This window comes from Viscerimonas tarda (genome assembly GCF_054601255.1).
On sequence record NZ_BAAHWV010000021.1, the window covers coordinates 1 to 56,876 of the forward strand.

Here is a 56,876-nt window from a genome sequence, read left to right on the forward strand (position 1 = left end):
AATCCGACAGAATGGTTGACCGATGTCCTGAATCGTATCAATGAACACAAAGTAAACGAACTAGCCGATTTGCTCCCTATGAACTGGGCGGAAAAAAATCCGCAAGGGTAGATTGCCGAATGCTTACCTTTTACCGGTAGCCCTTCCGGACTTGGTATCCCAAAGGGATACCGGAACACTTACTTTGGCACTGAATTGTACCATTGATTTACCGATGCGGATACGCCCCAGAACGGGAACTGTTCCGTCTTGTTTCTCCTCATTTCGTTTGAGGTAGAAACTTACTTTTACTTCTGTCATAATTAACTCTTTTACAGATTACAAAATTAACTGTTATAGAGCTAATCAACGTTACGCAAGAAATTGTGATTCAGTGAATAATAAACCGGTTTCAGGCAAAAAGCCTACATAACACCGGCACTATCCGCAATGTATGTCGAAACCTTTCTTCTTTCATGGGAAATCCGCTTTTTGAATACATCTACTGATAAAGAAACTGGTAACGCATTCGTAACGGAAAGTCTTCCGAAATACACAATATTTTGCTTTTTTACTACTTGCAGCGGAGAGAAGATTACTGAAGTTAGCACCAATGGATCAGCCATTTACGCCATTTTATCCGTTTTTGCTTTTTCGGTGCATAGTTTGGTAACGGAACGCTGTCCGTTTTTGGCTTTTTGATGACTTCGGGATGGAACAGGATAAAAAGCAAAAAGCCCGTAAAATGCTAATTTTACAGGCTTTTTGTATTGTTTGTCGCTTGATTGGCAGCGACTTGGCGGTATGGACGGAATATGAACTATCCTCTCAACCGTCAATAAGCCAATATCTTAACAAAGTCCGAAAATCCAGTCCCACAATTTATCCCAAAATCAGACTTCTGTGATTCTCAGCCTTTTGCATTGTTTCAATGAGCGATGGGACAAAGGTAAGGAATGTTTGGGAAATGAGCAAATTTTATCCGACATTTATCCGACATATCCAACATTTACCCGACATTATTGAGTTCATATTTAGCATCTTTATTTGTTCCTGTTTTTATAAAAACGATATTTTCAATTAATGCTTTAATATCTCGCAAAGCTGTTTGTTCTGTTACATTATTGATTTCCTGATATTCACTGTTAGTAATCTTTCCTTTTTCTTTTACATACAAAACGGCTTTTATTTGCCTGTCGTTCAGCCCTAATTTTTGCAGTTGTTCTTCCGTAAATCTGTCTTTGAAAAGCTTAACCATAAAACCGCCCATATCTTCTTCGAGGGTAGGTGTTGGCAATCCTGCCGCTTTACAGGAATTTACAATCTTCATAATTCCACTGCCCCAAGAATCAATGTAACTGCCTTTGAAACACGCCTCTGCAAGTATCGGGTTACGAGGAAATGAGGAGTGCGATTTTGAAAGTTTGTCAAGCGTTATGCCTTCGGGTAAAGTACCGTGATTCCAAAGTTGTAGTTTGTGGTCATAAACACGAAGTTGCGTTGGCGCACCCATATAATTGCGGTGTATCAGGGCGTTAAGCAGCATTTCGCGCAGTGCAGGCACAGGATATTCAAGCGTTTCAACGCGATTCATTCCTTCAAAAGAAATATTTTTGATAAGGAATTTGTAATCGAGTGTGCGTAAAACTTTTTCTAACACTTCAATAACATTGCCTTCTTCTACTTCTTGGAAACGAATTGTAAAATCGTCATCTTCAAACTTGCCGATTTTGACAAAGGTGTTTGGATAAAACTTGCCGGGATCTTTGCCAAAAAGTACGATTGCAGCGCGTTTAAGTTTGCCGTTTTCTGCCAATCGCAGTTTTTCCAAAAGTTCTTCCGTTGTAAGTCCGTCTGCATCGGGCAAACGACCACCTGTTTCGGCTTTTCGCAGATATTTTTTGATTGTATTTTCGTCAATATCTGCTATTGTGGCTCTCTCTTCCGGCATATTATCCCAAGTTTGACCTGCCTTTTTCAACAAAAACTCGCTCAACGCTACGCCTGTGAGTTCCTGTTTTACGCTGCCACTGCGGTAATAATACCTGCCGCGCAGGGAAATAGGCACGGAATAGGACTGCACAACGATTTCAATGTAGTACAGTTCGCCGTCCTGCAAAAGATTGACTTCGGCGGTAATCCCCATATTATTTTTGATTTTGTTGGGAATTTCTTCCATCAGCGTTTTTTGGTCGGGCAAGCCGACAACGGTGGCGGCATCGTTCATCCCGATATTGATTTTGCCGCCTTGCGCATTGGCAAAGCCGCATACCCATTTCAAGTAATCATCGTGCCAACTGCTTTTGTATTCTATGTTTTGTTGTTCGGGCATAAATAATATTTTGTTTTTTATTGTTTTTTTCTTCCTTACAAAATCACATTATTCTTTTTCGTTTCAGGGCAATAGTCGGATTTTTGTCGTACTCCTGTTTGAGTTTATATAAATCCGTTCCCTCTTTAACTATTGCATTACGATAATTTGTATAAAATTCAATGAGTTGGTGGCTCTGTGAATTTGTAAATTGCTCTTTAACAGTTTCCGAAAAATCGTTGTCATGTATTGCCTGTATTACTTTTGCTTTTTCGGTTTCGTCAAGTGTTTGCATACAATTGTTGTAACATTTTCGCCAATTATCTGTTGAATGTTCATACTTTTCTTTCAACGATTCAAAGAAATAACGATATAAAATAAAGGTTTCGGGCATTTCCAATAAATCAAAAAATTCTTCTTCTGTATGTCCAAAGGCTTTATAAAAGAATGATTTGCCACGCCCGATTTTACCCTTTGTACTGTTTAATATGGCTTGTACAGCTCGGATATATTTCCTGTTCCAATGCTCGCCGATATAATCGCGGTTGTGGGAATAATCTATTGCATCGCCTGCCTGTTTGATTATGGGGTGGTACTTCATCGGGAAAGAATAAATACTAATTCCTAATTCTTCGCACAAATCAACATTGATTTTTAGGCGGTTGTACAAGTCAATGGGTTTATCTCTAAAATTATACAGAAGATAGTTTGAAAAATCGCGCATACCTGCGGTAGCACTCATTCGGATTGCTTTTTCGTATTGCGGCTGCGTTTTCATATCATCGAAAGCAACGCGCAACGGTCGCACATTGATTTTTGAAAGCAACTGTACTTTTTCTTCGGTAAAAAGCCGTGCATCAACGCCTTGATTAAAATCTACATATCTTTGGCGTGGCGTGGGGTGAAAATGTTTTTGGTAAATATCTTTGATTTCTTCGTATGCGGCAAGCAAATTTTCTTTCTTGGTAGTTAAAAGTTTGTTGATATGATATTTATCGAAAATGATTTTATAAACCTGATACGATTCGTCGCCTTTCAGTTTTTCGTAAAATTCCATTATCAAACTTTGGGCTTTTCGGATATAGGCGCGGTCGTTAATTCCTTTTTGCAGGTTGTCAATAGAAAGTTCCAACAAATCGGGCTGTGTGAATTTGTCGTTTTTGCCAAAACCACAACCAACAATTTCATTGATAATCTTTTCTAAATCATCAGAAGCCAAAATGTTATTGTCCATTAGCAACAAATCTTTCTGGTCGCCGTAGGTTTCTCTAACTAATGAAACACGTTCTTGCAAAGGAATATAAGGGTTGTATATTGGCTCTAATTTAGGAACTGCACAAAAGGCGCATTTACGAATACAGCCGCGAGTAGTGTAACCATAAAAGGCGTTATTCATTGCGTAGTCATATTCGATTTCGTCTAAAATAGAATAATCAAGTGGTAGGTTATCAATTACTTTGTCATCGCCTTTGTCAAGTTGTCCGGGAATACACAAAATTCCCTTGTGAATGTTGCTTGCCTTAATGTCTGCGGCTTTTGCGATTTCTTGGGCTTGCAGGGTTGCTAACACACCGCCAACCGTCAAGTCGCTTGGCTTTTTGACAAGTTTTTTTGCAAAACGGATTGTGTCAATGGTAATGTTCCAATAAAATGTAAAAAGCGTTGTTACCATAACTCTATCAAATTCAGGCTCTTTTTCCCAAAGACCTTTCCAATAATAATTCCTGTATTCTTCCACTTTTGCGGTTAGCAAAATTTCTATTTCAGAATCGGAAAGTTTGAGTTGCTGCAAAAATTCTTTTTTTCGGTAGCGGATAAAATCAATCAAAATGTCTTTTCGTAAAGCCCAATCAATACTGTTATCTAAATTTGCAAGGGCGACAATGCACTTGTCAGCAATCCGTTCTATAACAAACAGCTTTAAGTCGCCTTTATAAAAAATAACCTCGTACCCTAATTGCTTGTGATAGGTTGAAAGTTTCATCAAGCCAATGGGAGGAAACTTGTTTGAGTAGTTAGGCTCTAATAAAAGGACTTTTTTTCTATTTGGTTTAACTTGTGCCATTATCTGCCTAAATCCTTTATTACTTTTGTTGTCAGTTCGTCAATCAGTTTTGTATGTTGAGAGGGGCAATTATCTCTCAAATACTTAAAAGCGCGTCTGACAATAGCAACTTCCTGTTCGGTATATTTTAGTTTTAAGGTGTCGAATTTATCTAATAAGGGTTTGGGTGCGGTGGAAACAGGCGGATCGGCTACGATTGTTCTGCTGTTTGTTGTGGCTGCCGGAATTGGAACAGGCGGATTTTTGATAATATCTTCCAATTTCTTTTTGTAAATCTCAACAACTTTCAGACCTGCTTCCGATTGGGCTTTTGTGCTGTTTGTTGCATTTTCCAATTTCTTTCGCGCTGTTTCCCACTTTTGTTTTACTTCGGGGACATCTTCGTGTTCGGGGACTTGTTGTATTTCTGCTTTTGCTGCGACAATATCCCTTGCGGCTGTTTTCATTTGGTTTGCCAAATGGTATAACTGATACAAGGTATAGAAATAATCTTTTAACAACCCTTGAAAACGCATTGCTTCGGGTGTTGGGGCTAGACCGTCCCGCGCACTGTTTGGTTTCAGTTTCGGGTGAACGGCGTGAACTTCGCCGTAAAAATATTTGTTGCCTCGCGGCTCTCTGTGAAATTGATTTAGATAATTTTTATCGCCAATCAAAATATTGAGTTTCCGCAAACGGAAACCTCTGTTGTTGTCGGAATCGGGTATTGCCTGCGAAAATTCTGTCAAAGCGTACCAACCCCACGCCAACAAACCGAAATCATCATCTTGGATTTTAAAATATTCCAAACCGTTGATTTTATCGCCTGTGCCTGCAATATTTAGTCCGTATTTTTTGCGTATGTCCGTTTCTTCATTTATGGTTAATTGACAATGCCCTACCTGTTTTTGAAGTTCTACATAATCAGTCGGTACGCTTGTTTGAATAAGGTTGTTTTTGAAAACAAATTGATAATCAATAGGGGCAATCTCTTTTAAATATTCTGAAATGATTTGAGAATTAAGTAATTCAGGGTATTCGGGGCGGACTTCATCAAGCGTTACAATAAAATAATGTTTGCTTTCTTCTTCATCGTGCAATTCCCTTTCAGCAATGGCATCAATAACTTCCGCAGCAGAGCGACGGTCTTTATCATCGTCTAAAATTGCTCTTGCCTTTTCCACATCAAAAGTAATTTCAGAGGCATATTTTTCGCCTTTGAACGAAGTTTTGAATGACAGCTTTTTGCAATAGCCGCCACCTACCAAACGCCCAATGCCAAACTGCCCTGCGGAAGTTTCGCCGTCTTTTGTTGAATCGGCTATATTCAACAAAACGGGTTCAACTTCTTTAACGGAAACGCCTGTGCCGTTGTCGGTTATGGTAATGCGCCGTTGGTCATTGTCGATATTGACAATAATATGCCCATCGTTAAGTTGCTGTAATGTCCCCACCTTAACAGCATCTTTGATAGCATCTCGCGAATTTTGTATGTACTCCCGATAAATAATTTTTGCATCGGGGTACATTAAGAACATAAGTATCTCAATGAGTTTTTTACCTACTACTGATTTGTATTCGTTCATATATTTTCAAGATGTTAGCCGTTAGGAAACTGTTTATAGGTGGGGCGTGGAAATTTGATATTGACAATCGAGCGTAAAGCGGGATTGGAAATGATATACTCGCCCGGCGAAAGCCGTGTCATCATATTTTGATACACTTTCGGAATGTAACGATAATCGGGTTTTGACACTTCGATTGCGTTCGTTCGTCCATAAGCCTGCGTTGCACAGTTGCCTTTCACGCGGTCATGTATGGCACTGCGGAACTGTTCCACACCAAAAAGAATGATACCCAAAGAACGCCCACGTTCTGTGATTTCGAGCAATTGGCGAAGTATGGGTGAATTTTTGGGAACATCGTTCGAGGCATATTTATTCAATTCATCTACAAATAAAATTACTTTATCGGGTATATTGTCGCGGTCGGCTCCGAGTTTCATATCATAGATAGCTCGTGCCACACTTCCGAAAACAAAACTTTGCGTGTTTTCGTCCAATCGGGCAATATCAATCACAAAAACCTGTCCGTTTGTAAGATTGTTTTGTATTTCATCGGTAATATCAACTTCACCGTTTGTAAGCACTTTTGAAAAAACATCGTTTTTGATTGCTTTAATGATACATCGCTTGAATTTTTGCCAACTAACAACCTGAATCTCGCCTTTCTTTGCTCCACCTCTTGATTCCGGCTTTGCTCGTTCGTCCAATTTCTCAATAAACGTACTCCATTTATTTACACCTGCAAAATTTCCATCTTCATTAATTACGCTGTTTACGCAACTCTCCAAAGTGCCTGTACTGTCATCTTCGTCGGCAAGCAACAAGTCCAACTTATCTTGCGATTTCTCAAAAGTAAATTTGTAAGTAAATGCTTTATTGTTTTGTTTTTGGCGTTTTACATCAGCGGGCTGTGCATAAGACTGCACATTTTCCGTTGCCGTGTCTTTGCTGTACGGATAGTAATAGCGGACATTCTTAAATGATTCTGTTGCAAGTTCCAAATCGTTGTAAATTGCTTTGTCGGCTTCGGAAAGTTCGACGTTAGGCTCGTCAATAGCCATAAGGTCGCGCCCTTTGACATTGAAAAAGACAAAGGCGGCACTGCTGCTGTCCTCCAAACGGAATTTATGCTGAATGGCGTTGAGCAAAAACATTGAATAAGAAGTTTTTGCAGCCAATCCCGAAATGCCTGAAATGTTGAGGTGCGCACCTTCTGGACCAATCAAAAAATGTGAGTTTAACTCTACTTTGATTTTCAGTGCCTCGTCGCCCTGATACATTTGCAGATAACCGCACACAAGCGGATTTTTTACTTTGTCCAAGCCGAGCGCAAATTTTATGTCTTCGGCATCGCAAAGCGAAACCTGTCTGCCGTCTAATACCGGTGTATAAACATTTTCGGTATTGCAGACAACATTTGCTTTTACATAATTCATTCCCAAACGATTCATATTACCAATGATAGCGGCGGTGTCGCCGAAATCGCTTGAAATGTAACTTGTAAAATGGCTTGGGGCATCAGTTATGTGATTGATAGTTTCAATCACGCCGTAAGTAACCGATTTTTGTTTGTCGGGGGCAATGTGTTCGACTTTCACAATGTCGAATGGGCTTAAAATACAGCCCTTATCTGTCCAAAAATAAAAGTCCTCTGTGGTTGCTGGGCATTTTTCGGTAGCAGAAACTTTCCCTATAATTTTTGTTGCCATATATCAGAACAAATTTAATATTACACTACTGTCTATATAATGAGACTTGCAAAAGGACTCTGTCAAAAAAACAGGGTACAAATGGTTTGCCCATCGGGTGTCGGCACCAAAACAAACAGGGTACGCCTCACGAATAAGGTTTGCGCTAATTACATCAATTATATCGGTGTCTATGGGTTTGTTTTCGTCTAAAAGCACCATTTCACATTTGACCACATCAGCGAACTGTGTTTCACGAAAATTACGCGATTCTTCTTTTCCGCCTCGCAATCGCAAATACCAAACGGCATAAAAAGCAGAGCCGCCTTTGTGTTGTGATTCGTAGCGGTAAACTTTGGTGCGTTCAAAGGGTTTGAGATTGGCGATTGTCTGCGAAAGTCGGTTGCCCTCGTAATCGGGCAAAAGTTCGGGATCGAACTGTTTGGAAACTCCCACCACTCGTTGATAATTGGCTCGCAGGTTGTTCCATTGTACCACATCAAAACCCAGATTTGAAAAACTCGGATTGTACTCTAACGAGCCATCTTTAATTAACCAACTTTCATCGTTGAGGCAATTATTCTTACAAAGTTGGGCGACAAGCAACTGTTCTTCATCGACCATTTCATTTTGAATGATTGCAACGGCACGGTTTTTATAATTATCCTTGTCTTTATCGCCTGTATTACCATCTGTTTTGTAGAGCAATAATTTTTCAATTTTCAATCCTCTTTCGCGTATAAAAGGAATTTTTGATATTTCGGCGTTAAGCCTTTCGCAATAGGAACGGCAAAAGTTTTCGCCGCTATCATCGTCGTCAAAATCATCAGGCATTGAAAGGACAATTTTACTGCACAGGTCGTATTTTTTGAAGGTGTCGCGGTCTTTGCGCTCACAACAGCCAACAATGATTTGCCCCGCAACAATGGGAAAAATCTTTTTGCCTATGGCAATATCATCTACTTTGTAGGTATGGCGCGAGCCGTCAAGAAAGTATCTAAAAATTGGCGATGGTGCATTGTTGCCGCTTAACATACTGCGCAAAGAAACCGTACCTTGCCGACTTCGGTCTGTTTCAGCAAATACGCTCTTTGTAGTCTGCACAACGGGATTGTCATCATAATTGTACGCGATAGTATCATTGTCGTTGGAATCTAACGACAACTTTTTTGTCTTGTAACATTGGAACTTACCATTGCTCGACTGTTGTATGTAGTCTAAAATCCTGCCCATATACGAAAATCACGCAAAGTTACAATTTTTTGGAGGAATAATTGCCATTTATTCAATCTTTTGTCAATTCTCTTTCAAATTTCTCCGTCAATTCAATAATCATCCTGTTCAAAGCAACCAGTTCTATTGTCGCCTTTTCTAACCGGTATAGCATCGCAAGTGCCATCTTTTCTGTAAAAGCAGTTTTAAGATGCTTAACTACTTGATTGTAATTCACACCGATTGCCCGAAACTGAGAATGGAAAGTTGTCAATCGCATATAGTAATCCATTGCTGCCTTGTCAAATTTTACATACTTGATTTCACGTTTGAGCAGACAGATTTTAATAAATTTTGCTATATCTGCCTTCCAATCCGTTTTATCCAGCATTGCCCGGAATTGTGCGTTTTCAGCATCGTTTAAGCTAAATGAATAGCGATGCGTACATGGGTCTGTCTTTTTCGGGCGACCGCCCAAATTTCTGCTTGTATTCATATTTTCAAATTTATTTGTTCGATTTTATTGTAAAAATGCCGACTTTGGAGGTAATTTCTGCAAGGGGTTTTGCGATGCACAGAAAGTTCTGTGCAGCACAAAACACAACTTGCCATGTGCCAATGCACATAAGCATCTCCGATGCCTAATGTTGAAAAACTGACTGTACACAGTAAATACATTGTACTGATTACATACAGTTTACAGCTTTCGCCACTGTTCCACATCATCCCGATAAGTTTCAAGAAAATTTTGGGAAAGGTTTTCTATCAATCCCGAAACGCTCATGCCATGTTCTCCAAACAGCCTGACAATCCGTTCCAAACTGTCGCGAACTGCAAGGCTGATAAAAACCGGTTTCCGATCCTCAATCTTCGGGGTTTGCATGAATTGCTGCCTGAACTCGTCCAATGCCAGTTTCCTTTGCTTGTTACCTGTTCGCTTGGAATTGTCTGCTTGTATAGTGGGTTCATCGGGAACAGTTATTGCAGTCTGTTCAACCGGTGCAGTTTGTTCCATGAAATCTATTCCAAAATTTTTCTCTGCAATTGAATTTAATAATGCCTGCTCATCAATGTCAGGAACTACTCTACTTTTTGTTGTCATAACACATTTATTTTAATGAGTGAATAAAATCTGTTTAGTAAGTATATCAATCCTGCTACATGCCGCAAAGAAAATTATAATTATTTATATACTAAATACTTGCGATTTGATTGCTGTGATATGCTGCATTTTGCTTTCTATTTATGTTTTCTCTTTTCACAGGCAAAATATTCATTTGTCCTACCTTATCCCGGACAACCCCGGCAAACCCCTGCCACTTGCCGGAACTTTGATAATTAACCGAAGATGTTACTTTATCTTTGAGCCAAAATTCAAAAAATAAGAGTTATGGAAATCATAAATATTGAAGCTCATACATTCGAGGCGATGGTTTCGCGGTTTGAACAGTTTGTAAAACGGATTGACTCACTTTGTGATCATAAAGACAGAGAATTACAGAAATGGCTGGATAATCAGGATGTTTGCCAAATATTGAATATATCGAAACGAACATTACAGACATATCGGGATAACGGCGCTTTGCCCTATTCTCAAATTAACCACAAAATGTACTATAAGCCCGGTGATGTGCAAAAAGTTATGCAATTAATTAAAAACAAGCAATATGGAAAATGAGGTTATTACAAAGGACAATGAAACGGTCAAATCCTTTTTTCTTTCATTGGAAAGAATGTTAGACGGCGTAGAACGTTTGGTATTAAACTGTAAGCCCTCACTCAACGGCGAACGCTATTTGACTGACAGGGAAGTTTCTGAAAAACTGAAAGTCAGTAGGCGAACATTACAGGATTACCGGACAGAAGGCAAGATACCGTATTATCAATTAGGCGGAAAAATCCTATATCGGGAAAGTGATATTGAAAAGATGTTGAATGACAATTATTTTTCTGCTTTTGAATAAAAATATTACCCCATGATTAGGCTAAATATCAGGTTTTTCATACCTTTGCGAAAATTTCTGAACAATAAAAAATATGGGAAAAATTAGATTTTTAATCATGTTATTTATCAGCATTTTGGTAAGCAGTTGTGCAATCCTTAAAGCACCTGTAATCACAAAAAACAGTTCATTGGCTGATTATAAATATGCTTTTATTCCTGCAACAAACAGTTTGACTTCTGGCACAGGAGCCACATATGGAGGACAATATTATTCTTCCAATAAAACTGTTAATCCAAGCGATGTGATTGCAGGAATATTGATGAAAGAAGGCTTTATTTTAGTGCCTGAAGTTAAACCTGAATTAGCAGATAAAACAGTTATTGTCAATTACGGAGAAAGTGGAAGAAGAAATGTTGCTGCTGGTCTTGGTGGTTATACAATAGAAGTGACTATAAATTTTGTTTCTGCAAAAAACTACGAACCTATCTGTTCATGCACAGCAGAAGGACAAGGTTCCACGGAAGCGGATGATATTAGACAGGCAATAACTCGTTGTTTAAAAAGATTATTGTCTGAATAATTATGTAATTCACAAAATTAAAATTCCAACAAAAAATGAATACATTTTTTAAAATAGCATTAGGTTTTGTACTCGGAGTAGTTTGTACTATTGGAGTATTGTTTTTAATTGCAAACACAAAAGAAAATCAATTAAAAGAAGAGATACGAAATCAGTTATTAGAAAATTTGAAACAATCTTTGAACGAGTCAAATGAGGATGAACCAAACAAATATGAACCACGCAACATTCAATCATTTGAACTATCTACAAAAAACGGAATTGTAAAGTTGCATACATATATGCCAAAAGATTCCGTTCAAATACTTATGGGACGTCCTCAATCAACCGATGTAAATGATATGGGTATTTTAGGTATTCGCGAAACTTGGGAATATAAAGGAAGAAATAGATACACCAGTGAATTTACGATAGAGTTCACTGATGGAGAATTGAAATCAGTTCGTCAATACAGAGAATCTTAAAAGAGATTTTTATGTATAACATAACTTTAATTAGCACAACACACAAGGCAATAGGGAATTGCAATGTAGATGAACTACATAAGATTATTGAGAAAATATTCCCCGAAGTAATCTTTTTAGAAGCGGACGAATCTTCTTATACTGATTACGAACGCTGGATATTCTCTCAATTTGGAGTATATCATAAAAGATTAGAAATAAATGCAATTCAAAAATATAGCCATAATCATACTTTTGAATATATTCCTGTACTTGACAATGGATTACATTTATCTGGTGAGTTTGACACAAAAAATAAGATAGCATCTAAATATTCCGAGTGTCAGAGATTGCTTAATAATTATATTTCGTTGGAAAAAGAAGGTGGTTTTCCTTTTCTTAACAGTGAAAAAAGCATTGAATTGCAGGAAGAAATGAGAAAGTTAGAAAAACAGATTTTAAACAATAATGAGATATGTCAAAAAACAGATGAAGGCATAGATGTATATGAGAACTCTATGATGCGTAACATTTACTCTTTTAGTAAGGAAAATTCGTTCAATACTGCGATATTTATGTGCGGAGCAGCACATCGAAAATCTATTATTAAAAAAATACAAGAATATAAAGAAAATGAATTGAATCTAAATTGGAACTTGTATGGTTGTGAAAATGTTTTGTGAAAATTTCTTCTTTTGTTCATTTCACTTCCTTTGAATAGTTCATTTCTTTGTCATCTTGTAAACACCCTCCATAATGAAAGAATAAATAAGACAAGGCTTTTGCCGAAAATACACTTTCTACGAAAGGAAGATTTTCGGCAAAATTTATTTCAGCCTTGACATTTTATTCTGCAATATACCTTTGTTTACAAGAATGATAAAGCCTAATTCAGATTTATTTTCTTTTCATATTACTGCTGACTTTGGCAACAAAGACTTCAAACAATCGGGCAATTTCATATTCGGACATCCAAACCGTTCCATTCTCAGCGGTAATATTTACTCCGTTTTCACTGATTGTTATTCCCCCTCGTTTCATACGGCTTGATTATTAGGTTGATAAACATTTGCAAAACAACTTTCCACATTCGCCATATCCCGCATAATGGAACTGTCCAACACTTTAGCATAATGCTGTGTCATCTTCGTATTGGAATGTCCCAGAATTTTGGCAACATTTTCCATCGACACATTATTGGCAAGAAAAACCACTGTTGCCGCGGTATGTCGGGCCACATGTGTGCTGAGTTTCTTCGTAATCCCACATAAATCAGCAATTTCCTTCAAGTAAGCATTCATTTTTTGATTACTCATTACAGGCAACAGAACATCGTTTTTAATACAGTAGGGATGGTCTTGATATTTTTCAATCAGCCTTTGCGCTACCGATAAAACAGGAATATTGCACATATTTCCGGTTTTCTGACGGTTTTTACGAATCCACATTGCACCGTTATTATCTTTTATCAAGTGATTAGGGGTGAGTTGTTTTACATCAATGAAAGCAAGACCTGTGAACGTACAAAATACGAAAATATCCCTCACTTGCGCCAAACGTGGAATAGAAAAATTCTTGTGTATCAGTATTTCCAATTCTTCCTGTGTCAGAAATTCGATATTTGTTTCTTCGTGCTTGAATTGGATTCCGTAAAATGGGTCTTTCCTAATCCAGTCGTTTGCCAAAGCAATGCGGATAATCTTTTTCAGGTTTTTAAGATGTTTCAAACTTGAATTGTGCTGACATTTCCGCACCGTTTTCAGGTAAAAATCAAAATCATTAATAAATTGGCTGCTTACATCACTCAACAAAATATCATCTTTCCCATAGTTATGCTTCATGTATTCCTGCAAATGGGAAAGCGAAGTGTCAAATTTTTCCACCGTTGATTCCGTAAAATCAATGCCGATTAATGCTCTGCATTTTTTGTTATGTTCCTGATAAACATAAACTAAAGTTCTGCTGTTTTCATCTTTACCGTAGTAACGGTCTTTGATTGCATTGGCGGTTACTGCTTTTCCGTCGATTTCCAATTCTCGGTGGACTTGGTAAATTCTTGCTTTAACCGTTTCAAGGTAATGATTCAATTCCCTGTCCCAATGGTTTTTGCCTGTACTACATTCTTTCGCCTGATTCCACAAACGAATTGGAATACTTCGCTTAATCATGATTTCCGCCACCTGTCCCTGCACGGTAACCCGCATACAGATAGGCGCTTCCCCGTTTTTGAGAAGCTTTGATTTCTTGATAATGTACAACACGCTGAATGTTGATTTTTTTACTCTGTTCATACGCTTGAAAGTTTAATAAATTACTGATACAAAATTACTTTTTCAAGCTCATATAAATATTACGCAAAATACTGAAAAACAGAGAAATAAAACCTAATTCGTGGGACTTTTTCGGGTTTTGGAAAGTCCCACGAATTAACCTGTGAGAATTGCCCCAAAACCCTATATTTTTCATCATTAGAGGATAAAAAGAAAGTCCTGAAAACTTTGATTTTCAGGACTTTGCTGCGATTTGCTTTAATCTATTGCGGTATGGACGGGACTCGAACCCGCGACCCCCTGCGTGACAGGCAGGTATTCTAACCAGCTGAACTACCACACCGTTTTTTTGGTCTTTGGTTGCATCTTTTTTCAAATGCGGTACAAAGATATAGCATATTTTCTATTTTGCAATGTTTTTGGGAATGTTTTTGCAACTATTTTTAATAGTTGCTGATTATAAGGGGATTGTAGAGATGATAAAATGCGCTTGTAGCCTGTTTGGTTACGAACTTGCAGTAAATGAGTGTGGTATAAACACATATTACAATAATATTTTGTAATACAAGCGTTTAATCATAGGCTAAGAATCAGCTTCTACACAAATATACCACGATTGTGGTATTTGCTAAAAGTTGAATATCTAGTACTTTTGTTCTCCAATATCTAAGTATATAGAATATGATTACGACACTTCCTGTTTTTCGAAATATTTTTAACCCTGCATTAGCTGTTAATAGCGCGGTGTCTTCTGTTGGCGGACATCTTGTTGATTCAAAGATAGCCATCAACAACCTGAATGTTAGTATAGGTAATAACCACATACTCAAGAATATCAACCTCGAAATACCCAACAACAAGATAACATGTATCATCGGCCCTTCGGGCTGTGGAAAATCGACTTTGTTGAAAACAATAAACCGCCTGATTGACGACAATGAAAAAGTGAAAGTTGACGGACATATTGTTATTGACGGGGAAGACATTTACGGAAAAAAAGTAGAAGTAACCCACATCCGCAAAAAAATGGGATTGCTATCTCAACGCCCTACCCCGCTGCCGATGTCTATTTTCGACAACATCACATTTGGCTGCAAAATACATGGCGTGAGAAACAAAAAACAACTCAGGCAAATTGTGGAAGATAATTTGCGGGCTGCCGGACTGTGGGACGAGGTGAAAGACCGTCTGCACTCGCCTGCCGCAAGTCTGTCTATCGGGCAACAGCAGCGCTTGTGCCTTGCCAGAGGACTGGCTATTGAACCTCAATTTATATTGGGAGACGAGTCCACCTCGGCTTTAGACCCCATATCGAGTCGCCACATCGAAGATTTGTTTGTGAAACTGAAGGAAAAGTACGGAATAGTTCTGGTTACTCACACCTTGAGGCAGGCATTGCGTATCGCCGACCATGTTATATTTATATATTTGGGCGAGGTGATAGAAAGCGGTTCGGCAAAAGAATTGTTTAATAATCCTAAACATGAACTCACTAAACAATATTTGTCGGGGGTTTTCAGTTAAAGAGATGGATTAGCCGTAACAAAAAATTTAATCAAAACCAGAAAAGAAATGTACAAGCTCCCTGATGCTTTAAATGAAGATATAGTAAAACTGGCCGGTTTGGCCAAGGAATATAAGGAAAAGAAAATCGAAGCCGTTCAGTTTAAGGCTTTTCGTGTGCCTATGGGTATCTACGAACAGCGTAAAAACGAGGTGTATATGTCGCGGGTGCGCACAACGGGAGGCGTTATATATCCCAAGCAACTTTTGGAGGTAATCAATATTGCCAAAAAACATAAATCCGACTTGTTGCACATTACTACCCGTCAGGAAATTCAGATACAAAATCTGGAATTGGACGAAGTTGAACCAATTCTTTACGAGCTGAAAGCGATTGGCTTAAGCACCAAGGGTGGGGGCGGAAACACCGTTCGCAACATTCTGGTATCCGGCGGTAGCGGCATATCGAACGAGGAAGTTTTTGATACTACGCCCTATGCTATGCAATTGACTACAAAATTGATAGCCGAATCCGATTCGTACTTGCTTCCGCGCAAAATGAAAATAGCCTTCTCGTCCAACGATAAACAAATAGATTATGCCGCCGTAAACGACATCGGTTTCGTCGCTCAAATAAAGGATGGGAAAAAAGGCTTTGCAGTATATGTAGGCGGAGGAGCCGGTTCGAGGCCAACGATTGGTTGGTTGCTATCCGGGTTTGTTCCGGCGGAAGAACTTTATGTGGTAGCCGAAGCGCTCAAAAAATTCTTCTCCGAACACGGAAACAGGAAGAACAAGCACAAAGCCCGTCTGCGTTACATATTCTACAAACTGGGCGAAGAGGAAACTATCCGCCTGATAAAAGAATACTACAACGAAGCAAAAAAAACAACACCGGCATTTGTCTTGGAAGATACCGAAGACGAAAGACCTCCGGTTAGCTATACTACAAAAGCGGATTTTACGCCGGATGCAGCTTATGCAAGTTGGGAAAAAAGATATGTAACCCAACAAAAGCAGGAGGGATACAGCAGTATTCTGGCGCCTTTTGTTTTGGGGAATCTCAGGCTGGATAACGAGGAGTTGGTAGCAGGCGTTCGGAAATTGCTGCAATTTATCACCCAATTCGGAGAAAATACCATCCGCTTCACCACCACACAGAACATGCAACTGCGCAATATCCCAACCGCAGCTTTGCCCGAATTGTATGCCATCCTGAAAGAATTCCTTTCGGATTTGCACGCACCTGTACTGGTCAACAACATAGTTTCGTGTACCGGAGCCGACACCTGCCGCTTGGGTATTGGCCTGTCGAAAGGCTTGGCGACAGCTATCCGGCGCAAATTGATAAACAGCGACCTGGATTTGGATAAACTGTCTCAGGCGCGCATACATATATCGGGCTGCCCCAATTCGTGTGGTCAGCAACTATGGGCCGACATCGGTTTTTCGGGGAAAATCCTCCGCAACGACCGCATTTACCCCGGCTATCAGGTGCATCTGGCTGCCAACCGGAGCAATGCGCCCCGTTTGGGTGAAGCGGTGGGCAACATAAGCGCACGCGATATTCCCGATTTTGTCTATAATTTACTGAAGGCTTATTCGGCCTCAGCATCCCAATATGACTCGCTTACAGCCTATCTCGAAACAGAAGGAAAAAATGAAGCGATAAAATTGATTGGTAAATACGAAAATATTCCGATATTTGCAGACGATAAGAATTATTATTTCGATTGGGGCGCTGAAACACTCTTTAGCATTGTGGATAGAGGAACGGCTGAATGCTCTGCCGGACTGTTCGATATGATAGAAGTCGATTTGGGCTATATCAATACGGCTAAAGAAGCCTTGGAGAAAGAAACTGATAAACAGAAGATTAACGAACACTTGTACGACATTGTTTATTCTTCGGCACGCATGTTGTTGGTAACAAGAGGAGCCGAACCAAAGACAATAGACGACACGTTCAATTTGTTTATTCAGAATTTTATCGAGTTCGGATTTGTGGAAGACAAATACCAGAGCATCGTAGAATTGGCGCGAGACGACAAAAAATATGATTTCAGCTCTCAAAAAACCGAAATTTATGCCTTATCGGATGATGTAACAGAATTGTACCGGAATATGGACGATTCGTTGCAATTCAAAAATGTGAAAGGCAAGAAGCCGGTAGTAGTAGAAGATCAAAAAAAGGAACCGAAACAAAGTAATAGTCCTGTAAGCGAAGAACGGAAATTCAAAGATTTGCGGGGTGTGGCGTGCCCGATGAATTTTGTACAGACCAAAATTCTGTTGTCGCCCATGAAGTCGGGCGAGGCGCTCGAAATATGGTTGGACGATGGACAGCCAATAGCCAATGTACCAGGCTCAGTTCGTGGGGAAGGCCACGAGATACTGGAACAGGTAGAAGTTGCCGATTACTGGAAAGTTGTTATCAAAAAGAAATAAAGACAGAAAAATAGATAAACACAGAAAAAAATAAATGAGTAAGATAAAAGTAAATGACGAAGAACAAGAGGTTACATTGCCTCTTTCGTTGACAGGATTGATAAAACTGAACAACGTATTGCAACCCGATATGGTTTCGATACAGATAAACGGCGAATTTATAGCGCGCGAAAATTTTGAAAACACAGCAATAAATGAAGGAGACGAAATAGATTTTCTTTATTTTATGGGAGGAGGCCGATGATGGATTTCACATCCGAACAAATAGAACGGTACAGCCGCCACATCCTCTTGCAGGATATTGGTGTGGAAGGGCAGGAAAAAATTAGCCAGGGCAAAGTCCTGGTTATCGGCGCCGGTGGACTGGGCGCTCCCATATTGCTTTATCTGGCTGCCGCCGGAGTGGGCACACTCGGCGTGATAGACGGAGATGTAGTAGATTTGAGCAACCTGCAACGACAGGTTATCCATTTTACACCCGATGTAGGCAAAGCCAAAGTGCAATCGGCAAAGGAAAAAATCAACCAGATTAATCCCGATGTGAAAGTGATTACCTATCACCAATTTTTTACCGCCGACAATGCGTTTGATATAATTAAAGATTACGACTTTATTGTGGACGGAACGGATAGTTTTCCGGTGAAGTTCCTGATAAACGATGCTTGCGTTTTGGCTGGGAAGCCATTTTCGCACGGAGGTATTCTCCGCTTCGATGGACAAACATTGACGCATCTGCCCGAAACGGCATGTTACCGTTGCGCCTTCCATAGCCCGCCGCCACCCAATGCAGTACCCACTTGTTCGCAAGCTGGCGTATTAGGAGCCATCGCCGGCATGTTGGGGACGATACAGGCTGCCGAAGTACTCAAATTCCTGACCGGAACAGGCGATTTGCTCACCAACCGTTTATTGGCCTTTAATGCAAAATCGATGAATTTCAGGACAGTGAACATCAAGAAGAACAAGAATTGTCCGGTATGCGGTCAACATCCCAGCATCACCGAATTGGTGGAATCGGAACAAGCAGCTTGCGAATTGAAAAAGAAATAGAGAACAAACGACAGTATGATAGAAATACCTCAACCGATAATAGATTCCATATACCAGCAGGCGTATGACGAACTGCCCAATGAGGCTTGTGGTCTGCTTACCGGCTTGAACGGGGTTGTAGAAAAGCAACATCGCTTAACCAACACCGATCACAGTCCCGAGCATTTTTCGTTCGACCCGCAGGAGCAATTTGGCGTGTTGAAGGAAGCCCGGAAAGACGGAAAGAAAATCATCGCAAACTATCACAGTCATCCTGCTACGCCGGCGCGTCCGTCAGAGGAGGATATACGCTTGGCCTACGATCCGAATATTATTTATATCATTGCGTCTTTAGCTAAAGAGACTCCCGATATAAAGGCTTTTTCCATCGTAAACGGTCAGGTGCAGCCCTGTGAAATAAAAGCAATATAAAGAAGCAGGTCTCGGCACGATCCCGCCAGGGCATATCCAGAAAAAATATGACATTATATGCATAATGGATAAATACCATGAATCTGGTATTGTTATGTCTCCTGATTACAAGTAACTTTGATTAATAATTTAGCATCAAGAAAATGAAGAAGATTTTTGTTTTGTTCGCAAGCGTTTTATTACTGGCATCGTGCTCCAATAAAACAAAGCAAGGAACCACAGATTCCGGTAATGGAGACGGTCTCACGGGAGAAATACAACTGTCGGGGGCTTTTGCGCTGTATCCAATGGCTGTGCAGTGGGCCGAAGAGTTCCGAAAACTTCATCCGGGCGTGCGGATTGATATATCCGGAGGTGGAGCCGGAAAAGGAATGACCGACGCGCTGGCTGGTGTTGTGGACATAGGCATGGTTTCGCGCGAAATATATCCCGAGGAAATAGCAAAAGGCGCTTTCCCCATAGCGGTGGTGAAAGACGCTGTTGTGCCTACCATCAACTCCAACAATCCCGAGTTGGCCAGCATAAACAAAATCGGGCTGAAAAAAGAAATCGCTCTGAAATTGTGGAACGGCGAAATCTCTACCTGGGGACAGGCGCTAGGTACATCCAGTACGCTGCCGGTACATGTATTTACCCGTTCGGACGCTTGTGGAGCCGCTGAATCCTTTGCCGCCTGGTTCAATAAAAAACAGGAAAACCTGAAAGCGACTGCCGTATTCGGAGACCCGGGCCTTGCGTCTGCCGTTCAGAAAGACAAAGTTGGCATAGGCTACAACAATATTGCGTATGCATACGACCAAAAGTCGAGGAAACCTTTCGAGGGACTGGCAATCATACCGCTGGATGTGAACGAAAACGGACAGATTGACCCCGAAGAAGATTTTTATCAAACAACCGAAACGCTTATAAAAGCCATTGATGAAGGACGTTATCCTTCGCCTCCCGCACGCGATTTATACTTGGTAACAAAAGGGAAACCAACAAAACCCGAGGTAGTGGCATTTGTAGAATATATCCTCACCGAGGGACAAAAATACACATCCGAAATAGGCTACATCAGCCTGTCGGAAGAAAAACTAACCGAAGAATTAGGAAAAATAAAGATAAACCCGTGAGTTGGATGCAAAGGATGTGTTTTACACATCTTTTGTTCTTACTTGCAATGCATATAAAAGAAAGATAGAATAACAATGTCAATGTCGTTACTGGCAAGAAGGATTTTTAAGGATAGGGCGGCCAAAAGGCTTATGCTTGTTCTGACCATCGTCCCATTACTTATTCTGGTGTTAATGGGAGCAGGGTTGTACTACAAGTCCATGCCCATTTTAGCCGAAAATTCGATAGGAAGTTTATTATCCAATTCGGAGTGGAGCCCTTTGTCTGGCAAATTTGGGTTTCTCTCTTTCATTTTAGGTTCGGTGTATGTAACCGTATTGGCAGTGATTATCGCCTTGCCAATCTCGTTGCTAACGGCATTGTTCCTGACCGAAAACGCCAGGTCCTGGGTCAAGAAGGCGGTATTTCCGGTATTGGATATTCTGGCCGGTATTCCCTCTGTTGTCTATGGGCTGTGGGGTATTCTGATAATCGTTCCGTGGATTGCCGACAGTTTAGGCCCTCGTTTTGTTGATTACACCAGCGGCTATACGCTGTTGGCCGGAGGAATTGTACTGAGTGTGATGATTATACCGCTTTTGGTAAGCTTGTTTGTTGAGATTTTTACCACCGTGCCAAAAGACTTTAAAGACGCCTCTACATCCTTGGGCGCTACCCGTTGGCAAACATCACGCTTGGTGGTGCTTCGGAAAGCTGCGCCGGGGGTTATTGCCGCCGTTGTATTGGCCATATCGAAAGCGTTTGGCGAAACGCTTGCCGTACTGATGGTTTGCGGAAATATGATTAAAATACCCGAGTCGGTTTTCGACAGCGCCTATCCTTTACCGGCGTTGATAGCAAACAACTACGGCGAAATGCTTTCGTTGCCCATGTCGGAATCGGCATTGATGTTTGCGGCTTTGGTCATGTTTGTCATTATCCTTGTTTTTAATGCGGTATCGCGTATTGTACTACAAAAAGTGGAGAAAAATTTCAAGTTATGAAGCTTAAGTTTATCGAAGAAAAAATATTCAATCTGTTGATGATTCTTGCAACATTAATCGTTTTCGGTTTTTTTGCCAGCATCATCTGGACAATTGCAAAGACAGGTTTCCCGTCTCTCAGCTGGGAGATGGTAAGCGAATTGCCCGGAGGCGGTTTCTACATGGGCAAAGAAGGTGGCATACTGAATGCCATTGTAGGCTCGCTGATGATAGTAGCAGGTTCCACCGTTCTCGGACTGATTATTAGTATTCCAGTGGTATTTTACATCAATGTCTATCTGAGTAAAACGTCCAAGCTGGCCTATTTCACACGCCTTTCGTTCGATGTTTTGTTTGGAATACCATCCATTGTATATGGCGCATTTGCGTTCACCATCATGATTTTCTTTGGCCTGAAAACCTCACTTTTAGGCGGTATTATAGTTATAACACTTTTGATTATACCTATCTTTGTACGCTCGATGGACGAAGTCGCCAAGTCAATTTCCAAGGATTTGTTACATGCCACCTATTCGCTGGGCGCAACAAAACTGGAGACCGGCAAAGTGATATTGCGGCAAATAGCGCCGGGGATAGCAACCGCCACCTTGTTATCGGTAGGACGCGCTATCGGCGATGCTGCCGGGGTATTGTTTACAGCCGGATTTACGGATAATATACCCGAATCGCTTAGTCAACCTGCGGCAACCTTGCCCTTGTCTGTCTTTTTCCAGTTAAGCAGCCCCATCCCCGAAGTGCGGGAACGGGCGTATGCAGCGGCATTGCTGCTCACAATAATAGTATTGATACTAAGTATAATAGGACGAGTTATAACCAATAAGTTTTCGAAAAACAGGATACTGTAAACGATAAGATGCAAGCCGGCGACACACTAAAAGTAATCAGCAGGAACAGTACTCTTTCCCTTCTTCAGGTTAAAGAGGCTTTTTCTTTTTTCCCTACCATCAATTACAACTTAATGGGATTGGATTCGTTTGGGGATAAGAATAAGCATATATCATTGATGGAAAGCAATATAGCTCCTGATTTTTTCACACGGGAACTGGATGCCGTTTTACTGACCAATCGGGCGGATGTGGCTGTTCACTCGGCAAAAGATCTTCCTTACCCTTTACCTGCCGGACTTGAGTTGTTTTGCTTGTTTGAAGCAGCCGATAAAACCGATTCGCTGGTGAGCAAAGATAAGCTGACTCTGGCCCAACTGCCTGCCGGAGCCAAAATAGGCACAAGCTCGGCCACACGAAAAGCCGAATTACTCAAGCTATACCCCCATCTAAGCGTTGTACCCATCAGAGGGACGATAGAAGAACGCATTGCCGGGGTGGATGCCGGTTATGTGGATGCGCTGATTGTTGCCACCTGCGCCTTGAAACGCTTGGGCTTGGAGAATCGCATAGCAGAGGTTCTTCCGTTTAAAACACATCCTTTGCAGGGCAATCTGGCCATTGTGGGTGAGAAAAGCAAGCGGGAACTAAAAGCCTTGTTTGCCTCAAAAGATATACGAAGCCGGTTTGGAAAAGTTACGCTCGTGGGCTTTGGCCCCGGCAACCCCGACTTACTGACCATCGGCGGCGATAAAGCGCTGGCTAATGCCGGCGTCATTTTTCACGACGACTTGCTGGATCAATCCTTCTTGTCGCGCTACACTGCTGAAAAAGTATATGTGGGTAAAAGACGAAATAAGCACAGTTACCATCAGGACGATATAAACGAATTGGTGTATCAGGCTGCCCTGTCGGGTAAGAACGTGGTGAGGCTGAAAGGGGGCGACCCAATGATTTTCGCTCATGGTCGCGAGGAAATAGATTTCCTCAAAAGCCGGTTTGTTGAAGTGGATGTTATCCCCGGCATATCATCGGGAATAGCGTTGGCTGCCTACACGCACATCCCACTGACGCACAGAGGCGTAGCATCGTCCGTAGCATTTGTTACCGGACATCCCGAGAAGAAAATTCAAACGCCCGGCGCCGATACATTGGTTTACTACATGGGTGGGAATTATATTTCCTCCATTGCCAAAAAATTGCTTACGGCAGGACGCAAGGCCGATACACCGGTAGCGTTGGTGTATAATGTATCGTTGCCCGACCAAAAAATATACTATTCGTCCCTGAAAGAGCTTCAGTATTCGGTGGTCAACTATCCAACACCCATACTCCTTATTGTGGGAGAGGTGGTTGCGTTCGAGAGCAGGCAGGCAGGCCAGAATGTGCTGGTAACAGGCACTACGGCGAAAGAATATGCCGGATTGGGGAAGGTGGTACACACGCCGCTGATTAAAATAGAAAGAATAGAGGCAAATAAACCTTTGCACGATTCCATAGTCAATATACAGGCATTCGATTGGATTATTTTTACCAGCCGCTACGGAGTTCAGTATTTTTTTGAAGCGCTTGGCAAACAGCAAACGGATATTAGAGCCTTGGCCGGTATCCAGATAGCATCGGTGGGTAAAACCACCACAGCCGAGCTGAACAAGTACTGTATCTGCCCCGACCTGGAATCGGACACCGAGTCGGCAGAAGGATTGATAAATTACTTTAAGGAAACGGGGCTGACCGGCAAGCGCATTTTATTGCCACGGTCGGACAAAGGCCTGAAGTACTTGTCGGAAGAACTGGAAAAAGCAGGAAATACGGTAGTGGATATTCCGGTGTATAGGAATACGGTGAATGACGGGGCGGAGAAAATCAGCCTGGAGCAATTCAATAAAATCATCTTCACTTCGCCATCGGGAGTTGAAGCTTTCACCCAGCTCTACGGAAATATACCCGAAGGGGTACAATTGGTAGCGAGGGGGAAAACAACAGAAAAGAGATTAAGGTTGGAACTGAATGAAACGATTCAGGCAATATAGAACTTCGCAGGAAGTACGCGACCGGTATGCTGATGTCAGTATTCTTCCGGCAGACTTTATATATCCCTATTTTGTGGTGGAAGGAGAAGGGGTAAAGACTGAAATACAGTCGATGAAAGGCGTCTATCGGTTTTCGATAGATACATTGCTGGAGGATGTTGAAGACCTGTTGTTCAATGGCATAGACAAAATACTCCTGTTCGGAGTAATTGACGAAAAAGAGAAAGATGAACGCGGAAGTGCAGGTTTTGCACCCGATAACATAATAAGCAGAGCGGTAAAGGCGCTGAAGAAACGCTACCCCGATGTGGTGGTAATAACCGATGTATGCCTTTGCGAATATACATCGCACGGTCATTGCGGCTTGTTGCACAACCACGATGTGGATAACGACACTACCCTGCCCCTGCTGGCCGAAATGGCTTATCAACATGCTGTGGCCGGAGCCGATTTTGTAGCTCCCTCGGCCATGATGGACGGACAGATAGAAGCCATCCGCCAGCGACTGGACAAGGAAGGGCTAAGCGCTAGAATATTGGCTTATTCGGCGAAGTATGCCTCTGCATTTTACGGCCCATTCAGGGATGCGGCACAATCGGCTCCCTCTTTTGGCGACCGGAAAACCTATCAGATGGATTTTCGCACCACCAATCAGGGCTTGGACGAAATAGCCGCCGATATTGAAGAAGGCGCCGACTGGATTATGGTAAAACCGGCCTTAGCCTATTTGGATATGATACAGAAAGCATCGGTAGCGTTCCCCGGTTATCCATTGGTGGCCTATCAGGTATCGGGCGAATATTCGATGCTGAAGAACGGAGCGGAACAAGGCTTTTTTGACGAAGGACGCATCTTTTTCGAGAGCCTTACGGCCATAAAACGCGCTGGCGCCGATTATATAATCAGCTATTATGCACGTGATTTTGTAAAACAATTTTAGAACAAATATACAATTATGAGTAATAAACTGACACATCTGAAAGAACTGGAATCGGAATCGATATATATACTCAGGGAAGTGGCGGCACAGTTTGAAAAACCTGTACTTTTATTCTCCGGCGGGAAAGATTCTATTGTTATGGCCTATTTGGCCTACAAGGCGTTTTATCCGGCAGCTATTCCTTTTCCTTTTCTGCATATCGACACAGGACATAATTTTGAGGAAACAATTACTTACCGGGATAATTTGGTGAAAAAACTGGGCGTGAAGCTGATAGTGGGTTCGGTACAGGAATCAATTGACGAAGGCCGTGTGGTTGAAGAAACCGGTTACAATGCCAGCCGCAACAAACTGCAAACGGTAACCCTGCTCGATGCATTGGCAAAATACAAGTTTGATGCAGCCATGGGAGGAGCGCGGCGCGATGAAGAAAAAGCACGCGCCAAGGAACGCTTCTTCTCTCACCGCGATGAATTTGGCCAATGGGATCCGAAGAATCAGCGTCCTGAGTTGTGGAATATTTTCAACGGGAAAAAACAACTGGGAGAACATTTCCGCATATTCCCGTTGAGTAACTGGACCGAAATGGATGTCTGGCAGTATATTCTGCAAGAAAACATCGAATTGCCGAGCCTGTATTATACACACGAACGCGAGGTGTTTGAACGCGACGGCATTTGGCTGGCCTATTATCCGTTTATGAAACTGAGGCCCGAAGAAGAAGTCGTTCGCCGCCGTATTCGCTGCCGCACAATCGGCGATATAACCTGTACGGGAGTTACCATTTCGGAAGCCAATTCGCTGGAAGACATCATCGACGAAATAGCTTCGTCGAGGGTAACAGAACGTGGCGGCAGATCGGATGACAAACGCTCGGAAGCCGCGATGGAAGACCGCAAGAAAGCGGGATATTTTTAAAGAAAACAGAAAAATAAATTAGCATTTTAACAGAATGAGTGGATATTTAGATATGGAGTTACTGCGTTTCACAACTGCCGGAAGCGTGGACGATGGAAAAAGTACATTAATCGGGCGTTTGCTCTACGATAGCAAGTCGATTTTTGAAGACCAGATGGAGGCGGTGAAAGCAGCGAGCGAACGCTTAGGGAATGAGGAAGTCAACCTGGCTTTGCTCACCGACGGGTTGCGCGCCGAGCGTGAACAAGGTATTACCATAGATGTGGCCTACCGCTATTTCGCTACACCCAAACGCAAGTTTATTATTGCCGATACTCCCGGGCACATCGAATATACCCGCAACATGGTAACCGGCGCCTCAACTGCCGATGCAGCCATTATTCTGGTCGATGCCCGCAACGGAATTATCGAACAAACCAAACGGCACTCCTACATCGCTTCGTTGCTGCAATTGCCGAATGTGATTCTGGCGGTCAATAAAATGGATTTGGTCGATTTCTCGGAAGAAGTATTCAACCGGATACAGTCGGAATACGAACTTATAGCCGCCAAGCTGAAACTGAAAAAGGTGTTTTACATCCCCATTTCGGCACGAGACGGAGACAATGTTGTCAATGAATCGCAAAACACCCCATGGTATAAAGGCGAAACGCTTTTGCACCTCTTGGAGTCGTTGCCCGTGAAGGAAGATATTGGCGACTTGCCTGCCCGTTTCCCTGTGCAGTATGTCATTCGCCCTCAGAGTGATGAGTTTCACGATTACCGCGCTTATGCCGGACGCATCGCATCGGGGAAATACAAAGTTGGCGATAAAGTAACCATCCTGCCCTCCTATACCGAATCGACTATTAAGGCAATCGACAGCGCAGATGTGCCTTTGACCGAAGTTTTTGCACCCCAATCGGTAGCCATCCGCCTCAACGACAATGTGGATGTGAGCCGTGGCGATATGATTGTGAAAAGCGACGAACTGCCCCATATAAATGCCAATATTTCGCTTTTGGTCTGCTGGCTGAACCACCGCCCCTTGAGCATCGGCGCCAAATACATTATCCGCCATACTACCGACGAGGTTTTCGGTATTATCAAAGATGTCTATTTCAAAGTCGATATTAATACACTGGGGAATGTGATTGATGATAAACGGGTGAAGATGAACGATATTGCACATATTCACATAAAAACGTCCAAACCATTGAAATACGATTTCTACTCACAAAACCGGATAACAGGCAGCCTCGTTATTATCGACGAAGCCACCTACGAAACTGTGGGAGCCGGTATGATTGTGGAATCGCTGGAAGAACAAACTTTCATCATATAAACAAGCGAACAACATGCAAGAAAATATAAGCCGGTTGAATGAACAATTTACAGGAAAATCGCCTGAAGAATTGCTGAGGTTCTTTTTAGAAAGCTACAAGGGACGCATTGCCCTGGCCTCAAGCCTGGGTTTGGAAGATCAGGCGCTGACCGACATGATTCTCAAAATAAACCCTTCGTCCAGAATATTTACAATTGACACGGGACGCTTGTTCCCCGAAACCTATTCGCTGATTGATAAAACGAATATGAAATACAATGTCAAGCTGGAGGTCTATTTTCCGAAGCACGAACCGGTGGAAGCATTTGTAAAAGAAAACGGCATCAATGGCTTTTATAAGAGCGTGGAAGACCGCAAGCAATGCTGCCATGTCCGCAAAATCGAACCCCTTTTGCGCGCACTATCCACCGTTGATGTGTGGATTTGCGGATTGCGACAGGAGCAATCGGTTACGCGCACAGGCGTGCAGGCTGTGGAGTGGGATGAAGCCAATAACAAGATAAAAATAAATCCCTTGGTGTATTGGACGGAACAGGATGTTTGGGACTACATAAAAGCCAATCAGGCGCCGTACAATGTGCTTCACGACAAAGGATTTCCGAGTATAGGCTGCCAGCCTTGCACACGCGCCGTTGCCGAAGGCGAAGACATCAGGGCAGGACGCTGGTGGTGGGAAAACCCCGAACACAAGGAATGCGGATTGCACAGGAGGTGAGCATGAACAAGGAAAACCGGAACTTTTTGCCCATATCTATCAATATTACCGGTAAGCGAATTTTGATTATCGGCGGTGGAAAGGTTGGCTACCACAAGGCATCTATCCTGAACCGTTTTACAGATAAAGCCGTCATTGTTTCGCCCGATTTTCACGAGGGATTCGGCTCCCTGCCATTTGAGCAAATCAGGAAAGAATACGATAAAAGCGACCTGAGGGGCGCTTTTTTGGTCTATATCTGCACCGAAAATGAGCAATTGAATGCCGAAATAAAAGCCGAATGCGAAAGCCTTGGCATATTGGCAAGCGTATGCGACAATCCCCAGCTGTGCGACTTTATATCGCCCGCCATTTATAAGGATGACAATTTTACGGTTGCCGTATCGTCCAATGCCCGCGATGTGCGTCAAGCCATCCATATCCGCAACCAAGTGGAAAGTTTGGCAAAAAGCGGCGACCTGAAAATCAAATAAAAAAATTGGGGAAAGAATGATAAATTGCCAATTGATAAACAACTCGAGCTATACGCTGGAAGAAAGAGAAAAGCTTTCGGCCTCGGTTTTTATGGATGATGCAATTCCTCATGTATTGTTGAAAACCTGCAACCGGATAGAATTGTATTGGGGCGAAGGCCAGGTTTCGGACACAATTATCCGCCACCTCTACCGCATAGCCTCGGGCTTGGAATCGAGTTTGATTGGCGAAAGAGCGATACAGGGACAACTAAAATCAGCCTATCAGGAGGCCTGCAACCGGTACAAATTATCGGCGGAAATGCACCGGCTGTTTCAAACGGCCATGCACACCGGCAAACGCGTGCGCTCCGAAACCAAAATATCGGAAGGAGCCGTTTCGCATAGCCAGATAACGGTGGAGATACTCAAAAAACAGCCAATCGACCTGAAAAAGAAGATTGTCAGCATAATAGGCGTAAATAAATTGACGGAAGATATTCTGAAATACCTGACAGCGAATCAGGCAGTCAATATCTTTTTGTCTAACCGGAATTTTGATAAAGCCCAGGCATTGGCCAAGCAATACAAGGGCACAGCCATCGGTCTGGAAAATAAAAAGCAGCTCTTGGAATTTACCGATGTGCTTATCTGCGCCACCTCCGCGCCACACACTATCATCAAAAAAGAGGACATGCCCGCCGATAAAGAAATGCTTGTTTTCGACCTCGCCTTTCCGCGTGATGTGGAAAAAAGTGTAGGACAAAACGAACACATCCGCTTATTCGATTTGGAAGATATAGAGCAATTTGCAAAAAACAACCTGCTTTTGCGGAAGAACGAACTGGCGAAAGCCGAACAGATAATAGAAGACGAAATGGCCAGATTCCACGCATGGCAATCGTTTGCAAAAAAACTGCAGCTATGAACCGCGAAAACTCAATAAAAGCATACAACGAAGCCCTGAAATATATACCGGGAGGCGTAAACAGTCCGGTAAGAGCATTGAGGAGCGTAGGCGAAAGCCCCCTGTTTATCCAAAAGGCGAAGGGAAGCACGCTGACAGATATAGACGGCAATCGTTTCACCGACTTCTGCTTATCCTGGGGTGTGTTCATTCTTGGGCATGGGCATCCGGCAGTGGACAAAGCCGTGCATAAAGCCATCGGCAGGGGCAGTAGCTACGGAATACCCTCGTTGCAGGAAACCGGGTTGGCCAAACTGGTCAATGCTCACTTCCCCAGTATGGACAAACTGCGCTTCGTCAATTCGGGCACGGAAGCCGTCATGAGCGCCATCAGACTAGCCCGTGGATATACGAAGCGGAATATCATCGTCAAATTCGATGGCTGTTACCACGGCCATGCCGACCACTTGCTGGTATCCGCCGGATCGGGTGTCGCCAATCTCGGAGGCTCATCCTCGGCAGGCGTACCGGATAGTTTTACGGCCTGTACTATCAGTCTGCCGTTTAACGATAAAGAGGCGGTGAACAACATTTTCGAACAAAGAGGAAGCGGGATTGCCGCTGTAATCGTAGAACCGGTTCCGGCCAACATGGGCGTTGTATTGCCGCGCGCCGATTTCCTCCGGCATTTGAGGGAAGTTACGGAGCAATACAAGTCATTGCTTATTTTTGATGAAGTAATTACGGGCTTCCGGCTGTCAATCGGCGGCGTCCAGCAACTGGCTGATATAAGACCCGACCTGACAACGCTAGGAAAAATTGTAGGAGGTGGTTTTCCGGCTGCCGCTTTTGGCGGAAGAGCAGATATTATGGCGCTTTTAGCCCCTGACGGCCCTGTTTATCAAGCAGGTACATTATCGGGCAATCCGGTGGCGATGAGCGCCGGAGCCGAAAGCATCCGCTTGCTGGAAGAAGAAGGTCTGTACCAAAAACTGAACAGCAAGGCCGATACCTTTATTGCAGAATTGAGGAACAGTACTTCGGGCAAAGGGATGACGATTAACCATACGGGCAGCATGTTTACACCCTTTTTTACCACCGGAGAAGTCAATTCGTTTGAGGATGTAAAAAAAGCCGATCAACAAAGGTTCGCCCAGTTTTTCAGGTACATGTTTGCCCATAAATTCTACATTTCACCCTCCCAGTTCGAGGCCAACTTTCTTTCTATTGCACATAGCGACAGGGAGTTGGAACGGTTTATTAAAGTGGCTGGCAGGTTTAGGGACTGAAAGGCGGGGTGAATTTGAGAGATTCCTAAAAATATTAGTTTCACTTTTTTGTGAACACTAAAAGAATAAGTATTATCTTTATGCTACCAAAGTAAAATAGGATGATAGTTACTTTTTAGAATTGTCAAACCATTATAAATAAAGGCAATATGATTGAAATTAAAGGAATCGACCCCCGAATGATAGCAAACAATCTTGAAGCATTTGAACCAACGCATCCGGGCGAATTGTTGAAAGAAGAAATTGAATATAGTGGAATATAGCAACGTAAACTTGCCAAACAAATGGGCGTTGCATATACAATGTTTAACGAAATATTGAATACCAAACGGCCATTGACTACCGAAATTGCAATGCTTGTAGAAGCCGCATTGGGTATAGATTCCGGTTTACTGGTACGTATGCAACTCGATTACAATATACAGGTTGCCAAAAAGGATAAAACATTTTCCAAACGCCTCGTCGAAGTACGAAAATTATCGGCAATACTTTAATTTCGATTGCTGTTTCCCCTATAAATTTTATAAGACATTTTTATCCGTTTGTGTATAAGTGGGAATTTTATGCTAACTTTGCAGTTCTAAATAGATGTATTTGAAATGATAAATCGTGTTCTTATTCGTGTCAGAATTATTCAGGTTCTATATGCTGTGTATCAAAACCAAGACGGAAGCTTAAAGAAAGCCGAATCTGAATTGAATTACAGCTTTCAAAAATCATACGATTTATACTTCTTCTTTTTATTGCTGATTGTCGAGCTGACGGAGTCGTACGCCAAACGTATTGAGGCAGGTAAAGCCAAATTATTGCCGACAGACAGGGATGTTAACCCCAACACCAAACTGCTGAATAACAAATTCGTCCGGCAATTGCGGGAAAACGAAATTCTAACAAGCTATCTGGCAGAAAGGCCGATGTCGTGGCTCGAACATGAGGGCGAACTGAAACACCTTCTCAATGATATACTGGAATCGGACCTGTATAAGAAGTATATATCCGACCCGCATTCGGATTACGAAAAAGACAAGGAATTCTGGCGGAATATTTTCAAAAACAATATCTGCGCAGACGAAAATCTGGAAGCATTGCTGGAAGATGAATGTTTGTTTTGGAACGACGATATAGATACCATCGAATCGTTTGTGCTGAAAACAATTAAGAAATTTGATGAGAAAAACGGCAAGGCTCAACCCCTTTTACCCATGTTCCGCGATGAGGAAGACCGCGAATTTGCCATCAAACTTTTGCGTGAGACCATGTTACACGTAAAAGAATACCGCGATATGATAACAGCCTATGCAAAAAACTGGGAATCGGAACGGATTGCATTTATGGACTTAATTATCATGCAGACAGCCATAACCGAACTCTTGAATTTTCCGTCTATCCCCGTCAATGTTACCCTCAACGAGTACATCGACATAGCCAAAGCATATAGCACCGAGAAAAGCGCCTCATTTATAAATGGTATTTTAGATTCGATAGTAAATAAGCTGCGTGAAGAAAAAAAAATGATAAAGTAGCGAAAATAGGAATTTATTCTTTTTAGCTATTCACAAATAATCTTTATCTTTGACAACAAGTTTTTTTAATAATATAAAGTTCAAATTATGAGTTTACTAAATGTATTTTTGCAAGCAGGTGGAGCCGGAAGTGGAGGTTCTATACAGATGATAGTTATGATGGTCGCCATTGTTGCTATATTCTACTTTTTTATGATAAAACCTCAACAGAGAAAACAAAAAGCTATTCAGAAAGCGCGTGAAGCAATGAAGGTTGGCGACAAAGTAGTTACTGCCGGAGGCATACACGGAAGAATAAAAGAAACCGGCGATGTTTATTTTATCGTAGAAATAGCCGATAACGTAAGAATAAAAATAGAAAAAGCATCCGTATATGCGGCTGCAGAAGACATTGCTGCCAAAAACTAATCATTGGGGCATGAACCTATGAACAGTAGCACATTGAACGAAATAGCGAGAAAAGTCAGGATTGTATTGGTAAAAATGCCATGGAAAAGGATTCTGACTTTTTCTTTTTTTGTGTTGCTGTCCGCCGTTTTTTGGTTTATGCAAATATATCGCCAGAATTTCCAAACAACCTGCTATATCCCCATCCGGTATGTGTCGGTTCCAGATAGCATTACGTTCGAGAACGAGCTTCCTCCGGGTATTGATGTAACGATTGGGACTAGCGGATATGAATTGTTCCGGTATTTTTTCGCGAAGAAAAACGACTCGCTGGATATAAATGTGGCCGATATAATCCGGTTTTCGGACCGGAAAATATTGCAAGGCTCCATGTTTGAGCAAATTATAAAAGATAGGCTTTTGCCCACATCAACTATTTTGGACTATAGCCCCAACCGCATATCTTTCTACTATTCGCTTCTGCAACAAAAGAAAATACCCGTAATATTGGACGGTCAGGTTTTCTTGGAACAAGGCTACTTGCTAAGCGGAGACATCTATACGATTCCCGATTCGGTTATAGCCTACGGCGGAAAAGATGTACTCGGCAGTTTAAACTATGCCTATACGGTGGACGATACCATTACAATCGGTAACATGAAATCTCCGAGCCCTTTGGTATATTGTATCAAACCGATAAGCAACGTAAAATTTGAGCCCAACAACGTGGTAGTAGTAGTCCCTGTGGATAAATATACACAAAAAGATGTCAGCATTCCGATAACATGCAACCATTTGCCTGCCGATTTAAGGATTAAGTTCTTCCCGTCCAGTGTAAAGGTTTCTTTTTTGGTCGGACTTTCCCAATACAGTTCCATATCGCAAAGAGACTTTTCGGTGGAATTGGATTACAACGACCTGAAAAACAGCGCTGAAACCCTTATTCCCTTGCGTGTAACATCGTCGCCCGATCACATCCATAATCTTTCATTATCGCCTTCGGAAGTAGAGTTCTTATTTGAACAGAAATAAGTTATGCTAAAGCTAGGAATAACAGGAGGTATAGGAAGCGGCAAGTCGGTAGTATCCCGAATCTTGTCGTTGATGGGCATTCCGGTATATATTGCCGATGACGAAAGCAAGAAACTAACAGCCACATCCGCCGTAATAAAGAAAGGCCTTATCGAAGCCTTTGGCGAACAGCTATACGAGGGAAACACCCTGAATAAAGCGCTGTTGGCATCCTGCATATTCAGCGATAAACAAAAACTGCAAACCGCAAACTCAATTATTCACCCCGAAGTAGCAAAACACTACGGCGAATGGCTGAATGCTCACAACCGGTTCCCCATTATCGCCCACGAATCGGCCATCCTGTTTGAATCGGGATGGAACAGCATGATGGACAAAATTGTTACAATATATACCCCGCCGGACATAAGAATTCAGCGGGCAACAGAACGGGATAACACAACAAGAGAAAGCATACAGGAACGCATAAACAACCAAATGCCCGACGAAGAAAAAGCCAAGCTATCCGATTACGTGATATACAATGACGGGAGTGTATCGTTGATTGGGCAGGTTGGGGAGTTGCTGGGGGAGTTGGGGATGGAATGAAAATTGAAAATGAAACACCACATACTCATATTATCAATAATATTTACCGGTTTGCTGTCGTGCAATGCGCCACAGCAGGATAAAAAAGAAACTTTGTCGGTTTCGATAGAGCCGCAGAAGTTTTTTCTCGAGACAATTGTTGGAGACAAATTTCGGGTAAATTGCGTCATATCATCCGGTTCAAACCCCGAGAGCTTCGATCCTTCTCCTTCGCAGATGGTGGCTTTGAGCAAAAGTACCGCCTATTTCAAGGTTGGACATTTGAGTTTCGAGAATGTCTGGATAAAGAAAGTTATGGATAATAACCGGTCGTTGAGTATCGTAGATTGTTCCGAGGGCATCCGCATTATCGCCGGAAACGCTGTGGAACAACCGGCTGCCAAAAGTCATGCCGACACCGATCCGCATATCTGGAGCTCGCCTCAAACGGCTTCTGTTATGGCCAAAAACATGTATGCCGCCATCGTTGGTCTCGACCCCGGGAACGAAGAGTCTTATACCAAAAACCTGAATACCTTGTTGGCCGAATTTGCCACAACCGACAGCATCATCCGCTTGCATCTGGAAAAAGCGCCGGTGAAGTCTTTCCTGATTTTTCATCCGGCTTTGAGCTATTTTGCCAACGAATACGGGCTTCAGCAATACAGCATCGAGTACGAAAGCAAAAGCCCTACTCCAGCCCAATTGAAACAATTGATTGACAGGGCAAAACAAAACAATATACGCGTGGTTTTTATTCAGAAAGAATACGACCGGAAAAATGCCGAAACCATCGCGAAAGAAATAGATGCAACGGTTGTCCCTATTGATTTACTCTCGTACCGGTGGAGCGAACAACTAATTATGATAGCCAAATCTTTAGCCCTCGAAAATGAATGAAATTCTGAAAATATCGGATTTGTCGGTAGCCTACGATAACGAACCGCCTGTTTTGAGGAATGTCAACCTGAATGTTTCCAAAAACGACTTTCTCGGCATTATCGGGCCCAACGGAGGCGGTAAAACCTCCTTGCTTAAAGCCATACTGGGATTGGTGAAACCCTCATCGGGCAAGATAGAGTTTTTCGACAAGGGCGAAAAGACAAACAAGCTGAATATCGGCTACTTACCCCAAATCAACCAAATAGACAAGAAATTTCCGATTTCGGTACTCGATGTTATTTTATCGGGATTGACCCCCGGAAAGAAATTTTTTTCTACTTTTACCAGGCAGCAGAAAGAAATGGCTGCCATTACCGCCCGGAAAATGGGATTGGAGAACAGGCTGAAACACCCGGTTGGCGATTTATCCGGCGGACAGTTGCAACGGGCATTGCTGGGACGGGCGATTGTCGATAATCCGAATCTTTTGGTGTTGGACGAACCAAATTCTTATGTCGATAAGCGCTTTGAAACAAATTTTTATCATATATTAGCCGAATTAAACGACAATACGGCAATTATACTGGTTTCGCACGATGTGGGAACGGTTCTGTCGCAGGTGAAAAACATTGCCTGTGTCAATGGCGGACTGCATTATCATGCGGGCAGCAATATCACACCTGACTGGCTGGGGAAATATTACGCCTCTTGTCCGATTGAAATTGTGGGGCATGGCGATTTCCCTCACCGGGTGTTGGAAAAACACAATAATTGCGATTGTTGCCAGGAAGATAAGCAACAGTAAATCCAAGCTTGTAACTGACTATTGTATATATACTTACCGAAACAATAAAAGGTCTGGGACCTTAAAACAAACAATATTTAAAACCACTAAAGCTATGAGAAAAAGTTTATCGTTCTTTCTTGCAGGAATATTATTTATACTGTCGGGATGTGGAAGTGTTCCGATTACGGGACGGAAACAAATGCTGCTGGTGTCGGATCAGGAAGTATTGGGATTGAGTTTGCAGCAATACGACGAATATATCAAAACGGCGCCCAAATCGACCAGTGCGGCGAATACGGCCCTGGTCGTGAAAGTGGGAAAGAATATTGCAGCGGCAGTAGAAACCTACCTGAGAAACAACGGCTATGAGAGCGAAATCGCCAACCTTGCCTGGGAGTTTAACCTGGTGAAAAGCGATCAAGTGAACGCTTTTTGTATGCCCGGCGGAAAAATAGTGGTGTATGAAGGTATTTTACCCTACACCCAAAACGAAACCGGATTGGCCGTAGTACTCGGACACGAAGTTGCCCACGCCATCGCCAAGCACGCAAACGAGCGGATGAGCCAACAAATGCTGGCTCAATCGGGCACAGCGATAATCGGCGCCGCAATAAGTACTAAATCGGAAGCAACGCAACAAATTGCAGCTGCCGCCCTTGGATTGGGAACGCAAGTCGGCGTACTACTTCCTTTTTCGCGAAAACAAGAACTCGAAGCCGACCAATTGGGCTTGGTATTTATGGCCATGGCCGGATACGACCCCAGACAGGCCGAAGCATTCTGGACGCGGATGGCTCAGCAAGGCTCAGCAACGCCCGAGTTTATGAGCACCCACCCCTCAGATGCACACCGCATTAGCGATATTCAAAAATATTTGCCCACAGCCCTCAAATATTACAATGGGGCAGGAGCAGCACCTTTGGGAAAGACCTCCGGTAAATGGAGTTTTTGAGATAGATTGAAATTGGTTAGGAGATTGCGGGTCGAAGCCCGCAATGACAGAAAAAATGTAAAGGGGCGAAACCAAAACCGGTTCGCCCCTTACATTTTTTAAATCAATCAATAATTATAAAGGATATTCGTCAAAAGCGTACAACACGGTTGACAAATACCTTTCGCCTGTATCAGGCAAAAGAACAACGATATTTTTTCCTTTGTTTTCGGGTAGAGCGGCAAGTTCTGCTGCGGCAAAAGCAGCAGCGCCTGACGATATACCAACCAGTAATCCTTCTTTCTTGGCCAATTCGCGACTGGTGCGAATGGCATCATCGTTTGAAACAGGAACTATTTTGTCTATCACCGTAGCATCGAAGTTTTTAGGCACGAACCCGGCGCCAATACCCTGTATTTTGTGAGGGCCTGATGCTCCACCCGATAGAACCGGTGAATCGGAGGGTTCGACAGCTATAATCTGAACTTTCGGGTTCAATTCTTTCAAACGCTTCCCTACTCCACTAACGGTACCGCCCGTACCGACACCTGAAACAAATACGTCAACCTTTCCATCGGTGTCGCGCCAAACTTCTTCGGCAGTTGTTTTGTAATGGATAGCCGGATTGGATGGGTTATTGAATTGCTGGAGAATAACGGAGTCCGGCGTTTCTTTTTGCAAGGCTTCCGCTTTTTCAATGGCGCCTTTCATACCGGCAAAACCGGGTGTCAGCACCAAATTAGCGCCAAGAGCCTTGAGCAGGTTCCGGCGTTCCAAACTCATGGTTTCGGGCATGGTCAGAATCAGTTTATAGCCTTTAGAAGCCGAAACAAAAGCCAAACCAATACCGGTGTTACCACTCGTTGGTTCAATAATTGTTGATCCTGCTTTCAAAAGACCAGCCTCTTCGGCATCTTCAATCATGGCCAAAGCAATTCTATCCTTAACGCTTCCTGCCGGATTGAAGTATTCCAATTTAGCAATCAAATGTGCATTCAGAGCCTTTTCACTCTCATACGAACTTAATTCCAATAAGGGAGTATTCCCTACTAAATCCGTTAATTTTTTTGCGATCTTTGTCATAATATATAATAATTAAATCTTAAGTATTCGATGTAACAAAGATATTATTATTTATGGATATATGAAATAGCATGTTTGTGGTATTTTTATATTAGATATTTGTGGTACTTTTGTAAGTAAATAACAACGAACAGATGAGACCATTTATATTAGCTGATAATCAGGATATTACTCGCGAAGGAATACAGTCGTTGTTACGACAAATCGAATTACCGGATCCCATCCGGGAAGTTGCTTCCCGCAATAATCTTTTGCAGGAACTAAAAATATATCCCGATGCGGTTGTTGTGTTGGATTACACGCTCTTCGATTTTTCGAGCATCGACGAAATGAAGAACATCAGGCAAGGGCATCCCGGCTCTTCGTGGTTGCTATTCTCCGAAGAATTGGGCGAACATTTCCTCCGCTACGTGTTGCTTTCCGACAGTTCATTTAATGTAGTGATGAAAAGCAGTTCAAAACAGGAAATACTGACTGCCATCAAACACAGCTATCTCAACGAAAGTTATATTTGCGACATAGCCAAACAGGTGCTCGATGGAGATGTGCCGGTGATAAACGCCCCCGACATGCTTACTGCCAGCGAAAAACTGGTATTGCACGAAATTGCGCTCGGAAAAACGACAAAAGAAATAGCCTACGAAAAAAATCTGAGTTTTCACACCATAAATACCCACCGGAAAAATATCTTCCGCAAGTTGGGAGTAAGCAACGTACACGAGGCCATCAGGTACGCCATGCGGGCCGGGATAACCGATTTAACAGAATATTACATATAAAATTTGCCTATTGCTTAAAGATTTTGTCTAAAAATCAAAATTCAAAACAAATTCTTAATCTTTTTCAAAATAATATCTTATATTTGCAATTCAATTGTACTTATAAGTTTTTTATATAAAGATTATGGCCAGTATTACTTTCAAAAGCAGTAGAGTAAACACCTCAGGGGACTTACCTGCTATCGGTAGCAGCGCTCCTGCGTTTACGTTCGTAAAAAGTGATTTATCAGAAATAACATTATCCGAATTGAAAGGAAAGTATGTTGTGCTCAATATTTTTCCGAGTATCGACACGGGAGTATGTGCCACATCAGTACGGAGATTCAATAAAGAAGCAGCCGGTTTGGCTAACACTTTAGTACTCGCGGTATCGGCCGATCTTCCTTTTGCAAGCGGAAGGTTCTGTACAACAGAAGGCATTGAAAACGTGCTTCCTGCATCTGTATTCAGGAACCCCGGATTTTCGGCGGATTATGGCGTATTGATGCTTGATGGCCCATTGAAAGGACTTTTGGCGCGTAGTGTAGTAATAATAGACCCGCAAGGGAAAATATCTTATACTGAGTTAGTTCCAGAGATTACTCAGGAACCTGATTATCAGAAGGCAATTAACTCAATTGTGTAGTTTTGTAAAGTTTGTGTTAAGAAGAGAAAGTCTGCGAAGCGATTTTGCGGACTTTTTTGCGTTTATAAAGCCCCTCCAACCTCCCCAGAGGAGAGGCTTAAAAGGAATAAAAAAGGAACATACCGGACAATAGTCGAACATGGGAAGAACGCAAAATCATGTGTTTAGTCCCGCAGGGGACAATACTTTATTAACCGTATGCTTCAGCTTACGGATAAAGAATCGCCTCATCTAAACAAGTCCCGCATGGGACGACACTTGGACACGCTACCAAGTGTCGCCCCATGCGGGGCTTAGGCTATCGTATTGTCTGTCAATCCGTAAGCTGAAGCATACGGTTAAATAAAGCGCCGTCCTCTGCGGGACTAAACATAGCGTATTATTTGCGATAATTCGCGTAATCCGCGTAATTTGCGTTCCTATATTCCATATCTGAGCCCGCAATGACAAGCTCAGATAAAGACTTATGATACAACTTCTTACATTACTATTTCAAAATGCTTAACGTGTAAGAATAGTTGTATTCTTTGCCCATAAAACGGTATTCGTCCAAAGGTCTGACTCCCCACGAATTTACGCCGGCAACTCCACGCTGGAACAAATCCACCGAAAGCGCTACCTCATTTCGTGGGATAATATCCGACCAATGTTGCTGCTTTTTAGTCATTCCGGGGTCTAAATCTTCGGGGTAATTATTCAAGGCGCTTACCGACAAGGGTTGGGCTCCGTCGATTCGGATACCTTTTCCCGAATTATTTTTCAGCGTTAACCAGCGAACATCTGTTTTATTCCCGGTTTCCTGCGGACGGTAATAGCTGAATGCCTGATCTTCCACTTTTCCATTCCAAATACCCATAAATGTATCGTATTTGCGATCCACATAATTTTCCCGAGGGCCTCTGCCATACCATGTAAAATTATTGTATTCTTGCGTCAAAGACATAATCATACCAAAACGCATCATTTCGGGCAAATCGTCCGAGAGCGCCTTGTAATGCGAATCTATGGTAAGGCTTCCATCTTTATTCACAGTATAGACAATATCAACAGCCGCTTCAATGCCTTTCAGTTTAACCGAGTAACTAACAGATACACAACCATTCTGCTCCTGCTTTCCTTTGTAGGTGTATATCACATTGTATCCGGCAGCATCCCAGAGCCTCAAATTATATTGTTCCTTACTACCGAAATCGTTGTCGGTTGGGGCGCGCCAGAAATTCAAGCGGGGCAATTCGCGCAATACATTCCGGCCATCATTTTTCACACTCAACAATCCCTTACCGTTTTCCGCCGAAAATTCGTAGCTTACATTACCCGACTTCACTGTGATTACCTTATCATTGGTCGAAACATCCAAAGTTCCGGCTGTTTCGTTTTTAGCCACAAAATAATTATTTGTACCAAAAGCAAACTCTTCTTTCGCCGTCTCAAATCCGGCTGCGACCAAGGGGGTTTCTACTTTACTATATGCATAGATTTGCAGAAAATACTCTGTTCCGGCTTCAGGCGCTATTTTAGGAAGATTCAATTTTATATCCTTTTGTGTATTAGCAGGGACAACCGCCTCAAAAGCTCCTTCGGCAAAAGCTGCTCCGTTTTTCAATATCACCCATTTATAGGTATAATTCTCCTTCGTCAGGTCTGTAAACTTAAAGTCGTTGATGACCGTTATTACACCCTTATCAATATCCTTATTCTTGAACAGAATATTCTGATATACCTTTTTAACGATGTAAGTATGAGGCATATATTGTTGATCGGGAGTAATCATGCCATCCATACAGAAATTACCGTCATTTCTCCGGTCATATCCTTTCAAATCGCCGCCGTATGCCCAATAAAAGCGTCCTTGTTCGTCTGTCGTTGCAAAACCATGGTTGTACCATTCCCAGATAAAACCACCCTGCATATTTTTGCTACTGCGCATTATATCCCAGTATTCCTGCATGTTACCCATACTGTTACCCATGGCATGAGCATATTCGCACATGATAAAAGGACGTCCCAAATCACTTTCTGCTTCACGCTTCATCGAGCCTACCGAGGGATACATCGGGCAAATAATATCCGTGTTCCGGTTGCGCCCGGCTTGTTCGTACTGCACAACACGGCTTTTATCGCGTTCTTTCGCCCAGTCGTACATGTCGTAAAATGCTTTTCCATTGCTGGCTTCGTTTCCCAAGGACCAGATGATGACCGAAGCATGATTTTTATCCCTTTCAACCAACCTGATAACCCGATCGAGATGGGCAGCGCGCCATTCAGGGAAATTCGACACATTATTAGGCCCATAACCCAATCCATGCGATTCCAGATTTGCTTCGTCCACCAAATAAATGCCGTATTCGTCGCACAATTTGTACCAAAGAGGCGCTTGCGGATAGTGAGATGTACGCACAGCATTGACATTCAATTCCTTCATCAACTGCAAGTTACGCATCATTACTTCGCGGCTTACTACCTGTCCTGTTTTTGTACTAAACTCGTGTAGATTAACCCCTTTGACGTATATTTTTTGGCCATTCACAAACAATTGTCCATCCTTTATTTCAATTTTTCTGAAGCCGATTTTATGAGAGGTTGTCTCAATAATTCTTCCATTCTCATCTTTCAAGCTTATAAGCATAGTATATAAATTCGGTGTTTCTGCCGTCCATTTAACCGGATTGGATACTTGTCCCGAGAGAGTAATACTACTTATATCATTAACCGGAATATTTATTTTTTGAACCTTAGAAAATACTTTCTTAGAAGCCTTATCCAAGAGTGTTACTTCCACCTGCCGACTCGCCAAATTGTTGGTGTAATTCTTCAATTTCATATCCACACTAAACACTCCATTTTTATAAGAGGCATCCAAATCGGGGTGTGCAAAGAAGTCAAGAATACGGGTTTGAGCAGTACTGTACAAATATACACTACGAATTATGCCTCCCAATCTCCACATGTCCTGGTCTTCCAGATAATAGCCGTCGCTATACTTGTGCACTTCGCAAGCCAGCGTATTTCTACCTTTGTGTATATATGGTGTTATATCAAATTCAGCCGGGCTTTTCGAGTTTTGAGTATAACCCACTTTTTGTCCGTTTACCCACACATACATTGCATTTGTACCCGCATCAAAATGAATAAATACCTTGCGTCCGTCCCAGTTATCGGGAATATCAAAATCTCGGCGATACGAACCCACCGGCGCATCTTCCTTGTCAATAAAAGGAGGATTGGCCCTGAAACCAAAGCCGGTATTTACATAAAACGGAACACCATAGCCGTTAAACTCCCAATTGCCGGGAACCGGAATTTCGGCCCATTTGCTTACATCATAACTTTCCCTGTAAAAACCTTCGGGAACATCAGCCGGTTTTGGCGACCAATTAAATTTCCATAAGCCGTCAAGCAATTGATAATAAGGACTGTTAGCATACACGTCGGCAAGCGCCAGACTTTCGTTGGGATAGGGAATGGAGGTTGCCCTCGTATCCTCTTTGTTCACCGCAAATATCTCGGGATTCTCCCAATCATATTTAGCCGATTGTGCCGTGAGACTAATGCTAACTAAAAAAAATAAAAACAAAAACGATTTTTTCATGATATGTATAATTGGTTAATATAATCAGTACCAAGTAAATGCTTCAGAACGGATACCCTACTGCTATGTGCCAGGCTGTATTCCGCTTCATGTCGAGGGGCTTTAATATAGGCCATTTAAAAGCTGTCTTGTTGATGTATTCGGCGCCTCCACTCGTTTCCATGTAGCGGCTGGCCGGATTATAGACTTTCCAACCGCAATCGAGGCGAATTAAAACATAGTTGAAATCCAAGCGGAATCCCAATCCCCAGGCGCCGGCTATTTCTTTGTAAAAAGTATTTACCCTGAAAGCCCCGTTTTTTTGCCCCTCATATTCTCTGATTGTCCAAATATTACCGGCATCGAGAAATGCGGCCAATTCGAGTTTCCAGAAAACTTTACTCCGGTATTCTACATTCGCATCGAAGCGTATGTCTCCCGATTGATCGTAGAATGTAGCCCCTTGCCTGTTCAATGCACCGGGGCCTAACTCCCGAATCTGCCAACCTCTTACACTGTTCGCTCCACCCGAAAAAAACCGTTTTTGGATAGGCACAATCCGGTTATTTCCATAAGGATATACTACTCCGCCACCCAAACGCCAGGCCAGCGAATTTTTTTCGTCCAAGGGAATAGTCCTGCTATAATCCACATTGCCAAGTGCATACTGCGAATAGCGGGTGTTGAATATTTTTTTACCTTTCTCATTGTCATCCTCCTCAATACCGGTCAATGCCGACAAAAGAGAAAGAAAATTTCCCGCAGTCTCTAACGAAAGTTTTAACGAATGCGTTGAATATAAGCCTCTTCTCTCCGAAGGATTGTAATTGGAATTCACGTATGTGTAGCCTGTGCTCAATATAAACTGGTCGGTAAAACTGTATTTCAAGGCGGCTTCAGTCAGGGTGTTCTCAAAGTCATGGGTAATATTGGGTATATGGATATAGCTGACATCAATGAGGTCGAAAGAGTGCCGGGCCAACGAATTACGCCTATTCTGCCACGAATAAGTAACCCTGGAAGAAAGGATTGTGCGGGTAAAATATTCGGGACGCCGTTGGTAAAAATAATTTAAAGTAAATTGTGTGGAAGCACGGATGCCCTTCCTGAAATCCCTCGACAAAAGAGGAAACATAAATTGAGGGAACAAAACCGATGTCTCTCCGCCTATTTCAAAATAGTTTTCGTCAAAACTCGAAAAACTTGATCCTAGCGCCTCGTACGAACCTTGTAATTTGGCATTAAACAATTCCGAGCCTTTAAAAATATTCCGGTGAGTATAGCCTATACCCGCTCCTATCCCAAACTGACCATCCGAATTCGTGCCTTCTATTTCGGTTGATACGCCTTGTTTTTTATCCGGTACGCAGGTTATTATACACCGGAGTTTTATCGAGTCATTCTCTGTAAATTTCTCATATATGATATTCACATTTTTGAGGATATGCAGCTGATACAGAGAATTATACGTCATCGAAGTAGCATTCTCGTTATAGAGGGCGCCGGGAATTATAAAACAATTATCGTTGATAACATATGGCTTAATATAGTTCCCCCTTTTTCCATAATAAATCTTATATCGCCCATTTTGCCGGTAAATGGTATCTGTTGCCACATAGCTACTTATATCTCCATCCGTTAAAGGATTGTAGTCCACGTAGAAACTGACGTTATCCACAATATATTGCCTGTGCGTACTTTCGTTAATATCCCTGTTTTCAGCCCTTTCCATAAACGGATAGATGGTCAGCTCCAAAGCGGCCATGTCTTTTCCTACAGTTGTATCGGCCACAAAACCAATATATTCCTTATTAAAATCGTAATAACCAAACCGCCTCAGTACCGAAACTACACGCTCCCGCTCTTCATCAAGGAGATTCAAGTCGAAGACCGATTGGTTCTTTATCAAGGTATTGCGCATCAACAGACGGTTCAGGCTGGAGGATGTCAAGGGGTTACCTCTCCCCTGCATATTCCTGAAAATCAGCGTATCGGTTAGTACCGAATCGGGAATATGTATAGCATAATCTTCTATCCGGTAAGGCTCACCCGATTTTATCGAATAGCCGACCCTTACCCGTTTATTTCCCTTTTTTATTTCGGGAGTTACCTGCGCATGTACATAACCTCTGTTGGAAAGAATGCGAGTGATGTTATCTACCGACTTTTCTACTAAAGTACTATCGTAGATTACAGGGGGTTCTCCACCACTCTTAAGAACCCTGTTAATCCATTTCGTTGTGTCGCTTCCCGACATATTATAGATAAATAGAGGAAGTCGGAATATGGCCAGTGTTTTGTAGTTGCTTTTTTGGCTGATGTAGGGTTCAATATCCATGGACGAAAAAGCCTTTGTATCCACTTTCACGCTGGCGCTTTGCAACCAATATTCACCTTCGGGAACATACTTTGTAGAACTGCAGGATGGAACCAGCAGCACAAATACAACGAAAATAAATAAGATATATAGCGGTTTAAACTTCATTCTACCCTTTGCTTTTTCGGTAAAATACGAACAAATAAACAAACCTGTATTCTACGCCTGTAATTTAGACAACAAATTTAGGATTTTAATTGTTTCTTTTCGTAGTTTTGTTCCAAAAAGAAAACAAATATGTAAAATGTTGGACATGAGCCTTAGCAAAAACAAAATAAAATACATCCAGTCGCTGAAAGAAAAGAAGTTCAGAATAGAACATAAAACATTTGTAGCCGAAGGAAATAAAATGGTTTCGGAACTGTTATCGCGCCTGAAATGCCAGCTGCTTATCGGCACAAAAGACTTTTTGGAGAGTTGCGATTCGGATCGTGCCGGAGAAATAATCGAAACCTCGGCAACAGAACTGGCAAAAGCGAGTTTTCTGAAAACGCCACAACAAGCTCTGGCTGTGTTCTATCAGCCTGAGTATGAAATAGACTACATACTATTAAAAACCCAGCTAAGCCTGGCCCTCGATGGCGTTCAAGACCCCGGCAACCTCGGTACGATTGTCCGGTTAGCCGACTGGTACGGCATCGGAACTATTTTCTGCTCGAAAGATACGGCAGATATTTACAATCCCAAAACCGTGCAAGCCACCATGGGCGCCTTGGCAAGAGTAAAACTCCACTACCTCGATTTGGAAGATTTTTTCAACAAAATTATAGATATACCCACTTATGGAACACTACTGGATGGAAGGAACATGTACGAAGAAAAACTAAGTCCCACCGGCATTATCGTGATGGGAAACGAGGGAAACGGCATCAGACCCGAAATCGAAAGATTAATCACGCACAAATTATACATCCCCAATTACCCCGCAGGCCGGGAAACATCCGAATCGCTAAATGTGGCCGTTGCCACAGCGATTATTTGTGCCGAGTTCAGGCGAATAGCCCCCCAACTGTCTGAACCACGATTTTAATATGATAAATAAGATTTACATGATTTTTCGCAGGGGGCTGTCTCATAAGTATTTTTGAACACGAATTACGCAAATTACGCGAATTATCGCAATTTATTTATGGTTGAAATTCAATTAAATAAGAAAAAGATATAGTGGCTTATTTGTGTAATTCGAGTAATTAGCGTTCTTTTGAGACAGCCTCTACATTATTCACATTGGCACATTATTCTAATTATTCACATTGCCCTGCGTCTCTACCTTTGAAACTTTGAACTTTAAACTTTTCACACTACATTTGTGCCTTATTTCAACTATTGATTATTTCAAGCCTTATGAAAATCGAAAATAAATTACAGGCAGACATCATAAAGGGAATCGCCGAGTTATATGGCAACAATATCCCCGAAAATCAGGTTCAACTACAAAAAACAAAAAAAGAATACAAAGGGCATCTCACTTTGGTAACTTTTCCCTTGCTCAAAATATCGAGAAAAACCCCCGAACAAACAGCCGGAGAAATAGGCGCCTGGCTGCTGTCCAACTCCGCCTGCATCGAGGAATACAATGTCATCAAAGGCTTTCTGAATTTATCCATAAAGTCGTCTTGCTGGATTGAGTTGCTGAACAACGCCAATCGGGACGATGCGTACGGCATCAGGACAACCCGGGAGAACACTCCGCTGGTGATGATAGAATATGCATCGCCCAACACAAACAAGCCTCTCCATTTGGGGCATGTCCGCAATAATTTGCTTGGACACGCCTTATCGGAAGTGTTGAAAGCCAACGGGAAAAATGTGGTGAAAACCAACATCGTGAACGACAGGGGAATACATATCTGCAAATCGATGCTTGCCTGGAAAAAATGGGGCAACGGAGCAACTCCCGAATCGACGGGGATGAAAGGCGACCATTTGGTGGGCGATTATTATGTATTGTTCGACAAGCATTACAAAGCCGAACTGGCCGAGTTGGAGGGCAAAGGTTTATCGAAACAGGAGGCCGAAGCTCAATCGCCGTTGATGGCCGAAGCCCGCGAAATGCTTCGTAAATGGGAAGCCGGAGACGAAGAAACCGTCCGGATTTGGGAAACAATGAATAGCTGGGTATATGCCGGTTTCGACGAAACCTATAAAAAAATGGGCGTGAGCTTCGACAAAATATATTACGAATCGCAAACTTACCTGAGCGGAAAAGAGACCGTAACGGAAGGCCTGAAAAAAGGCATATTCTACCAAAAAGAAGACGAATCGGTTTGGGCAAACCTCGAAGGAAATGGCCTCGACCACAAGCTGTTACTCCGTGGAGACGGCACCTCGGTTTATATGACACAGGACATCGGAACCGCCAAAATACGTTTCGACGATTACCCTATCGACAAGATGATATACGTTGTCGGCAATGAGCAGAACTACCACTTTCAGGTGCTGTCAATCGTCTTGGACAAATTGGGTTTCGCTTTTGGCAAGGGCTTGATACATTTTTCGTACGGCATGGTGGAATTGCCCGAAGGGAAGATGAAATCGCGGGAAGGAACCGTTGTTGATGCAGACGACCTGATGGACGAAATGATAGAAACCGCCCGTGAAACATCAAAGGAATTGGGCAAGCTCGACGGCTGCACGCCACAGGAAGCCGACAGCATTGCCGAAACAGTGGGACTGGGCGCCTTAAAATACTTCATCCTGAAAGTTGACCCCAAAAAGAACATGACTTTCGACCCCAAAGAATCAATTGATTTCAACGGAAACACGGGGCCGTTTATACAATACACCTACGCGCGCATCCGGTCGGTGGTGCGGAAAGCTGCCGAGGCCGGAATCGGTCTGCCTGCAAGTCTGCCGGTGGATATTGCCTTGTCGGAAAAAGAACAAAGCCTCGTCCAGTTGCTGGGCGAATTTCCTTCGATTATAAAGCAAGCCGGAGACGAATACAATCCCGCCCTTATTGCCAATTATGTGTATGACCTGGCAAAAGAATACAACCAGTTCTACCACGATTTCAGCATCCTGAAAGAAGAAAATAACGAGTTGAAACTATTCCGTTTAATCCTGTCTCAAAATATTGCCAAAGTGATAAGGCAAGGGATGACGCTGCTGGGCATCAATGTTCCTGAGAGAATGTAGGGGACGTGAAAAATTAATTCGTAACTAATTTCACTCATTTTGTTGTATAGTAATACAACATTTATTATCTTTGTAGTATGTTAAGGAGGATAAGAACTTATGGAGGGTATTTCGAGGACTTCATAAATACGCTAACCGACAAAGAGCAAGAGAAAGTGCAGTATGCGCTCCTGTTGCTAAAAACACAAGACCGATTACCTGTTAAGTTTATAAAACATATAAGGGATGGACTGTATGAATTAAGAATTGAATACAACAAAAATATCTACAGGGTGTTTTTTATTTTTGACAATGATTGCATTGTTGTATTGTTTAACGGATTTCAAAAGAAGACACAAAAGACACCGTTAAACGAAATCGAAAAAGCGTTTAAAATCAGGGAGGAATATTATGCAGACAAACAATCACCAAATAGTTGACTACGATACTGTACTTGATGCCAGGTTTGGTAAAGAAGGAACCTCGTCAAGAATAGAGGCAGAGGAAAAGGCCTTGGCTTTTTATACCGGCAAAGTGATAGAAGATGTCAGAAAAAAAGCCCGTATAACACAAGCCGAACTTGGCCGGCGTATAGGTTCCGACAGGGCATATATATCACGAATTGAAAGTGGCAAAATAGAACCAAAGGTTTCGACTTTTTACCGGATTATGAATGCAATCGGTGTAAAAGTTGAATTATCCATGTCTGTATAACATGCAGTTAATGAACCTTATTCCTCGGATGGTGTTCTATAATTTCCTGGCGGAGAAATTCCCTGTCCATGTGGGTATAGATTTCGGTGGTGGTGATTTTTTCGTGCCCCATCATTTGTTGTATGGCGCGAATGTTGGCGCCGCCTTCGAGCAGGTGCGTGGCGAATGAATGGCGGAAAGTATGCGGACTGATATTCTTCTTGATATTTGCCAGCGCCGCATATTCCTTGATGAAATGGAACACCATGATGCGGGAAATGCCTGTGCCCCGTTTGCTTAAAAACACCGTGTTTTCGTGGCCTTTCTTCACATCAACAAGCTTGCGGTCGAGCATATAGTTATCGAGTTCTTTGATGGCTGCCGGCGAAACGGGCACAAGCCGCTGTTTGCTCCCTTTCCCCTCCACACGGATAAATCCATCGGCCAGAAACATGTCCGAGAATTTCAGATTCGTCAGTTCGGAGATGCGCAGGCCACAGCTGTACAGCACCTCCATGATGGCTTTGTTCCGCCGACCCTCTTTTGTCGATAAATCGGTGGTTCTCATCATATTATCTATCTCCTCTACCGACAGAACGGTGGGCAGTTTCAACCCTATTTTGGGCGTTTCGAGCAGCTCAGTCGGGTCGGATTGCACATAGCCGTCAACAAGCAAAAAACCGTAGAACGACTTGATGCCCGATATGATACGCGCCACCGAACGCGGACTGATGCCCAAATCGTAGAGTTGCGCTACAAATTGTTGCAGATTCTCCAGCCGGACCTCTTCTATTTTCAGCCCTTCGTTTTCCAAAAAACCAAGCAACTTGTTCAGGTCGTCCATGTATGCCTCAATCGAATTGCCCGACAACGACCTTTCGAGTAAAAGATAGCTTTTGTATCTGTCTGTAACGTTTTGCTTCACCATAATGCTAGTTTTCTACAAAGATAAGCATGAATTTAGGCTGTTATCAACTTTGTTCTTAGTTTTATCATTATATTTGCATTTGATTTATTAAAATGCGTGCTATGGACTCATTCAAAAAACTCGTGAAAATTCTGTTCGGCAAGTTCTCGAAGGTACAGCTTATTGTACTTGCGGTAATCATTTTATTTGGATTTATCATCAGCGACAGCAGTATATTTGCCCGCATCGAATACAATGCCGAGATTAGCAATTTGAAGAAACAAATAGAATATTACCAGAACAAAACGGAGGAGGACAAGCGGAAACTGAACGAACTACGCTCGAACAAAGAGAATATTGAGAAGTTTGCCCGCGAAAACTATTTGATGAAGAAAGAAAACGAAGAAATTTTTATAATTAAATAAAGCGGATGAATCAGAAAACAAAAGATATTCTTTATCCGGTTTCGGCAATAGCTATTCTGGTTGCAGCCGTTGTGTATGCTTTCGCGCCCGATGTTGCCGGTTACATCATGATAGCCGGTGTTGCAGGCTTTACGTTTGTAACGCTCACATCTCCCTATCCGGGGAAAAGCATTCGGGGAAAACGGTTGTTTAACATCCAGCTCCTGGCCATTTTGCTGATGATTGTCTCCGCCGCCCTGATGTTTGAAAAAATAAACCAGTGGGTAGTTACCTTACTACTCGCAGGAATATTTACGTTATATTGTTCGGCGCTGTTACCCAAAGAATTGGAGAAAGAAAATAAGGAATAAACCCAAAACGCAATCAAGGGACCACCTTCCCAGGCAATCCCTTGACATATTCCATATTTTAATATCCAATTTAATTAGGCTGATTTTCTCTTAGCGCTTGCACGCCAGGATATTTATATGGAGCAGCCCCTCCAAACCTCCCCGTAGGGGAGGCTTCAAAAGTCCCCCTGCGGGGGATTTAGGGGGCTGGAATTTGGAGGGGCTTTTTTGTATATTCTACACTTCCGTCATCATACACCGTCCGCTTGATTAGCAGGCCTTTGGCGGTTGCTTTTGTCGGCTTGCCTGTCAGGTCGATGAATGAGGAGGATAGTTCTACTTTACCTACGGCTTCCTTAACTTCTCTTACTCCTGTTGATACATCTTTGAAGTAGATTTTTATGCCGAAGATGTTGGGTGCGGAGTTGTTTGAGCTGGAGAAATTTACGGTGGCAAAGTTTCCTGATGTGGCCCATTTTAAGCGGATGGCTTTTACCTGACTGTCGAAGTTGGCTATCTCTGTTTTTGGTGTTACGGGAAGGGCGCCCTGATAGGCTGTTTCGGGTATCAGATAGGCGGCTACCAAGCAGGCATCAACCTGACTGGTAGGGAATCCCAGGGCTTTAGCTACGTTTAATGTTGGGGCAGTGGGCATGCCTACATTCTCCCAGAAATAGACGCCTGGAAAATTCGTATCAGCTGCACCGCCTGTCAAGCTTACTGCTACAACGGGATAGCTTGAAGCGGAGGCCAGCGACGAACCGGAGTACTCCACTTTTTCGATAATGAAGGCGCCGTTGTTGAGGATGTCAATGTAACCTCCTGCGTTCAATGTCAATGCCGTAAATGCGCTGTTAATACTTAGACAGGCTACGGAGCCCACTATATCATCTCTGACGCTTCCGCCGGACACGCTTACGGTGATGCCGTTGCCTGCATTGCTGTACAAGGCGCCCGATGATACATCTGCCGGAGCAAAGTTTTTGAGTACAATGGCCGGGTCGCCTTGAGCGGTTGCAGCTAAACTGCCGACTAGTAGCATGGATGCTAACATAAATTTTTTGTAATTCTTTTTCATAAACTAAAATTTAGCCCCTCCAACCTCCCCGGCCTCTATCCCCCTACGGGTACTTTCTCCAAAAGGAGAAAGGAAAAGGTAAAAGCTTTTGGAGGCTTTCAGGGTGTTATTAATACTATTTTTTTTGTTTTATCGCAAATGCGCTCCCAGCCCCCTAAATCCCCCGTAGGGGGACTTGTTGAATCCCCCCTACGGGGGGTGGGGGGGCTGTTGGTTATTTTATTATTTTTTTACTAACCGTCTTACCACCTGCATAAACCTTCACAATAACCAAATTCTCATTGCCGAGCGTTGCATTCAACGAATGGTTATTAGGCCTGGCCGAATAGATGATTTGACCTTGTACGTTATATACAAATACTTCATCTATCACTTCCTGCGATTCGATATGTAACAGCTTGTCTTTTACAGTTATTACTATTGATTCGTCATCGGTTTGGGCTTCGGCCAGGCCTGTTTCTACTTTCACTATTTTTAGCGAGAAGCGGTTGTCGATAAACAGGTTTTCGTCGGGCGTTACGTTGTCGAAGGTGTACATCGATTGTTTAGTCAGGTCGTAATCCTTTCCGGTGGCGGCGTCGTACAAATAGGCTTTGCAATCGGCTGCCACCAAGTTGGTCAGGTTACCTATGTTGATGGTAATCTTTTCGTTCGATGGCGTCCTGAAGCCCAATGGTACGGCGCCGCCTGTTTTGAGGTACTCGTATGGTAAGGAGTTCAGGTTGACGCGTTTACCGTCTCCCGACAGGCTGTAACTGCCTATTGGCCGCACATCGGAGCCTGTTGACGAAAAGAGCGCCATTACGTCTTCGTTGCCATCGAACCCGGCTGCATAGTTGTCGCCGAAGCTGATGTAAGTCTTTGAGCGACTGGCGCCTTGCGTTGCTGTAACCGGAACATCCAGGCGTTTATTGCTGTCGGTGGCTACGGCTGCGCTACGGATTGTATTTCCCGGAACGCGTTCGGTCATGGCGCCGTTGACAGTGAGCGTTGTGAATGGTGCAATGGCTTCTACTATAAAGGCTTGCATAGGCGCTATATCCTTTGTCAGCGTACTGGCGCTGCCTATTTTGTAGTAGTCGTAATTACCGGTGGAGGGGTTCAGAATCCGGTACTCGTTCTTGATTTTTCCCGAATTGGCTGCATGGAACTTGTCGAAATCCAAATGGGCCATAAAGGGGTTGCCGACCATCACAAACCGGCCTGCAGCAGGTGCATCGGGCGTTGTCAAATCGAAATTGGCGCCGTTGGCTCCCGAGCCGTCAAAAATAAAGCGGTTGGCATTTGTTCTCGACACGTTGAATGTCGGGAAATCGGGACTTATATTGTCTGTGCCTTTGTAATATATATTGTAGCTCAAATCCTTTTTGGGGAATGCGAAGGGGTGTATTCTTTCCTTGTCTTTGTTATCACTTACCCAGACTCCTACGCCTTGACCTTTCTCAAAAGTTACATCCGGCTCGGTGAGCAGCCAACTCCATTCGGGACCTATGGCATCGCTGAAACTTCCGTTCGATGAGTTATTTATACCCCATACCTTGATATAGGCTGTAATGGAATCCTTCGCCGGTATCGGATTATCGACATAGAAGTCGCCCACGTAGAAGTTTTTCAACGGCGGAGCGAACATGTACCAGCGGTGCGTCCGGAGATTGGCCTCCACAAATGCCTTATTATACGTCAACAGGTCGGGACGTTTGATTTCGCCGCCAAAGTTGAAGTAAATGCTGTCGGCTGTGGGCACGCCCAGTGGCGGATAGGGCAGCGTAGTTGTCGCGCCCAAATCGGGGAAGTTGAGGCCACCACCTGCGGTTATAAGCACATTGGTACAGGTTTGCGGAATGTTGGCCAGCGGATACACACCTGTGGGATCGGCCGGATTGTACCAGTTGTCGGGATTGTGCCAGTCGCCGTCGTTTGTGGGCTTCCTCCACACCAGGCTGTCGGGTGCGCGATAAACATAAATGGTATCCAGCAAGGGCGAAACGGGGGCTCCTGTGGTTTTGTAGAAAGCCTGCACCAGCATGTACGACACCGGAGCGGAATCTTTAGGACCAAAGGAGCGAGTATCGGAATAGGCGCCGCCGTCTTGGAGTACGTTGCCACCGGGGGTGGGCAAGTACCATTGAATATTGTAGGTGTTTATTGGGTTGGCGATTAGCGTACCACTGCTGCCTTCGCACAGAATGGTCATACCGTCGAGGGCATTGAAGCCCAGCGCGCGGTTGTTGTAGCCTTCGTGGCATTCCTCCATGCCGCTGTATGCGGGGCTGAGGTCGCCCGGGTCGGTAGTCAGGTTCATGGTGATGGCGTAACCGTCAACAGGTGTTACCGGCAAATCGCCTACCGGAACGGTGAACGACACTGCCAGCGAGGCGCCGGGGTTCAGACCCGATGCGTTATCGATACGGTAGCTGTAAGCGCCGCCGCTTGCGGGATCACTATTTACCACTTTTTGATAGACCGCAGGACTTCCTGTGAATGAATACATCTGGAAGTTGATAGGGCCGGTAAATACTACACCGCCAATGTTTTGTATAGTAACTTTCACACTCATGTTGCCGCTGCCATCGTATTCTATTTTGCGCGGTGCGCCCGCTCTAAAGGTCAGGTCGGCGCCTTCGGTTGTCATCGTTCCTTCGAGGTTCAGCATCGTGGACTGTTGCAGGAAGTTATTGAATGGCCGCGTTATTGTTCCATCGGCTGCTATAAATTTGGCCGCCGGACTGATGGGACGCTTGGGAATGGTGAGGTCGTCGTTCACCCAAAGGGGGTTATACATTGCCTGATGCCACAGATTGCGGGCAGGCGCCCATTTTTCGGAGTCGACAGTGGTATTAGCGGCATAAACACGCAACATACCATGCGTTTGATCGCCACCGCTAATATCATTCATTGTTGTGGCAATTTCGGCATGGCCATCATTGTCAATATCTATCACCGAGGGGTATTCGTTCAGGGTTCCCGAGAATACATTCGAAAAAGTAGCTTCTACCTTTGCTTGCGGTACACCGCTTACGATTGTATCCTTAATAATGCGCAAAGTGGTAATATCGCGGTAAATCATGCGCGCTTGACCATCCTGAGCGAAATCGAACATGGACATCGTGGTGTTGGCAGACGTATCGGATGTAGGTACAGACCACCTCTTAACTAAATTTCGATTAGGAATATCCAATTTATAAGCTTCAAATATACTGGCGCTTGTTACGGCAAATTCGGGGTATCCGTCTCCATCAATATCTCCGGCAAACGGACGGGAGGGGCCGCCATTTGTCGCCATCGATGCCCTGTTGTTATGGTATAATTGTCCGGTGCGTGGGTTATACACATACACATGAGCGCCTGCATCTTTACAACCAACTATCACATCCAATTTTCCATCCAGGTCTATATCCACAACACCTGTTGTACCATCTCCAATGTCGGTACGAGTAGCGTCCCATCGTTCGGTATAATCATTGCCCGCAGCATTAGGCAGCAAAAAATCGGCTTTGTAGTTGGCTCTGCGCCACAAGCGGTAGGTATTTAATGGGTTTTGGCTGGTATAATCTTCGATATGCACTTTATATACGCTGCCGCCGCCAATCAGTTCGGGGTATCCGTCCCCATCCACATCCACAGCAATCATACCCATCGAAAATACACCGACAGTAGGGGATTGATGTCCGCCACGCGAGAAGTAGTAACCGGCAGGAGCCAGCCCACCTGCTCCGGCAGTAGTAGGCGCCACTGCTGTACCGGCATTATTGGTTGTAACCATTAGCAACTGGCCGGTTTCGGCATTAAATATCCGTTCGCCGCAAATAATCTGTTGATTGCCATCCCCCATAAGATCGGTAATAAAAGGTTGAGGCGCATGATAGTTATCATTTTCATTCAGGGATACGCTCCAAGTTTCGGTGTAAGCGCCTGTTCCGGTTCCGGTCTTGTCGTAGCGGTACAATATATGCATCTTTGGATTGGCAAAAAAGATGGAAGCAGGAATTGTCTTCGGATCGACACTTCCGTCTGTGATCTTGGCTATGGCAACATACAATCCGCTCCAGTGTGTGGACGCGGTCCATCCTGTAACAGGAATCACATATTTTACATCCAAAGCCTTTGTCGTTTCATTATAATTGTACACAACAAGATTACTGACAGTATTATATGAGCTACCGTTTCTAACTGCATTAACTATCAGTTCCACCTTACCGTCATTGTCAATATCTCCGCCAAAAACCTCCGACAGCGTACTGATCTGATACCCGCCATTTGCTATGTTGTAGCTTGATGAGGTTAATTGTGCTATATCAAATTTTATCCCCTCCGGCTTGGTAAAGCAGCTGGCATCGGAAATAGGGCCGGGCTTTTCACCAATATAAATATAAGCCTTGGCCGTAACGGGCGCCGGGCTTGAGGGGCACTGTATGGAATACACCAGCGAGTCCACACCCGATTGTTCGCCGGGGATATACAAAATAGTGTGTGTAGTGGGGTCGTATCCTGCCCAAGCGCTTGTTTTATAAGGCCCGGCGGTTACCGTTACCACCAAGTCGCCTATTTGGCAAGCATCGCCATAAAAGTCGTTAGCCAACACATCAAGAGTACTCGCTCCCCACTCGTTGTTAGGCTGCACAAAAAAGTCGTCAGGGTTGGCAATAATCACCTGTGCCTTCACCGTTTGCACACCCAACAGGCACCCGATAAGCGCGGCGAATAAAAATTTATATTTTCTCATTTTTCCTAGTTTTAAAGAATGAATAAGCAAAAAGCAATAAGCTCATCGAGAGCACAATAGTGTAGTCAACAGCAGCCACCGGCAGCCATGTTTCCTTGTTGCCGTTCCCCTT

The 56,876-nt window shown here is 43.1% G+C and carries 53 protein-coding genes, 1 tRNA gene and 2 pseudogenes; 38 read left to right on the forward strand and 18 right to left on the reverse strand.

Annotated elements, in window-relative coordinates; all coding sequences use genetic code 11:
- Positions 1–111 (forward strand): transposase domain-containing protein (locus ACYPWY_RS10135; RefSeq protein WP_459685465.1); only part of this gene is annotated, 111 nt, incomplete at its 5' end.
- An 18-nt stretch (positions 112–129) separates the two neighbouring features.
- Here the strand turns inward: ACYPWY_RS10135 and ACYPWY_RS10140 are convergent.
- The 9 genes and pseudogenes from ACYPWY_RS10140 to ACYPWY_RS10180 all read right to left on the reverse strand — a co-directional run.
- A pseudogene (locus tag ACYPWY_RS10140) lies at positions 130–300 on the reverse strand (Arm DNA-binding domain-containing protein); the annotation flags it as partial.
- Between the two features lie 104 nt (positions 301–404).
- Positions 405–605: a hypothetical protein gene (locus ACYPWY_RS10145; RefSeq protein ID WP_459685413.1), complete on the reverse strand. Its 201-nt coding sequence runs from the start codon at positions 603–605 to the stop codon at positions 405–407.
- Positions 606–988: 383 nt separating this feature from the next.
- Positions 989–2,311 (reverse strand): ATP-binding protein, encoded by a 1,323-nt coding sequence (locus ACYPWY_RS10150; protein WP_459685414.1) that lies wholly within the window; start codon positions 2,309–2,311, stop codon positions 989–991.
- Positions 2,312–2,354: 43 nt separating this feature from the next.
- Positions 2,355–4,355 (reverse strand): radical SAM protein, encoded by a 2,001-nt coding sequence (locus ACYPWY_RS10155; RefSeq protein ID WP_459685416.1) that lies wholly within the window; start codon positions 4,353–4,355, stop codon positions 2,355–2,357.
- Positions 4,355–5,920, reverse strand: coding sequence for an ATP-binding protein (locus ACYPWY_RS10160; protein ID WP_459685417.1), 1,566 nt, complete (start codon positions 5,918–5,920; stop codon positions 4,355–4,357). Before ACYPWY_RS10160 ends, ACYPWY_RS10155 begins: the two co-directional genes overlap by 1 nt.
- A 14-nt stretch (positions 5,921–5,934) precedes the next feature.
- Positions 5,935–7,608: an ATP-binding protein gene (locus ACYPWY_RS10165; RefSeq protein WP_459685418.1), complete on the reverse strand. Its 1,674-nt coding sequence runs from the start codon at positions 7,606–7,608 to the stop codon at positions 5,935–5,937.
- A 3-nt stretch (positions 7,609–7,611) separates the two neighbouring features.
- Complete coding sequence (locus ACYPWY_RS10170; protein ID WP_459685419.1) at positions 7,612–8,820, reverse strand: hypothetical protein; 1,209 nt, start codon at positions 8,818–8,820, stop codon at positions 7,612–7,614.
- 52 nt (positions 8,821–8,872) lie between these two features.
- Positions 8,873–9,295, reverse strand: a complete 423-nt coding sequence (mobA, locus tag ACYPWY_RS10175; RefSeq protein ID WP_459685420.1) for a conjugal transfer protein MobA — start codon at positions 9,293–9,295, stop codon at positions 8,873–8,875.
- 201 nt (positions 9,296–9,496) lie between these two features.
- On the reverse strand, positions 9,497–9,901 hold the full coding sequence (locus ACYPWY_RS10180) for a DUF3408 domain-containing protein (RefSeq protein ID WP_459685421.1): 405 nt from the start codon (positions 9,899–9,901) through the stop codon (positions 9,497–9,499).
- A 288-nt stretch (positions 9,902–10,189) separates the two neighbouring features.
- On the opposite strand from ACYPWY_RS10180, the gene ACYPWY_RS10185 reads away from it, so the two are divergent.
- The 5 genes from ACYPWY_RS10185 (at position 10,190) to ACYPWY_RS10205 (ending at position 12,451) form a co-directional block, all read left to right on the forward strand.
- Positions 10,190–10,477 (forward strand): helix-turn-helix domain-containing protein, encoded by a 288-nt coding sequence (locus ACYPWY_RS10185; RefSeq protein WP_459685422.1) that lies wholly within the window; start codon positions 10,190–10,192, stop codon positions 10,475–10,477.
- On the forward strand, positions 10,467–10,763 hold the full coding sequence (locus tag ACYPWY_RS10190) for a helix-turn-helix domain-containing protein (protein WP_459685423.1): 297 nt from the start codon (positions 10,467–10,469) through the stop codon (positions 10,761–10,763). The genes ACYPWY_RS10185 and ACYPWY_RS10190 overlap by 11 nt, the downstream gene beginning before the upstream one ends.
- 73 nt (positions 10,764–10,836) lie before the next feature.
- On the forward strand, positions 10,837–11,325 hold the full coding sequence (locus ACYPWY_RS10195) for a hypothetical protein (protein ID WP_459685424.1): 489 nt from the start codon (positions 10,837–10,839) through the stop codon (positions 11,323–11,325).
- Between the two features lie 35 nt (positions 11,326–11,360).
- Positions 11,361–11,789 carry a hypothetical protein gene (locus ACYPWY_RS10200; protein ID WP_459685425.1) on the forward strand — a complete coding sequence of 143 codons (429 nt, stop codon included), beginning with the start codon at positions 11,361–11,363 and terminating at the stop codon, positions 11,787–11,789.
- A gap of 11 nt (positions 11,790–11,800) precedes the next feature.
- Positions 11,801–12,451, forward strand: coding sequence for a hypothetical protein (locus tag ACYPWY_RS10205; RefSeq protein ID WP_459685426.1), 651 nt, complete (start codon positions 11,801–11,803; stop codon positions 12,449–12,451).
- 214 nt (positions 12,452–12,665) lie between these two features.
- On the opposite strand, the gene ACYPWY_RS10210 is transcribed toward ACYPWY_RS10205, so the two are convergent.
- From ACYPWY_RS10210 to ACYPWY_RS10220, 3 genes are all read right to left on the reverse strand, one after another.
- Complete coding sequence (locus tag ACYPWY_RS10210; RefSeq protein WP_459685427.1) at positions 12,666–12,809, reverse strand: hypothetical protein; 144 nt, start codon at positions 12,807–12,809, stop codon at positions 12,666–12,668.
- Positions 12,806–14,059, reverse strand: coding sequence for a site-specific integrase (locus tag ACYPWY_RS10215; RefSeq protein ID WP_459685428.1), 1,254 nt, complete (start codon positions 14,057–14,059; stop codon positions 12,806–12,808). The genes ACYPWY_RS10210 and ACYPWY_RS10215 overlap by 4 nt, the downstream gene beginning before the upstream one ends.
- A gap of 248 nt (positions 14,060–14,307) precedes the next feature.
- Positions 14,308–14,381, reverse strand: a tRNA-Asp gene (locus ACYPWY_RS10220).
- 338 nt (positions 14,382–14,719) lie between these two features.
- On the opposite strand from ACYPWY_RS10220, the gene ACYPWY_RS10225 reads away from it, so the two are divergent.
- The 24 genes and pseudogenes from ACYPWY_RS10225 to ACYPWY_RS10340 all read left to right on the forward strand — a co-directional run bounded on the left by ACYPWY_RS10225 (position 14,720) and on the right by ACYPWY_RS10340 (position 37,081).
- Positions 14,720–15,562, forward strand: coding sequence for a phosphate ABC transporter ATP-binding protein (locus ACYPWY_RS10225; RefSeq protein ID WP_459685429.1), 843 nt, complete (start codon positions 14,720–14,722; stop codon positions 15,560–15,562).
- A gap of 48 nt (positions 15,563–15,610) precedes the next feature.
- The gene (locus ACYPWY_RS10230; RefSeq protein WP_459685430.1) at positions 15,611–17,989 is read left to right on the forward strand and encodes a sulfurtransferase TusA family protein; all 2,379 of its coding nucleotides are present in this window, start codon (positions 15,611–15,613) and stop codon (positions 17,987–17,989) included.
- Positions 17,990–18,023: 34 nt separating this feature from the next.
- A complete protein-coding gene (thiS, locus tag ACYPWY_RS10235) occupies positions 18,024–18,233 on the forward strand; it encodes a sulfur carrier protein ThiS (RefSeq protein WP_459685431.1) in 210 nt (69 codons plus the stop codon).
- Entirely contained in the window at positions 18,233–19,039 is an 807-nt protein-coding gene (locus tag ACYPWY_RS10240; RefSeq protein WP_459685466.1) for a HesA/MoeB/ThiF family protein, read from the forward strand. Before thiS ends, ACYPWY_RS10240 begins: the two co-directional genes overlap by 1 nt.
- Before the next feature lie 15 nt (positions 19,040–19,054).
- Positions 19,055–19,450: a M67 family metallopeptidase gene (locus ACYPWY_RS10245; protein WP_459685432.1), complete on the forward strand. Its 396-nt coding sequence runs from the start codon at positions 19,055–19,057 to the stop codon at positions 19,448–19,450.
- Positions 19,451–19,593: 143 nt separating this feature from the next.
- Positions 19,594–20,565, forward strand: coding sequence for a PstS family phosphate ABC transporter substrate-binding protein (locus tag ACYPWY_RS10250; protein ID WP_459685433.1), 972 nt, complete (start codon positions 19,594–19,596; stop codon positions 20,563–20,565).
- An 81-nt stretch (positions 20,566–20,646) separates the two neighbouring features.
- The gene (gene pstC / locus ACYPWY_RS10255) at positions 20,647–21,549 is read left to right on the forward strand and encodes a phosphate ABC transporter permease subunit PstC (protein WP_459685434.1); all 903 of its coding nucleotides are present in this window, start codon (positions 20,647–20,649) and stop codon (positions 21,547–21,549) included.
- Positions 21,546–22,394, forward strand: a complete 849-nt coding sequence (locus ACYPWY_RS10260) for a PstA family ABC transporter permease (RefSeq protein ID WP_459685435.1) — start codon at positions 21,546–21,548, stop codon at positions 22,392–22,394. The genes pstC and ACYPWY_RS10260 overlap by 4 nt, the downstream gene beginning before the upstream one ends.
- 8 nt (positions 22,395–22,402) lie before the next feature.
- The gene (gene cobA / locus ACYPWY_RS10265; RefSeq protein WP_459685436.1) at positions 22,403–24,406 is read left to right on the forward strand and encodes a uroporphyrinogen-III C-methyltransferase; all 2,004 of its coding nucleotides are present in this window, start codon (positions 22,403–22,405) and stop codon (positions 24,404–24,406) included.
- Positions 24,384–25,346: a porphobilinogen synthase gene (hemB, locus tag ACYPWY_RS10270; protein WP_459685437.1), complete on the forward strand. Its 963-nt coding sequence runs from the start codon at positions 24,384–24,386 to the stop codon at positions 25,344–25,346. The genes cobA and hemB overlap by 23 nt, the downstream gene beginning before the upstream one ends.
- Before the next feature lie 15 nt (positions 25,347–25,361).
- Positions 25,362–26,264, forward strand: a complete 903-nt coding sequence (cysD, locus tag ACYPWY_RS10275; RefSeq protein ID WP_459685438.1) for a sulfate adenylyltransferase subunit CysD — start codon at positions 25,362–25,364, stop codon at positions 26,262–26,264.
- Between the two features lie 34 nt (positions 26,265–26,298).
- A complete protein-coding gene (locus tag ACYPWY_RS10280) occupies positions 26,299–27,588 on the forward strand; it encodes a sulfate adenylyltransferase subunit 1 (protein ID WP_459685439.1) in 1,290 nt (429 codons plus the stop codon).
- A 13-nt stretch (positions 27,589–27,601) separates the two neighbouring features.
- Positions 27,602–28,303 (forward strand): phosphoadenylyl-sulfate reductase, encoded by a 702-nt coding sequence (locus ACYPWY_RS10285; RefSeq protein WP_459685440.1) that lies wholly within the window; start codon positions 27,602–27,604, stop codon positions 28,301–28,303.
- Positions 28,282–28,776, forward strand: coding sequence for a precorrin-2 dehydrogenase/sirohydrochlorin ferrochelatase family protein (locus ACYPWY_RS10290; RefSeq protein ID WP_459685441.1), 495 nt, complete (start codon positions 28,282–28,284; stop codon positions 28,774–28,776). Before ACYPWY_RS10285 ends, ACYPWY_RS10290 begins: the two co-directional genes overlap by 22 nt.
- Before the next feature lie 16 nt (positions 28,777–28,792).
- The gene (gene hemA, locus ACYPWY_RS10295) at positions 28,793–29,683 is read left to right on the forward strand and encodes a glutamyl-tRNA reductase (protein ID WP_459685442.1); all 891 of its coding nucleotides are present in this window, start codon (positions 28,793–28,795) and stop codon (positions 29,681–29,683) included.
- Positions 29,680–30,951, forward strand: a complete 1,272-nt coding sequence (hemL, locus tag ACYPWY_RS10300) for a glutamate-1-semialdehyde 2,1-aminomutase (RefSeq protein WP_459685443.1) — start codon at positions 29,680–29,682, stop codon at positions 30,949–30,951. The genes hemA and hemL overlap by 4 nt, the downstream gene beginning before the upstream one ends.
- Positions 30,952–31,100: 149 nt before the next feature.
- Positions 31,101–31,445: pseudogene (locus ACYPWY_RS10305) on the forward strand (HigA family addiction module antitoxin).
- A gap of 105 nt (positions 31,446–31,550) precedes the next feature.
- Positions 31,551–32,474 (forward strand): transcription antitermination factor NusB, encoded by a 924-nt coding sequence (nusB, locus tag ACYPWY_RS10310; RefSeq protein WP_459685444.1) that lies wholly within the window; start codon positions 31,551–31,553, stop codon positions 32,472–32,474.
- A gap of 87 nt (positions 32,475–32,561) precedes the next feature.
- Positions 32,562–32,882: a preprotein translocase subunit YajC gene (yajC, locus tag ACYPWY_RS10315; RefSeq protein WP_459685445.1), complete on the forward strand. Its 321-nt coding sequence runs from the start codon at positions 32,562–32,564 to the stop codon at positions 32,880–32,882.
- An 18-nt stretch (positions 32,883–32,900) separates the two neighbouring features.
- The gene (locus ACYPWY_RS10320) at positions 32,901–33,893 is read left to right on the forward strand and encodes a YbbR-like domain-containing protein (protein WP_459685446.1); all 993 of its coding nucleotides are present in this window, start codon (positions 32,901–32,903) and stop codon (positions 33,891–33,893) included.
- Between the two features lie 3 nt (positions 33,894–33,896).
- Positions 33,897–34,481, forward strand: a complete 585-nt coding sequence (gene coaE, locus ACYPWY_RS10325) for a dephospho-CoA kinase (RefSeq protein ID WP_459685447.1) — start codon at positions 33,897–33,899, stop codon at positions 34,479–34,481.
- Positions 34,482–34,490: 9 nt separating this feature from the next.
- Entirely contained in the window at positions 34,491–35,360 is an 870-nt protein-coding gene (locus ACYPWY_RS10330) for a metal ABC transporter solute-binding protein, Zn/Mn family (RefSeq protein WP_459685448.1), read from the forward strand.
- Entirely contained in the window at positions 35,353–36,147 is a 795-nt protein-coding gene (locus ACYPWY_RS10335) for a metal ABC transporter ATP-binding protein (protein WP_459685449.1), read from the forward strand. The genes ACYPWY_RS10330 and ACYPWY_RS10335 overlap by 8 nt, the downstream gene beginning before the upstream one ends.
- 94 nt (positions 36,148–36,241) lie before the next feature.
- The gene (locus ACYPWY_RS10340) at positions 36,242–37,081 is read left to right on the forward strand and encodes a M48 family metallopeptidase (RefSeq protein ID WP_459685450.1); all 840 of its coding nucleotides are present in this window, start codon (positions 36,242–36,244) and stop codon (positions 37,079–37,081) included.
- 114 nt (positions 37,082–37,195) lie between these two features.
- On the opposite strand, the gene cysK is transcribed toward ACYPWY_RS10340, so the two are convergent.
- On the reverse strand, positions 37,196–38,143 hold the full coding sequence (gene cysK, locus ACYPWY_RS10345) for a cysteine synthase A (protein WP_459685451.1): 948 nt from the start codon (positions 38,141–38,143) through the stop codon (positions 37,196–37,198).
- A gap of 134 nt (positions 38,144–38,277) precedes the next feature.
- On the opposite strand from cysK, the gene ACYPWY_RS10350 reads away from it, so the two are divergent.
- Together ACYPWY_RS10350 and tpx are read left to right on the forward strand one after the other, a co-directional pair.
- Entirely contained in the window at positions 38,278–38,922 is a 645-nt protein-coding gene (locus ACYPWY_RS10350; RefSeq protein WP_459685452.1) for a response regulator transcription factor, read from the forward strand.
- Positions 38,923–39,046: 124 nt separating this feature from the next.
- Entirely contained in the window at positions 39,047–39,547 is a 501-nt protein-coding gene (tpx, locus tag ACYPWY_RS10355; RefSeq protein ID WP_459685453.1) for a thiol peroxidase, read from the forward strand.
- Between the two features lie 487 nt (positions 39,548–40,034).
- Here tpx and lacZ read toward each other — a convergent pair whose 3' ends face one another.
- A complete protein-coding gene (gene lacZ, locus ACYPWY_RS10360; RefSeq protein ID WP_459685454.1) occupies positions 40,035–43,136 on the reverse strand; it encodes a beta-galactosidase, LacZ type in 3,102 nt (1,033 codons plus the stop codon).
- 43 nt (positions 43,137–43,179) lie between these two features.
- The gene (gene tamL, locus ACYPWY_RS10365; RefSeq protein ID WP_459685455.1) at positions 43,180–45,600 is read right to left on the reverse strand and encodes a translocation and assembly module lipoprotein TamL; all 2,421 of its coding nucleotides are present in this window, start codon (positions 45,598–45,600) and stop codon (positions 43,180–43,182) included.
- 145 nt (positions 45,601–45,745) lie between these two features.
- On the opposite strand from tamL, the gene ACYPWY_RS10370 reads away from it, so the two are divergent.
- The 4 genes from ACYPWY_RS10370 (at position 45,746) to ACYPWY_RS10385 (ending at position 49,323) form a co-directional block, all read left to right on the forward strand.
- The gene (locus ACYPWY_RS10370; RefSeq protein WP_459685456.1) at positions 45,746–46,522 is read left to right on the forward strand and encodes an RNA methyltransferase; all 777 of its coding nucleotides are present in this window, start codon (positions 45,746–45,748) and stop codon (positions 46,520–46,522) included.
- A gap of 314 nt (positions 46,523–46,836) precedes the next feature.
- Positions 46,837–48,630, forward strand: coding sequence for an arginine--tRNA ligase (gene argS / locus ACYPWY_RS10375; protein WP_459685457.1), 1,794 nt, complete (start codon positions 46,837–46,839; stop codon positions 48,628–48,630).
- A 77-nt stretch (positions 48,631–48,707) separates the two neighbouring features.
- A complete protein-coding gene (locus ACYPWY_RS10380; RefSeq protein WP_459685458.1) occupies positions 48,708–49,049 on the forward strand; it encodes a type II toxin-antitoxin system RelE/ParE family toxin in 342 nt (113 codons plus the stop codon).
- Complete coding sequence (locus ACYPWY_RS10385; RefSeq protein ID WP_459685459.1) at positions 49,021–49,323, forward strand: helix-turn-helix domain-containing protein; 303 nt, start codon at positions 49,021–49,023, stop codon at positions 49,321–49,323. The genes ACYPWY_RS10380 and ACYPWY_RS10385 overlap by 29 nt, the downstream gene beginning before the upstream one ends.
- Before the next feature lie 7 nt (positions 49,324–49,330).
- On the opposite strand, the gene xerD is transcribed toward ACYPWY_RS10385, so the two are convergent.
- Positions 49,331–50,230 (reverse strand): site-specific tyrosine recombinase XerD, encoded by a 900-nt coding sequence (xerD, locus tag ACYPWY_RS10390; protein WP_459685460.1) that lies wholly within the window; start codon positions 50,228–50,230, stop codon positions 49,331–49,333.
- A gap of 101 nt (positions 50,231–50,331) precedes the next feature.
- Here xerD and ACYPWY_RS10395 point away from each other — a divergent pair, with 101 nt between their 5' ends.
- A complete protein-coding gene (locus ACYPWY_RS10395) occupies positions 50,332–50,634 on the forward strand; it encodes an FtsB family cell division protein (RefSeq protein WP_459685461.1) in 303 nt (100 codons plus the stop codon).
- Between the two features lie 5 nt (positions 50,635–50,639).
- Entirely contained in the window at positions 50,640–50,984 is a 345-nt protein-coding gene (locus ACYPWY_RS10400) for a hypothetical protein (protein WP_459685462.1), read from the forward strand.
- A gap of 178 nt (positions 50,985–51,162) precedes the next feature.
- On the opposite strand, the gene ACYPWY_RS10405 is transcribed toward ACYPWY_RS10400, so the two are convergent.
- Positions 51,163–52,041 carry a hypothetical protein gene (locus ACYPWY_RS10405; protein WP_459685463.1) on the reverse strand — a complete coding sequence of 293 codons (879 nt, stop codon included), beginning with the start codon at positions 52,039–52,041 and terminating at the stop codon, positions 51,163–51,165.
- A 214-nt stretch (positions 52,042–52,255) separates the two neighbouring features.
- Positions 52,256–56,764, reverse strand: a complete 4,509-nt coding sequence (locus ACYPWY_RS10410; RefSeq protein WP_459685464.1) for an FG-GAP-like repeat-containing protein — start codon at positions 56,762–56,764, stop codon at positions 52,256–52,258.
- Between the last annotated feature and the right edge of the window lie 112 nt (positions 56,765–56,876).

What these genes read in the sequence shown, in the direction of transcription:
- xerD (WP_459685460.1), bottom strand. Translation starts at nt 50,230, where the DNA reads ATGGTGAAGCAAAACGTTACAGACAGATACAAAAGCTATCTTTTACTC.
- tpx (WP_459685453.1), top strand. Translation starts at nt 39,047, where the DNA reads ATGGCCAGTATTACTTTCAAAAGCAGTAGAGTAAACACCTCAGGGGAC.
- ACYPWY_RS10190 (WP_459685423.1), top strand. Translation starts at nt 10,467, where the DNA reads ATGGAAAATGAGGTTATTACAAAGGACAATGAAACGGTCAAATCCTTT.
- ACYPWY_RS10200 (WP_459685425.1), top strand. Translation starts at nt 11,361, where the DNA reads ATGAATACATTTTTTAAAATAGCATTAGGTTTTGTACTCGGAGTAGTT.
- cysD (WP_459685438.1), top strand. Translation starts at nt 25,362, where the DNA reads ATGAGTAATAAACTGACACATCTGAAAGAACTGGAATCGGAATCGATA.
- ACYPWY_RS10160 (WP_459685417.1), bottom strand. Translation starts at nt 5,920, where the DNA reads ATGAACGAATACAAATCAGTAGTAGGTAAAAAACTCATTGAGATACTT.
- ACYPWY_RS10405 (WP_459685463.1), bottom strand. Translation starts at nt 52,041, where the DNA reads ATGAAAAAGAATTACAAAAAATTTATGTTAGCATCCATGCTACTAGTC.
- ACYPWY_RS10225 (WP_459685429.1), top strand. Translation starts at nt 14,720, where the DNA reads ATGATTACGACACTTCCTGTTTTTCGAAATATTTTTAACCCTGCATTA.
- ACYPWY_RS10180 (WP_459685421.1), bottom strand. Translation starts at nt 9,901, where the DNA reads ATGACAACAAAAAGTAGAGTAGTTCCTGACATTGATGAGCAGGCATTA.
- ACYPWY_RS10250 (WP_459685433.1), top strand. Translation starts at nt 19,594, where the DNA reads ATGAAGAAGATTTTTGTTTTGTTCGCAAGCGTTTTATTACTGGCATCG.
- ACYPWY_RS10260 (WP_459685435.1), top strand. Translation starts at nt 21,546, where the DNA reads ATGAAGCTTAAGTTTATCGAAGAAAAAATATTCAATCTGTTGATGATT.
- ACYPWY_RS10195 (WP_459685424.1), top strand. Translation starts at nt 10,837, where the DNA reads ATGGGAAAAATTAGATTTTTAATCATGTTATTTATCAGCATTTTGGTA.
- ACYPWY_RS10370 (WP_459685456.1), top strand. Translation starts at nt 45,746, where the DNA reads ATGAGCCTTAGCAAAAACAAAATAAAATACATCCAGTCGCTGAAAGAA.
- ACYPWY_RS10245 (WP_459685432.1), top strand. Translation starts at nt 19,055, where the DNA reads ATGATAGAAATACCTCAACCGATAATAGATTCCATATACCAGCAGGCG.
- thiS (WP_459685431.1), top strand. Translation starts at nt 18,024, where the DNA reads ATGAGTAAGATAAAAGTAAATGACGAAGAACAAGAGGTTACATTGCCT.
- ACYPWY_RS10340 (WP_459685450.1), top strand. Translation starts at nt 36,242, where the DNA reads ATGAGAAAAAGTTTATCGTTCTTTCTTGCAGGAATATTATTTATACTG.
- ACYPWY_RS10350 (WP_459685452.1), top strand. Translation starts at nt 38,278, where the DNA reads ATGAGACCATTTATATTAGCTGATAATCAGGATATTACTCGCGAAGGA.
- hemB (WP_459685437.1), top strand. Translation starts at nt 24,384, where the DNA reads ATGAAACGATTCAGGCAATATAGAACTTCGCAGGAAGTACGCGACCGG.
- ACYPWY_RS10240 (WP_459685466.1), top strand. Translation starts at nt 18,233, where the DNA reads ATGGATTTCACATCCGAACAAATAGAACGGTACAGCCGCCACATCCTC.
- argS (WP_459685457.1), top strand. Translation starts at nt 46,837, where the DNA reads ATGAAAATCGAAAATAAATTACAGGCAGACATCATAAAGGGAATCGCC.
- ACYPWY_RS10380 (WP_459685458.1), top strand. Translation starts at nt 48,708, where the DNA reads ATGTTAAGGAGGATAAGAACTTATGGAGGGTATTTCGAGGACTTCATA.
- ACYPWY_RS10410 (WP_459685464.1), bottom strand. Translation starts at nt 56,764, where the DNA reads ATGAGAAAATATAAATTTTTATTCGCCGCGCTTATCGGGTGCCTGTTG.
- ACYPWY_RS10385 (WP_459685459.1), top strand. Translation starts at nt 49,021, where the DNA reads ATGCAGACAAACAATCACCAAATAGTTGACTACGATACTGTACTTGAT.
- ACYPWY_RS10145 (WP_459685413.1), bottom strand. Translation starts at nt 605, where the DNA reads ATGGCTGATCCATTGGTGCTAACTTCAGTAATCTTCTCTCCGCTGCAA.
- ACYPWY_RS10330 (WP_459685448.1), top strand. Translation starts at nt 34,491, where the DNA reads ATGAAACACCACATACTCATATTATCAATAATATTTACCGGTTTGCTG.
- ACYPWY_RS10215 (WP_459685428.1), bottom strand. Translation starts at nt 14,059, where the DNA reads ATGAACAGAGTAAAAAAATCAACATTCAGCGTGTTGTACATTATCAAG.
- mobA (WP_459685420.1), bottom strand. Translation starts at nt 9,295, where the DNA reads ATGAATACAAGCAGAAATTTGGGCGGTCGCCCGAAAAAGACAGACCCA.
- ACYPWY_RS10155 (WP_459685416.1), bottom strand. Translation starts at nt 4,355, where the DNA reads ATGGCACAAGTTAAACCAAATAGAAAAAAAGTCCTTTTATTAGAGCCT.
- ACYPWY_RS10400 (WP_459685462.1), top strand. Translation starts at nt 50,640, where the DNA reads ATGAATCAGAAAACAAAAGATATTCTTTATCCGGTTTCGGCAATAGCT.
- coaE (WP_459685447.1), top strand. Translation starts at nt 33,897, where the DNA reads ATGCTAAAGCTAGGAATAACAGGAGGTATAGGAAGCGGCAAGTCGGTA.
- ACYPWY_RS10320 (WP_459685446.1), top strand. Translation starts at nt 32,901, where the DNA reads ATGAACAGTAGCACATTGAACGAAATAGCGAGAAAAGTCAGGATTGTA.
- ACYPWY_RS10335 (WP_459685449.1), top strand. Translation starts at nt 35,353, where the DNA reads ATGAATGAAATTCTGAAAATATCGGATTTGTCGGTAGCCTACGATAAC.
- ACYPWY_RS10185 (WP_459685422.1), top strand. Translation starts at nt 10,190, where the DNA reads ATGGAAATCATAAATATTGAAGCTCATACATTCGAGGCGATGGTTTCG.
- pstC (WP_459685434.1), top strand. Translation starts at nt 20,647, where the DNA reads ATGTCGTTACTGGCAAGAAGGATTTTTAAGGATAGGGCGGCCAAAAGG.
- tamL (WP_459685455.1), bottom strand. Translation starts at nt 45,600, where the DNA reads ATGAAGTTTAAACCGCTATATATCTTATTTATTTTCGTTGTATTTGTG.
- ACYPWY_RS10150 (WP_459685414.1), bottom strand. Translation starts at nt 2,311, where the DNA reads ATGCCCGAACAACAAAACATAGAATACAAAAGCAGTTGGCACGATGAT.
- ACYPWY_RS10290 (WP_459685441.1), top strand. Translation starts at nt 28,282, where the DNA reads ATGCGGATTGCACAGGAGGTGAGCATGAACAAGGAAAACCGGAACTTT.
- cobA (WP_459685436.1), top strand. Translation starts at nt 22,403, where the DNA reads ATGCAAGCCGGCGACACACTAAAAGTAATCAGCAGGAACAGTACTCTT.
- hemL (WP_459685443.1), top strand. Translation starts at nt 29,680, where the DNA reads ATGAACCGCGAAAACTCAATAAAAGCATACAACGAAGCCCTGAAATAT.
- hemA (WP_459685442.1), top strand. Translation starts at nt 28,793, where the DNA reads ATGATAAATTGCCAATTGATAAACAACTCGAGCTATACGCTGGAAGAA.
- ACYPWY_RS10230 (WP_459685430.1), top strand. Translation starts at nt 15,611, where the DNA reads ATGTACAAGCTCCCTGATGCTTTAAATGAAGATATAGTAAAACTGGCC.
- ACYPWY_RS10285 (WP_459685440.1), top strand. Translation starts at nt 27,602, where the DNA reads ATGCAAGAAAATATAAGCCGGTTGAATGAACAATTTACAGGAAAATCG.
- yajC (WP_459685445.1), top strand. Translation starts at nt 32,562, where the DNA reads ATGAGTTTACTAAATGTATTTTTGCAAGCAGGTGGAGCCGGAAGTGGA.
- ACYPWY_RS10165 (WP_459685418.1), bottom strand. Translation starts at nt 7,608, where the DNA reads ATGGCAACAAAAATTATAGGGAAAGTTTCTGCTACCGAAAAATGCCCA.
- lacZ (WP_459685454.1), bottom strand. Translation starts at nt 43,136, where the DNA reads ATGAAAAAATCGTTTTTGTTTTTATTTTTTTTAGTTAGCATTAGTCTC.
- nusB (WP_459685444.1), top strand. Translation starts at nt 31,551, where the DNA reads ATGATAAATCGTGTTCTTATTCGTGTCAGAATTATTCAGGTTCTATAT.
- ACYPWY_RS10210 (WP_459685427.1), bottom strand. Translation starts at nt 12,809, where the DNA reads ATGAAACGAGGGGGAATAACAATCAGTGAAAACGGAGTAAATATTACC.
- cysK (WP_459685451.1), bottom strand. Translation starts at nt 38,143, where the DNA reads ATGACAAAGATCGCAAAAAAATTAACGGATTTAGTAGGGAATACTCCC.
- ACYPWY_RS10205 (WP_459685426.1), top strand. Translation starts at nt 11,801, where the DNA reads ATGTATAACATAACTTTAATTAGCACAACACACAAGGCAATAGGGAAT.
- ACYPWY_RS10170 (WP_459685419.1), bottom strand. Translation starts at nt 8,820, where the DNA reads ATGGGCAGGATTTTAGACTACATACAACAGTCGAGCAATGGTAAGTTC.
- ACYPWY_RS10280 (WP_459685439.1), top strand. Translation starts at nt 26,299, where the DNA reads ATGAGTGGATATTTAGATATGGAGTTACTGCGTTTCACAACTGCCGGA.
- ACYPWY_RS10395 (WP_459685461.1), top strand. Translation starts at nt 50,332, where the DNA reads ATGGACTCATTCAAAAAACTCGTGAAAATTCTGTTCGGCAAGTTCTCG.